We start from the raw sequence: 57,671 nt of genomic DNA on the forward strand, positions 1-57,671 counted from the left end.
CCCGCGTACGGTTTTCGCACCTGGAACAGATAGCATTGCGGTAGTTAAGGGGTAAGTTACCTGATCTTGTACCACCTGCGGGGCCTGCCCCGGGTAATTGGTTTTAATAATTACCTGCACATCCGATAAGTCAGGAATGGCATCCACCGGGGTATTTTTGATTGAATAGATACCGCCAAGCACAATAAACAGCGTAGCCAATAATACAAAAAAGCGGTTGGCTACCGACCAGCGAATGACAGCGCTGATCATAAGTTTTCTCCACCATCGGCTCGCATCTTATGCTGACTATGATCGCTCTGCTTAGCGTCGGCAGGCTGCATATCAATGATGATGAAGTTCTCGCCCACTTCAAAAGTAAAGGTGATGGTCTGGCCTTCCTCAAATGGGCTCAGGTCCACATGTTCCGCTACTTCAAAATCCATGGTGGCTGCCGGACGATTCCATTTTTCAATAGGCCCTCTGCTGATATTAAGCACACGTGCAGCACTATCCATCTGATTAATGGTGCCGATAACCGTGGCCTGATTAGCCTTGCTGTCTTTCTCAGACATCACATGAATACTGGTTATTTGATACTCGTTGCTATCCGTTTTGGTAATTTCAAAATGCAGCGAGTCAGCTTTTGCCAGGGCATCCATATCCACCGACTCGGCTACGGTAAAGTCCATAGTCATTTCAGGCCAGTCCCATTCTTTTACCGGTTGGTGGGTAATGTTCACCATGCGATGGCCTTGCATAACACTGTTCACCCGTCCTTCTGCCCATACTGAAGTAGCTTGAGCAGCCTGTGACATGCGCGCAAAATCGGAAGTTTTACTGGATTCTGAGTCAATCAGAAACTGCGCTGAGGTAACTACACGGTCGTTCGCTTTCAAACCGGACAGAATTTCCACGTGACGCTTGTTCGAACGACCTGTTTCGACCGCAACTGACTTAAACTGACCCTCACCCAGGGCCACCACGACTCTCGCTTGCTGGCCGGTGCGGATCACAGCCGATTTTGGTACATAGGTAACCGCTACTTCGTGTTCAACGTGAATAGTGACCTGCGCGAACATATTTGGCTTGAGGCGACGTTGTGGATTCTCAAACTTCAACCTCACCCGCAAGGTACGGTTTTTTGCATTTAATGAGGGATAAACATAATCCACCTGCCCCTTCCACAGCTGGCCAGGAAAATAGTCTACCGTCATCGTCACCGGCAGCCCTGGTTTTATGCTGGCGGTGTCACTTTCAAACACCTCGGCATCCACCCAGATTTTTTCCAGCTGACCGATACTCATTAAGGTGGTCCCAGGCTGAATGTAGAAACCTTCGCGTATATTGAGCTCATCCAGCACCCCGGATTGGGGTGCGTAAAACGTTACCGTTTGGCTGACTTTTCGCGATTGCTCCAGCGATTTAATGAACTGTTTTGGTAATTGCAAGGCATCTAAGCGTTCGCGGGCAGCGTTAAGCAAGGTTTTGTCTGCCCGTTTCAAGGCTATTAGAAATTCTTCCTGTGCATTAACCAGTTGGGGAGCATACAATGTGTACAAAGGTTCACCTGCCTTCACTTCTTCGCCCGCAGCTTTTATATGTAATTTTTCAACCCAGCCTTCAACGCGCGGATGGATGTGAAGCAATGAATCCTCGGCATAGCGAATATAGCCTACGGTATGAATGACATTGTCTAACGCACCTGTAGAGACAGGTGCAGTGCGTACCCCTAGGTTATTAACCACTGTGGGAGAAATACTGACGACGCCCGGCCCTTCGCTGGCACTCTTAGTTTCTTCCTCATACACAGGCACCAAATCCATTCCCATCGGGGATTTACCCGGCTTATCCCGTCGATAATTACTGTCCATAGGGGCGACCCAATAAAGGGGCTTTTTCTCGGTCGCAGAGGTTGTTTCCCCAGACGGCATAAGTGCTTGGTACAATAAAATACTGGCAAGCCCAATCAGTACACCAATGGCTGCTGTAATAAAGTGCACTGGATTCATTTTCATGGCTGTACTCCGTCTTTTTGTTCCCAGCCAAAGATGTTTGGTGCCAGGTAATAATTAAGTTGAACTATCGTTTTTAAGATTTCTACGTCGATTTCGAGCGCCGAAAGTTGGCTGTTAAGTAAGGCAATGCGAGAACGTACTACTTCGGTAAAACTTCCGTCATCATTGGTATAAGCCGTTAATGTGGCATCGGTTTGCTGTTGCATTTGGCTCAGCAGCTGATTGGAATAGAGGTCTTTTCGCTGCATTAGGCGATGCAGTAGTTGACGAAGTGTATTCACATCCGCCACCATTTTTCTCAGTTGCAGCTGCCGCTCCGTTTTCACCGCTTCTGCCTCTGCTATCGCGGCAGAGACACCTTTGTCCTGACGGTTTTCAGTGAACAGGGGTAAATCGAAAGTTACTCCCACTGAAAAAAAGTCCGCTCGATTCATCGCGTCAACGGAGTCATCTCGCCAGGCATAGCTGGCTTCCACCCCCCACTGAGGTTTGTACTGTTGCCTGGCGACGGCGACTTCCTTATTCGCTACCTGGTAGTCCACTTCAATAGCGCGCAAGGCGGGATGTTCGATTATTAGATCGGCAATTTCATTAAGTGAAAGCTCAAACAGGCTGCGACCAGCGTGAGCAAGAGTAATTGTCGGTGTGGATAAGGGCGCGCTTTGCATAGTACGCGATAGCTCAACCCACTCGCTCAATGCAGCAATCGCAATGTCTTTACGTTGTTGCTGTATGGTCAGGCGATCATGGAGCTGCACCAATTCAAGCTCGGCTCTGATCATGTCCTGCTGTCGGGTAGAACCGGTCACGGAAGAATAATTCGCCTTTGCCACATCCACCAGTTGTTCAAACAAAATGGTATCGTTGTTAATGAGCTTGATGGTGTTGGCCGCCTGATACCAGTCCAGCCAGCGAAGACTTACCGCGACCGCCAGCTGTGCTTTTCGTTGTGCTCGTAAAAGTGGAAAACGGCTGGCTTGCAAACTTAACTGTCCTTGCTTTAATGCAAGTACGTCACCGCGAGGAAACATCTGACTGATGCCAATTTTTAATTGCGTCATGGCTTCTTGTGAAAAATCAAATGAATCAACGGGTAAATTCATCATGCCTATTGAAATAGAGGGATCTGGTAAGGTGCCGGCAGCGATGCTTTTCTCTTCGACTGCCTGCTCGCGAAAGTGAGCTGTTTTTAGGCTAGGATCATGCGCTATCGCCTGTTCAATCAGTACCGGCAACGCAACCAGATGCTCAGATGGGCTTGCATAACTTGGCAACGCCAACACTGCGCACCCCCCTAAGCCGTACAGTGTCTGAAGGGATAAGAAAGTAGAACGCATTTGTTTGCCCAAGGCTAACGAATGCCTGATTAAGAATCTGTAAGGATCGCCTTTTAAGCCAATCTTAAGAGGATTTATCATGGGATTATCCACTATATAATAATTTACATCGGTAAAACGCCAGCCAACAAAGGCGCGAGTTACACTGTTTGAACTGCTAACCAGAAGAAATTAGCTAATCGGGGGACGAAAATGACCGGAGGGAATATTACGAGTCGCCTGGCCGGCGAAGAGGTAAAATTCAGGACTTTGAACATTGGGTAAGATTGGCGTACCGCTCACTAAAAATAGTGGGAGATTCACACACAATTGAGGCGGACAGTAACACTCTTCTTCACAGCATGTTTCGCTTTGTATGGCTTCATCGTTGAGATTTTTGCCACAATGATTACTGTGACTATTAGACTCTGTAACAAGCTGCATTTGATGCATTGAACCCGACAGCTCATTGGGGTGACTATGGCTATTACTATGCACAGCATATTGCTGCGCCAACGCCTGAACGCTGACAGCAAAGAGTAATAAAACAATGCCAATGCTACGGGTCACGGGTAATGCCTGAGTAATCAAAATGCTAACTGAGTATATCGTGCTTCGTGACAGAATTAAACAGCACTGTTTTCGTCATACAGAAAAGTGGTAGCTGATAAAGTCCGGTGTATTTTTTTAATTAAACTCTATACTAACTGGTAAGAGGAAAATCGGGTCCGTGGAGCCGATTTTCCACATCAATTTGATTAATGAGGTTTTGAAGTGGCCATCGGATTATTGGCTTCTTTCAAATAATTGAGCCACGTAGATTCGTCAGCATTTACCACATCTTTGGTCACTGTTGTACCAACAATTTTCTCAAGCTGATCATTCATTTTTTTTCTAATCTTGCCTAAAAATGCGGGTTCAGCGATAAAGTCTATGTGATAAACCTTTTCAGAGCAGCGCTTTTTATCCAGCCAGTCTACTACGGACGCAGAAAACTCATCCGCTTCATGCTCTGCTGCATCTTTGCGACTCATCGTATCGACACCGGGAACGCGCGCGCTGGGCGCAGAAAATGAGCCGGACCGATCCGTTACCAAATCACTATCCATTTTTCGACCGTCACGATTATTTAGTACGGTGACAGGCTCAAGTTCAGTCGCATTATTCCTAACCTGAAATATCTTAGCTTCACTTCGATTTGCAACCACAAGATACGATTTACCGATCATAATGACTCCTTATATTAAGCGTAATATTTAAGTGTAGTTAACGAATTGAAATCAGCCACTTCGCACAAGATAAGTTAACTTAACTTTATTAAATATGATGTGAGCTGTTAGCTCCCATACTAAACTTTGTACCGTTCAAAGTGGTGCGGCGATCAAAATTGTGGCTATCGCCCCGGGGCCTATTTTCAAGCGGCCGCCGGCACAACGTGTGCGAAAGATAACAAACGCTTTAAAAAGGCGAAGGTTCGTAGTGTAGATGGTAGCTCCACATGCATGAGTAGAGTCAGGCTATAAAGAGGTATTTCGGAACCAGACAACGAAGTGTTCCTCTAAACTAAAAAAGCCGCTTTAGAAGCGGCTTTCGAGTTAAATAGTATTACTTTTTTGACTTACTTTGCTTTTCTGCGAGTGAATCCAGAAAGGGCTAATAAGCTGGCCGCGAAGATAGCAAGCGTTGAAGGCTCTGGCGCATCGATGGCACGAATTGCGAATTGAGCGTTAAGTACGTTGACACCATTTTCTCGTGTCGCGAAACCTATACTTTCACCTACCACGCTTAAACCGCTTAAGCGTGTGATTAATTCATAATCTCTGTGATACAGTGCTGCATCCACGCCCTGAACCTTAAATTTTACCGAGAAATCGATAAAATCATCGCCTCTGTTAATAATGGCAATCGTTGTAGATGCATCGCTAGCAGGAAGCATTTGGAAAATATCGGAACAACCTTTTTCATTAATCGATTCAGGGGTACGAGCAGCCGGACCAAATGGGCAAGTACCATCAGCATCCAGGCCGCCATTTGGCGTTTCCCAAAAATCGACTAAGAACATTAACTCAGGTGCGTTAACTTCAATTCCAGTGGGCATTACTGCTTGAAGCTGAATGCCATCCACGATGGTAACACCATCTAAAAATTGACCTGTGATAGGAAAGTTATCGTGACGAAGTGCGGTACCCTGCTTGAAAAAGTGAGTGTAATCTTCGCCGATTGCTGCTGTAACTGCATTGCCCTGAGCGCTGCCATCAGTAATGTTGACCCATTCACCATTTTCGTTCCAAGTCTCTGTCGACTCGTTAGTCACTGGAGAATTGATTTTAAGACAGCTCTGCCCCTTCCGAGTGCTTACCGCGTCGCCCCAACACACGTTGTCTGGCAAAGCACCAGTGGAAAGAATTGAAGTTCCACCATCAGCGCTGTCCCCGTCTACTGTAGGATCGTTGACTGCGTTAGCAGGTTTCCTGGTGAATTCAGGATTGAAAAAGCCGGCTTCGTTAGTAAATGACCACTGCTGAATAAGCATAGGGTCTGCTAACGAAGAAAAACTTGTGGAAACAGCTATAGCGGCTGCAATAATTTTGATTGATTTCATACTACTTACTACCTACTAACCTGAAATATTAAGAAAATGTTACTTGACTGAAAATAATTCAGCAATCACCGTGCCATTATTTTAAGCGACTGATTCTTAATGGAATATATTTTTTCTAACAAAGCGCAAAGTTGTATGTGTAAAAAAAGCTGACGCTTTATGTAAGAAATTTTGCGGGTTATTACATGCCGCCGAGAAGAGGCTTAAGTCATCAGTTCGTAATACAAAGGTTGCGAGTAGTCTTATGAGCGTAAGTTTTAATTAGCGTATTTTTTGTTTCATTATATCGCTGTAACATATCCTAATTCGAAAAAGTTAAAAAGCCGCCAAAAAGGCGGCTTTTGTAAATCGATAATTAGCTTATTTTTTCATTTTTCTGCGAGAGAAGCCTGCAAGACCTAGCAAGCTAGCTGCAAAAACTGCTAACGTTGAAGGTTCAGGAGCATCCACTGCGCGAATTGCAAATTGCGCATTCAGAATATTTACGCCGTTTTCACGGGTTGCAAAACCACGTCCATCATCAAATGCTACGTCCAATCCGCTCAAGCGAGTGATTAGCTCGTAATCCCGATGATACATAGATGCATCCACACCAGCCACTTTGAACTTCACGGAGAAATCGATGTAGTCTGGTCCCTGAGCAATTATATTCAAGCTACCGCCCATATCATTGTTGAAACCGATGATTTCAAACAAATCAGAACAACCGCGCGCATTGACTGAATTAGCAGTGAATGCTGCAGGACCAAATGGACAGGTACCATCTGCATCAAGACCCGCGTTTGGCGTTTCCCAGAAGTCAACCATAAAGCTTAACTGAGGGGCATTAACTACCGTGCCGCTAGGCGTAACTGCGGTTAATTGCAAGCCGTCTGTGATGGTGACCGTATCAAGAAACTGTCCCGTAATTGGGAAGTTGTCATGACGTAATGCTGTCCCTTGCTTAAAGGCGCTTGTGTAGTCCAGACCTTTTCCAACAGTCATAGCATTGCCTTGGGGAGCGCCGCCATTTAAATCTTGCATCACACCATTTTCATCCCAGCTTTGCGTAGTGTTATTGCTCACAGGGGAGTTAATAGTAAGACAGCTTTGTTGACCACCGCTACCACCAGCTGGATCACCCCAACATAAATTGTCCGGAAGCGAGCCGCCAACTAGAATAGAGGTACCACCATTGGCACTGTCACCAGACAAAGTTGGATGGTTCACAGCATTACTTGGTCGCTTAGTAGCAGTGAAGCTTGAAAAACCCGCTTCGTTAATGAATGACCATTGTTCGATAACCATTGGATCAGCGAATGCTGACGTACTGGCTGTTAATGCTGTTGCGACAGCAATTATATTTAATTTTTTCATACTTTAAGAATCCCTTTTGTGTTCCGAAAACCCAAAGTGTTCTCGATCTGCGTAGCTATTAGCATTTGGTGTGCCAAAATCACAATGTGAAGAGGGACTATGCAAAAATTTAAAAACCACCCACTAAAATGTAGCCAAACCAGCGCACGCCGGCGTGCGGCCGCCACGTGCGGCTCAGGAGAAAGAAGAGATAGACGAGCCAGCTTGAATAAAATCACGCTATGAATAGCGTTTTACTATAGTAAATATGGCACGGCCTTACATAACTAAATATAAATTTTGCAAAGCGGTGAGTAAATTTCTCATACTCTTTCGTGTGGGATTTCAAAAGGGGATACAGGACGAAGGAATAAGTTACTTTTTCACGTCGGTGGAGTCTCGATCAATCTATCACATCGGTGCGAACAGTATATTTTTTTACTTTATTTCAATTAGTTAACGTGATCACAAATGGCTGTACGGTTTTGGCAACTTTATTCTTCATCTCCCTTCAATGAATTAGCCACAAAGCATCCATATCATATAGGCCATGTCATTAAACTTGTGTTCCTTGCTTTTTTCCGAAAACAAGTTGCCATTCAATGGTTCGTAGGTACATAGCTTAGGGTTTATGATATAAATACCAGGTAGTTTAGATAGAGTATTCGAGTGATAAGCGTGTTGCCGTTAGTCTTAAAGTGTTTTCTCACCCAAATGTTTGTAAAGTATTAAGGATGTTGCATGCAGGTAGTGCGAAGCACTGATTGGTATTTCTGTATAAAAAATCAGGAACTTATATATCTTGATGGCAATGTTGTGGTGTTGCAGACTCGTTTGGCGCGTTGTCTTGAAGCACTGATATTAAATGCAGGCGAAACGATTAGCTATGATGAACTGTTACTGAAGGTCTGGAAAACAGAGCATCGCGATTCCAGTACGATCTCTTCGGTTATCGCAGAATTAAGAAAGTTAATTAATTGTCGTAAAAAAGGCCCTACCTATATTAAAACAGTCCCTAAGAAGGGTTACTGTTTCGTTGGCAGTGTAGAAATTCTCGAACTTTCTCCACAAGAAATCTCCGCACTTAAGAACTTAAACAAACCTACAACAAGCCAGGAAACGTTTTCTTTACCCAACCCTGGAGAGACCCGAACCGTCTCTCCTACAATTATTAGTGAACCAGCAGCAGAAGGCTATATAGAATCGACTGGTAGTGAAGAAGATAGCTACCCCTCCTCCTCTAGTTGGAAACGGAATTGGTGGGCAGCTGGTCTAGTTTTGCTTACTTTTTCCATCATTGCGGTATATTGGATGAGCGAAACAAAACCGCCTAACTCCAGCAAAGAAAGTATGTACGACAGCCTTCATATATATACTTATGAGCCGGGATTGGAATTAGAATTTGATGTAAGTCAATCGGGGGATTGGCTGGTCTACGCCCATCAAACTTCTCTCTCTACACCTAAAACAATTATCTTAAAAAACTTAACTACTAATAAAGCGTATTATTATGACTCTATCGATAATGAGAGCGTCTATTCACCCAGCTTCTCCCCTGACGCAAAGAAAATTGTTTTTATAAAGAGTACCGCAGAAGCATGCCAGGTAAGAACTATTGAAATAAACGAAAATGGCTTTCTACCGGAAACCGATACATATATAAGTAGTTGTGGCCTTTCCCGCATCTGGACCACTACTGCGTTTACAGCAGACGGCAAAAATATCTTTTTTAGTCGGTCCACGTCATTGGCCGACCCGCTGAAAATAATAAAACTTAATTTAGAAACCGGATTCGAGCGTCAAATCACCTCGCCAGCTACCTCCGGACGTGGTGATTACTCCTTTTCACTCTCGCCAGATGGAGAAAAACTGGCCATTGTCCGAAACCATTTATGGAAGAGTTCTAATATAATGGTCTTGGAGTTGGATTCAGAGGAGATCAATCATGTCCAGTCGCTCCCTTATTTGATACTCGGCGTAGGGTGGATGGACGACAATACACTGCTTTATGTGAATTTCGATAAGCGAATGGTCGCGTACAATATCGAAGATTCGAAGGAGGCTTTTCCGATAACCAATGAGAGGCATCTCCACTTCCCCATTATGCGAGAAGGACGATTATATGCTACGCGGGGAGAGATCCTCGATTCCACTATCTGGCGTTTTCCACTTTCCAATGAATTAGGTATAAAACCAGAACCGTTTATCGATACCCCCTACAAAGACCAAGCTCCGGTCGCGACCGAGAATGGTGTTTATTTTATATCTAACCGGACGGGAAAGAATCAAATTTGGTTGCAAAGTAATCGAGGTCTAAGTCAAGTCTCAAAATTCGAAGAGTCAGGTCTGATAGAGGAAATTGTGTACGCATCAGAGCTTAATCAGCTTTTAGGCTTATTCAATCATCGACTATTTAGTATTAATTTAGAATCAAATAAATTCACGTTCCTTTCTAAAAATGTAGAAAGTATTAAGAACTTTTCTCTTTCTAGCGACGGTTATTCTGTCCTCTATGCTGTGGAACAAGATGAAATATGGTCAATCTATCGATTTGATATCCGAACTGGGAAGCACCAATATTTGTTTAGAGGCTTTTCAGTTAAGTCGGTTGGGAATGAATTGTATTTCAGCAAATTACGAGAAACTGGGTTATGGAAATACGACTTAACCAATAATACGGAAGAACTTGTCCTCGAGAATAAGAACTTTAAAGCTGCTCAATATTGGCACATTTCTCAAAATTTCCTCATTTATCTTGTCGATAGAACCATTCATTACTTGTCCATCTCAGATATGAACGAAGTTTGGCGAATAAATTTGGATAACCGATCTAAAAATTTGTCATGTTCCAACGAAAAAAATCAATGTTTTTTCGAACAATCAAGTTCTGGAAACACCGAAATCATTGAACTTAAAAAAACCAAGGAATTTTGAAGCTATTTCCACGTTACTTTAACTTTTATTTCATGCATTGTTTAGTCAGTGATTTAATACGACCCAAACAATGAATTAAAGGAAATGAGTTATGAAAAACGTATTTAACAAGTTAACGGTTGTTCTTTTTTGCTTAGTGACATCGTTGATGGCGTCTAGCGCTGTGGCAACTGAGTCTGGCACCACTGCGGATAAGCCTCCACACTCAGGTACAACAAATGGTTCGTCTGGTCCGTGCAGAGAGTTTCCTCTTTGCTCCAGCAAATATGAATAAATAAATATAAAATCAAGCACTTACTCACTTCAAATGGAGCATCTTTTGATGCTCCATTCATATTACGCATAGCTTGTTAAGCTATCGTTAAATCAAAACAGTATCCCCGTTCCTTGACCATTTTACTGATGTGCTCCCATTAGATGCCTAATTCCCTTTATTAAATTAGGCTTTTTTTTATCTGCACATGTTGCCATTCTTTGAGACACCTCCTTGGCCCGCAATCTATGGCTGACCCACTACGTATAGCGCGGTCAGCTCTACCTTGTAGGTTTACAAACACCTAATCATTTAAAGCAGAACAATTCTTATGGTTCTAATAATAGTTTCAAAACACTTTGACACTGTTACCCGATCGACTCATAAACCATATAGACTATTGAATACATTACATTTATTTAACCAAGGAATTAGCGAGGATTTATCAAAGAACTTCTTGCCTAAACTCTTCAATATTGTTGTTGAGGTTAAGCGATAACTTTGACCGAATAAATGTGTTTATGCGGAGTTCTCGCTGTGCACTAAGTTTTGTGGGAGATTTTAAAATGCATAATTCTGCTAGTTTCATGGGCATTCACGAATGGTTCGAACATTATGCCAGCACTACACCGGACAAAATTGCGTGTGTCTTCGGCAATAGCAACTTGACCTATTTTGAGCTGAACTGTCGGGCAAACTTTTTGGCCCATCTTATGATTGAAAGGGGGGTCAGCCCAGGGGACGTGGTGGCGGTTGCCATGACGCGTTCACTCGAACAAGTTGTTGCTATCCTCGCGGTGTTGAAAGCCGGTGCAGCATATCTACCCCTTGATGCAACATTGTCGGAATCGCGGACGCACGAATGGCTAGAACATGCCAACATCAAATACACCATTGTCGATCAACAATGGCCTGTCAATATTGTGGATAACTTCTTTAGGGAAAGAGAATATATTAACACCGCTGACAGCGAGCTATTCATGGGCCGCTGTGAACAAAATCCCGCGATTCCAACTTCTCCCGAACGACGGGCCTATGTCATGTATACCCGCAATAGTATGGGAAAGCCTAAAGCCGTGATGGTTCCCCATCGGGCAGTGACCCATTTAGTAAAAAACGCAAAATACATAGATTTCAGTTCGCAAGACACGCTTTTGCAGTTTTCGCCCCTCTCGCATGACGCCTCCACCTTCGAAATTTGGGGAGCATGGTTAAATGGTGGCAAACTTGTGCTTTATCCAGGTCGTGGAATAAACCGCAATCTACTCGCCAAAGTAATATCGGACAATGGAGTAAGTGTGTGCTTGCTTACCGCCACCTTATTTAATCTGGTGGCGAAATATCATAGCGACATGTTGAAAACCCTCCGTGTGCTAGTGGTCGAGGGTGAAATGCAGCCTGAGTTAGTGAAAAGCGTATTAGAGGAATATCCGTTGCTGACCTTCGTGACCGGATATGGCCCGACCGAGAATACCGCTTTCACCTGCTGTTATTCACTGTCAAGAGAAAATGATGTCAATGCTCCCTACCCTATAGGCAAACCAATAGGTGAAACTCAGCTGCACATACTGGACTCCGAGAAACGGCCTGTAATGCCAGGTTTCCCTGGTGAGCTTTACATATCGGGCCCTGGCGTCGCGTTGGGTTATCTTAATACCACCAGCGATGACTTCTTTGTTGATCCCAGTATCGCCGAAGGTCTAATTTACCGCACAGGCGATATGGTTACCCAAAATGCTGCTGGCGATGTAAGCCTTATAAAGTGTTGCGATGATCCAATTAAATTACGGGGTTACCATGTATCACTGAAAGAGATGACTCAAGCCGTGCATGCCTACCGGGGGTAATGGGTACTTTGCCCCCCATTCTACATTCTCATGCCTCCAGCGGGCCGAAAACACTGGTTGAGTTATACGCCAAGAGTCGATCGGCAGTCACTTATTTTGGAGGAAGGTTTCGTGTGCAACGCACAGCAATCCTTCTCTTTGGTGATATAAGCAATAAAGACCGCTCATTTACATCAAGGACAGCGGTCGCAGCGCGTTAATAAGGCTATGCAAAATTCTACCATCCCCCCTTATATCAACCAGACTGGTTAGACCAGATTAAATAAGTTGCAAAATTTTGTATTTTTTTCTGCCAATGATGGAAGTTTTGTCGTATGGTTGGGCCGTAGTATTAAAAAACTAGGATAAATGGCAATGATAAATAAAATGAAAAAAGCCATAGGTGCGTTAGTTTTACTTTCACTTCCTTATACAGCTTGGTCAGCCAACCCCGAATCCGTCACAGTTAATGTCACGTTTGTAGACGCCATTACAATGTCAACTGCCAATCATTTAAATTTCGGATTGGTTGACTCTGCGATGGCTGCTTCAGAAACAATTATGATTTCACCTGATGATACGGTAACCGATACCAATAACCGGCGTTTAGGTGGAATTGCTGAAGCCGCAGAGGTTACTGTTAGTGCCAGTGCAGGACAAGCGATTACCATTTCTGTGGATAATATTGTGGGGGGCGTACACTATAATTTAGGCAGTCCTACCTGCAAATATGATGTCAATACGTCGGTGGCATGTACTTCGTACAGCACAACCTCCGTAGCGTCGGGCGCACTATTAATAGGCATGACCTTAACTCGCAATAGTGTAGCCATGACACCTGGAGTAGATAACGGCTCTTTTGAGGTTAATGTAACCTATAATTAATATGGAACCAGTGCCTCAATGGAGATACGTTAGCTTTTTAGTTCTCGCGTTCTCCCTGTGTTATTTATTTACTTGTAAACCGGTAGAAGCGAAAGCTTCGCTGTTTCTTACCGAAGATGTTTTATATCTTTCATCAGAACGTCGGGTAGTAAGTGTGAATGTCTTAAATCGCGGAAGTAGAACGGGGGTTTTTTCTGTACGCTGGTTAGATCACACCATGCTATCAAATGGACATCTTAAAAGGTTACCAACTGGTGAGCCAGAACATAGCTTAGTGCCTTTTGTCCGCTTCTCTCCACGCCGAATGACCCTCAAACCTGGGCAATCGCAAAGAATTAAAATTGCCTTAAAACGTAGTGCAAATGCGGCACCATCGAAAGAGTATTATTCTCACTTAAATGTGACAACGATTAATGATGATCTTGAAGCTACCCTTTCTCAAAAAGCCGAAATAAGTGAAACCAACGGTATGCATATCAAAGCGAGGATGGGCATTAGTATTCCTGTTATCTGGCGACACAACGTTGAGCCCGCTCAAGTTTCATTAACGGTTATCTCAAACACTTCTCCTGATCCAGAAGTAGTGATCGAGAAAAGGGGTGAAGCTTCTCTTCGCGCCTATCTGCATGTTTTTAACCAACGTAATGACGATTTGACTCCCCACCCGGTGATCATGTATCCAAATATTACCTCGCGCAGCATTCCCTTAAAAATTGAGGAAATGGGCGAAGGCCCCCTGCGTGTTGTATTGAGTGAGAGTCCCCATCGTAACCGCGCATTAACCTCACCATTAATTGATATAGAACTGTAGCCATGAGAAGAACTCAGCTGTTAGGGTTGCATTTTTTATTGGTCCTCCCTTGTTTTTGCGAAGCAGCCATCACTATTACAAAAATGAATGATATTAATCTCGGGCTACTTAAAGCAGGCCCTGCAGGCCGACAATGGATAGTTGGTACAGATGGCAGCCTGACGGGGACCGGTCAGGCAGACTATGTTTCAGGGGCAGCCGCTGGGGAAATAGTAGTGACTGATACCTCGGCGCCCGCGATGGTGCAAATACAAGCATTAAATATCACTAGCTATAACGGGTTCCAGGTAAATCAGATTTTGTGTCGCTATGGAAACGGTTCCCAGACTCGTTGCGATTTGAGTGGTTACAGCATTACGACCAATAATATGTCGATTAGCCTTAAGGTGGGAATCGATGTTGAATCTACTCAATATCATTATGGTGGGGATAATGCCGGAGTAGACTTTGACATTTCAATTACATATCAATAGATAATTAGTTTTCTTGGTGCGCAGAAGGTCCCACTTCTAACTTTAGGTAGGCGTAGCCTTCTTCCGCATCCAGTCTCAGTTGTTTTCGCTGCAAGCCAAAATGGTGAGGGCGATAATGTAGCACATAATCCCCTGTGTTCACGGACCTAAAACTGAAGTAGCCATCAAACTCGGTATGGGTGGATGCCACTTCATTGCCTTGAAGATCGATTAATTGCACTTCGATTCCACTTACCTCTAAACCCTGCGGTAGCGTTAAGTGGCCTTCAATATCGCCCACAAACTGGACCGGGACAGGTATGTCTAAGGAGGCTCCTGCGTGGGTAAATATCTTTAGGTTTGGATAACTAGGCTGTAGATACGCGTCAGGCAAAGGCATGTTATCTAATGAAATGTCGGTAGCATAATTTCCGGGAATATTATCGATTACATAAGGATTTAAGCCACTGGGTCCTTGAGGATGCACTCTTTCTGAGGAGTCTAATAGTCCATTGCCATTGTGGTCAATGTAAGGGTGGAAGGTCGCTCTGGCATGGTAGGTTAAATTCCGCCTGCTGAGCCTGCCTTCACCAAAATAGCTTGAAAAGCCAATCCCTACAGATTTATTTCCGTGATTATCTATAGACGCAAAGGCATTAATATTCGCCCATTTAGTTTCCCAGCTTATTTGTTGTTGTAAAAGGGAAATAGGCTGTTCAAGGAAAGTCCGGCTTAAATGCGTAGTGGCGAAGACCTTCACTCCGGGACGCCATCTAGCGGTGAAATTAAGTTGTTCAGCCTGGGCGCCATCTTCTACTTTATAACCTAAGCCGCCAGTGAAGCTCATACCTGCAAGACGCGTGGTCGCCTCGATGCGGCCCTTAAAGCGCGATTCGCTTAAACTTACCTTTTCGTACTCAATAAAATTGTTAAAGAACCAGCGGTTCCACACTTTCGTCACGCGTAGTCTGGCATCGACCTTATCAAGATCTTGAAATAGACGATCGTAATTGAAATTAAATTGATAGCTATCAAAGAAATTGTCTAACGGCCCGTTTACAAACATCTGATTACGCCGTTTTATATTACCCACCTGCTCGGTCAACGGGCTTACAAACCCATTTTCAAAACTAACCAATAAAAAATTATATTGATGGTGACCGAATGCGCCATGATAGCCAAATGAAGACGCCTTCTCGCCGGACGATTGCCGTAACAGCTCTATAGATCCGACACCTGAGAATATATCAGCTTTAGTTGACAACCCTACATAAGCATTACTGGTTGGCAACTGGTCGAGCGTGCCAAATACTGAAGTAGTTTCCTCAGAGTTGGATGGCTGCGTCCATCTTCCTCTAACGTTGTAAGCTGAAATGCCAACCTCGAGACTATTAGACACACCATATTTCACTTCTACTAAGTTGGCAGAGTCGGTAAGCGCTCTACCCGTGAAAGGCTCACTGTCACCTAATAACGCATTCTGGTAATCTAGGTAACTTAAACGATAGCTATATTTTCCTTCTGATAAGGTTAACCCGCCTCCCCAAATCTCGTGCAATTGAGTTTCTCGTTGCCCTTGCGGTCCATACAACAACACCTCAAAACGGTTTAAACCCATGGATAATGGTAATTGGTCAAATTGATAGCGACCATCACTATCGACTTTCACCAATCCCAGCAGCTGATTATCTTTGTACAGTTCCGCGTCCCAGTCAGGCGGCGCATTACCCACTATCTCTTGCATTTCCCTATTACCATGGCTCAACGGACTATTCCGCTGTATATCCACTCCTACACCGGCCCCGTTGAGTCCTATCAGACTGCGCTCGTTTAGATAAATGTCGCCAAATTGATATTCTGTCGCCCCAAAGACTAAAGAACTGTCGCGCGTGTTTGCTCTTTTGGAAAACGTCAGGCGTCCTGAGTGCTGTGAATCGTGTAAAGATGTGGTCGAATAATTCCCCGTAAAAAAAGTCTGATGGTGAAACAAATCAAAAGTAGAAGTAAGCGAGGCACTCGTCGCGTGAGTACCAGTGAGCGTATTATCATTCCATTGATGTTGCGTTTGTATAAAACTTCTCGGCTCAGTCCATAGCTTATATTGGTCGGGGATGTGAACCGATGATTCGGCAGTATCACTCTTTAAATATTGTTCCCTAGCCTCACGCAACCGTTTCTGTTGATACGGGAATGGTACTTCTGCATGAATATATAGTAATTGGTCGGGTAGTTGCGCAGTGGTCATTAAGTTAAACCACTTCTCTAACTGGCTCATTTCCACATAGAGCTGATCATTCAAGGTTAAGTAAGCACTGGGAGCGATTGAATAAACTGACTCGTTACTTGTTACACGCTGATTATTTTCGTCCCAGAAAAATAAATGAGATTGGTTAAATGACCACCCTTCCCAGCCTCGCCGGGTTCGGTAAATAGAAAAGTCAGCGATGGCGATAAATTCGCGAAAATCTACGTATAGATGATCACCTTTACGGTAAGCCGGCAGTAACGTTGACTGCGGCTCGTTCGCTAAAAACAGAGTTAACAAATAATCTTGTTCTGCATCTGATAAATACTGATAGGAAGCCGCACTACTTGCACAGAAAAGAGACCAACCATGTACTACCATCAAAACAAAAAAGGCTATTTTTATTTTTTTTCTTCTCAACCGTCTGGCGCCGTGTGGAGACCCTTTTGTTATTTCTAGATAGTAAGATTTTGTAGACCGAATGTAAATTTTTTATAACCGAAGGATGAAATAAAAATACGTAGGTTGGCATAGTGTAAAATGCCGCTTTACCCAGTTCGGTCTGACGTTTGCCTTTGCCTACTAACACTTTCACTTGAGGTCGGATTATAACGGCTGAACGTAATTAGCAAAATTAGATAGGCCTCGGTCCCAGAATTAACAAATGTATAATCAAATTGAAATTGTGGAACATATTGCGTAAAGAGGATTTTAATAAGAAAAACAGGCTTTCAGCCCTTAAAAATGGCGCACCCGATAGGATTCGAACCTATGACCTTTGCCTCCGGAGGGCAACGCTCTATCCAGCTGAGCTACGGGTGCGTATTGTATTAAACCTTTTTCTGACTTATCTGGAATAACATCATAGGTCAGAGCGGGCGTAATGATACTGATGGTTACCATTGGGTTCAACTAATTTTGTTCGCCACTGTTATATGGGGATGAAATAGACTAATTCCTTCCTTTTTATAAGTATTTGCTTTTAAACAGTTGTAGGTGAAGGATTAACCGTTATAAACTTGGCAGTTGATAAGAATTAAATTCAATTGCCTGGAGACAGATGTGAAATTGAAAACGTGGTTAGGTATTTTAACAGCAGTCGTTGCTGTGTTCACCGTTCAGGCTCAGGATATGAGCGACGAAGCAATTAAAGAACGTATCAAACCTTTAGGCACTGTGCATATTGCGGGTGCTGAAGCCCAGGCTGCTGCCGGCGCAGGTGCAGGTGGAGCAAAATCTGGCGAAGACGTATATAACCAAGCATGTATGGCGTGTCACGGTGCCGGCGTGTTGGGCGCACCTAAGTTACAAGTGGCTGCCGATTGGCAACCGCGGATCGACGCCCGCGGTCTGGATGGTATTTGGCAGAACGCATTAAACGGTATTAATGCCATGCCTCCTCGTGGAGCGTGCGGCAATTGTAGCGATGATGAAATAAAAGCTGCGATTGAGTACATGGTTGAAGGAATTTAATTGATTTTCTTACTATTTACGCCACTGACAAGAGTGGCGTTTTTAACTGAAATCGGTTACTTTACGTTCAGAATCTCTCTCTCTTCATTTTAATTGGCTAGCAGGATGTCATCTGAGTCAAAGTACGAGTTGTCTGAAGAGGAATTGAGGGAACTTATTCCTCAGCTCCAGCAACTTACCGACAAATATAAACGCGCAGAGCGAGTTCAAAAAGCGCTGTTTGACATATCAGAACTTGCTAGTTCAGTTAGCAATTTAAGCCGCTTATACCCTGCAATTCACGAAATCATCGGCGACTTCATGAACGCCGACAATTTTTTCGTTGCTTTTTACGAGCGTGATGCCAACGTCATCAACTTTGCCTATTTTGTTGACGAGTATGACGAGCAAACTATTCAGCAAGTACCTGCTGACCAGCTGATGGACGGAATCACCGGGTATATCCTTCGAAGCGGTAAACACGTTTTTCTGGACGATAAGAATACCCAGACATTTGAAGATGCGACTGGCGTTAAATTAGTGGGCGCACTACCCCACCAATTCTTAGGTGTTCCGTTAAAGCGCGGTACGCAAGTTATTGGGGCCATGGTAGTTCAGACTTACGATAAGTCGGTGACCTACAACGATGAAGATCTTGAAGTTTTATTGTTTGTTTCGCAGCATATTGTGACCACCGTGGATCGGGTTAAAAGTCGTGAACTCACTGAACGCACCATTCGCGAACGCACTAGGCAATTACGTAAAATTAACGATGATTTGCAAGAAGAAATTCTGGAGCGTCAGAAGGTCGAATCGCTTCAACAAGCTCTTTTTGAAATATCCGAACTGGCGGCAACCCTTGAAGGTGACATGGATATCTTTTACGCCAGCTTGCATGAAATTCTGGCCCGCCTGATCAGCGCACCCAACTGTTTTATCGCCATTTTGGACGAAACCAAGACGTTTCTCGACTTCCCTTATTTTAGCGACATTCTTAGTGAAGCCGCCGATCGCCGCCCATTAGGGATGGGCTTAACTGAATTTGTTCTGCGTACAGGACAGGCCGAACTCATTAACCCGCCTCGTGTCCTGGAACTAGCGGAATCTGGTGAAATTGATGTATCAGTGGCCCAGTCGATGCTTCAAAGCGCCAATTCCTGGCTGGGCTCGCCGCTGGTGGTTGAAGGCGAGATATCCGGTGTTATTGCCGTACAAACTTATGGTAAACACGCAAAATATACGAGCAAAGATTTAGAGCTGTTGCGGTTCGTTTCCCATCATATTGCCGTTGCCATGGAGCGTAAACGCAGTACCGAAGCGATCCAGCGGTACAATCAGTTGCTTGAAGACAGAGTACAAGCACGCACGGTTGAGTTAGACAGGGCTAACCAAATTCTTAAGCAGCAAATTGAAGAGCGAAAGGAAATTGAGTTAAAGCTTATCCATGATGCTCACCATGATTCTCTTACCGATTTGCCCAACCGTGCCATGTTCACCAGTCGCCTGGAACTGGCGATTGCGAATAAACAGCGATATTCAGAAAATTTATTCGCCGTGCTATTTATCGACCTGGATCGTTTTAAGGTAATTAATGACACGCTGGGTCATCATGCCGGCGATGAATTTTTAATGGAAGTGGCTCGCCGTATTTCACTGTGCATTCGGGGGCACGATTTGCTGGCCCGCTTGGGTGGTGATGAATTCGTTATCCTATTGGATAACTTTGATGATGTATCTGACGTAGAGGAAGTGGCTTCCAGAATCATTGAGGCAGTATCTGAACCCTTTACACTGGAAGGAAAGGAAATGTATTCCGGTGCCAGCATCGGTATTGCTCATCTGGAGCGTTACTATCGCACCGCGGATGAGGTGCTGCGCGATGCAGACGCGGCTATGTATCAGGCCAAGTCACTTGGGCGCGGCCGTTTTGTCATGTTTGACAAAAGCATGCGTGAGAGACTGCTTGAAGAATTAGAGCTGGAGAACGAGTTTCGTAAAGCCCTGCGTGATGGCGCGTTAGAATGTTTTATGCAGCCGGTAATCGACACCCGTGATGATCAGCCTATTTACCATGAGATGTATGTACGCTGGAAGCATCCGGTGCAAGGTTCGGTTAGCCGCGATCAGTTTCGTCAGGTGGCTGAACAAAGCGGACTAACCATGGATTTGGATATGTTCCAGTTAAACAAGGCGTGTGAATTGCTAAATGCTTGGCGCGGCGACTCCGACAGCCCGAAACGCATTGCGGTAAACATCTCTATTAATCACTTATTGCAATCATCGCTGGTGAATAAGATCATTCATATGATTGAAAGTACAGGGGTTTCGCCAAGTGAGTTAGTGTTTGAGTTTAACGAAAACGATTTAAACCGTCGCTCACAGTTTATCCTACCATCAATTAAGAAGCTAAAACGCGCGGGGATCACGCTGGTACTGGATAATTTCGGTAGCGGACTGGCCTCATTGAGCTACTTATTTGCCTACCCTTTCGATTACATTAAGATCGATCATCGCTTTGTGAAGTCTCTGCCCCGTTCTCAGCGTAATCTTAAACTGATCCAATCCGTGATGCTCATCTCTGAGCACCTTAAATTTAAAGTTATCGCAGAGGGCGTTGACTCCTCCTCGCAACTTGATGCGCTGGCCGACATCGAATGTCATTACGGGCAAGGCAAAGTGCTCAGCGAAGCCAAACCTCTGCCTATAAAGAAGCTGGCTGGCTAAATGTTATTTTTTGGACAGCATATCGCGTAGGTTCGCGATACTGGTTGCTCCTTTTTGCTGACGTTCCTCGGCACTCACTGTTTTCTTTTGATTTTCCCACTCCAAATCATCCGACGGTAACTCATATAAGAAGCGGCTCGGTTCGGGGAAAATTACTTCCCCATATTGACGTCGCTCTTTGGCCAGCGAAAAGATCAGTTCGCGTTGTGCGCGCGTGATCCCCACATAGGCCAACCGGCGCTCCTCTTCTACATTGTCTTCATCTATACTGCTTTGATGCGGTAGCAAACCCTCTTCCATGCCGACCAAGAATACGATCGGGAACTCAAGTCCTTTAGATGCATGTAAGGTCATTAGCTGCACTTGGTCGGCGTCCCCTTCTTCTTCCCCGCGCTCCATCATGTCACGCAATATTAACCGATTTACCACTTCCTGAAGCGTCATGGGAGGTTCAAGTTCGTTCCCCTCCAACATGCCGGTTATCCAGCCAAATAGGGTACTGATATTGGCCATGGCCATTTCTGCCGCTTTAGGGCTTGCGCTGTGTTCGTAGAGCCATTCTTCGTAACCCATGGATTTGATCATGGACCGCAAGGCTTCTTTGGTATCTCCACGCGCAGCATTATCAGATAGTTCGACCAGCCAGCGCGCAAACCCGGAGACGGATTGATAGGCTTTACCAGTCAACACCCCACTTAAACCACTATGGGTGGCTGCGGCAAAAATAGACACTCCTAAGCTGTTAGCGAAATTCCCCAGCTTTTCCAACGTTGCACGGCCAATGCCCCGATGGGGCGTATTAATTATTCGCAGTAACGCATTGTCATCATCCTGGTTCACCAATAGACGTAGGTAAGCCATGATATCTTTGACTTCTGCTCGCCCAAAGAAAGACATGCCGCCACTGATTTTATAGGGGATACGGTTACTCATTAACAGCTTTTCGAACAATCGACTTTGATGGTTCCCCCGATACAAGATTGCATAGTCTTTAAACCGCGTACGTTGCATAAACTTGTGGGCCAGCAGTTCGGCGACCACTCGCTCTGCTTCGTGCTCCTCATTCTTGGCGGTAATTACACGCAATGGAGCGCCATAATCTAATTCAGAAAATAAAGTTTTATCGAACAGGTGAGGATTATTTTGAATAAGAATGTTGGCAGAATGCAGGATACGCCCTGAAGAACGATAATTTTGCTGCAGTTTAATCACGTTTAGTCGCGGAAAATCCTGCTGCAACAGATTCAAATTTTGTGGCTTTGCTCCACGCCAGGAATAAATAGATTGGTCATCATCCCCCACCACGGTAAACCGGGCGCGCTCCCCCACCAGCAATTTGACTAATTCATACTGGCTGGTATTGGTGTCCTGATATTCATCCACCAGCAAATACCGTATTTTTTGTTGCCACTTTTCGCGTACTTGCGCATTTTGCCGTAATAACAACGTGGGCAACAGAATGAGATCATCGAAATCCAGCGCATTATACGCTTTTAAATGATTTTGATATTGCTGATAGGCATGGGCAAACAGTTTTTCCCCACTACTGCTGGCGGAAGCATTAAGGGCGTCTGGCAACAATAGGTCGTTTTTCCAATTAGATATACAGCTTTGCAGCAAACTGAGCTGGTCTTTGTCTCCATCAATAGTGTCAATGGTCAAATCGTTCAGCAGCGCAAGGGAGTCTTTGTCATCGAATAAAGAAAAGCCGGGTTTCAGCCCCAATTCTTTAACATGGGCTTTGATAATATTCAGGCCCATGGTGTGGAACGTAGAGACTTTTAACCCCCGAGCTTCAGGCTTGCCTAACGTTCCCGCTACACGCTCTTTCATTTCACGCGCGGCTTTATTGGTAAAGGTAACGGCTGCGATGTAGCGCGCGGGCATATCACATTCTCTTACGAGATAAGCGATTTTATTGGTAATGACTCGGGTTTTACCACTGCCTGCGCCAGCAAGAACCAGACAGGGTCCTGACACATAAGTTACAGCAGATTGCTGGGCGTCATTTAATCTCATGAAGTTGTCTTATACACCAGGTTCTTTTCACTTTTCACTTGTTATCTTTTACTTTTCAGCCGGTTGGTACTGAGTTTTTAGTTTTCGTTAAGGCTATCAATGTAATTCTACGTTGCTTTCACACTGGTTTGTCATTGGCGAAAATATAGGTTCTCACTGATAACATAGATACTTGTTGCAATTGGTATTAGAATAGGTGCAACGATAAAGAAGCGCATTATAAGGGAAAACTATGCTGGATCCGAAAAAACTAGAAGAACTTGCAAAACAAATTGCCGGCGCTGTCCCTCCGGGTGTGCGCAATATGGCTGAAGAAGCCGAAGGCCGAATCAAACAGGTTCTGCAATCACAACTATCTAAACTAGATTTGGTTACCCGTGAAGAATTTGATGTACAAAGTCAGGTACTGATCAGAACCCGCGAAAAACTGGAACTTATGGAAGCCCGTTTAGCGGCATTAGAACAAAATAAAAAGTAATCACGACCAGTAAGCTTTCGCTTACACCATCAGTAGATAGTGCATAAGTAATCCCACGGTGAAAACCATACCCACTTGATGGTTATCTAAGAAGGCCTGGAAACAGGCCATTCTTTCTCGCTTTGCAATTTGCCTTTGCTGTATTATGAACAAACCAATACAGCATAAAATACTCAAATAAACAGGCCAGGTTAATTTCAGCATTTCTGCAATAACCGTTAATAGTATGACTGTGCCTAACTGCAGCCCACCAATAATATGTCGGTCATATTGGCCAAACAAAATAGCGCTGGATTTTACCCCCACTTTTACGTCGTCATTGCGATCCACCATTGCGTATATGGTGTCGTAGGCAATCGTCCAACATACATTAGCAATAAAAAGGATGATCCCCCAAAGCGGCACTTCCCCTAACACGGCAGCACATGCCATTGGAATAGCCCAGCCAAACGCCATACCCAGCACCGCTTGTGGCATATGCGTATAGCGCTTCATGAATGGGTAGCTGGCTGCAAGCAGCACCGCTGGAACAGATAATAAGATGGTTTGCCAGTTTAAAAACAGTACCAGCACAAATGCCAATACAATCAATACCCCAAACAATTGCAGCGCCTCTGTCGCGGTCACGCGACCACTTACAATAGGACGCTGAGCGGTGCGTGCGACTCTGCCATCTATTTTTCTATCTGCAAAATCATTAATAACACAACCAGCCGAACGCATTACCACTACGCCAACCATAAATATTAACGTGATGGTTAACGGGGGTAGGCCCTGAGCGGCAATGATAAGTGCCCATAAGGTAGGCCAAAGCAGCAAATAAATACCCACCGGCTTGTCCATGCGCATCAGTTGCCAGTAGGCATCCAGATTTTTTGCGGTTAACTCAACATGCATCGCTGTTACCTTTTAGATACGCGGGCGCTTGGGGAAGAAACACTTCAGCAACCAGCATGTCTACTTCATTAAATGTAAATTTGGAGCGTCGGCCCCATAGCGTTACGTCATCCTTTGTTAAACCAAGTTGTCCTAAGTGGTCACTGCTTATGTTGCACAGTTGAAACTCACTCCGGCTAAATCGCTGATCATTAAATATAATTTTCCCGAGGGGTTGTGAGCCTACGCTTGCTAGCTCGCCTTCTACCAATTCATGCGGAAGTACCGAGCGGGCAAAAACCCAGGGTTGATGATCGCCGAATAAGACTACTTCACGGACATACCAACGGGTTGAACTATGTGATGCTAACCATTCGTGCTCACCGCTATGCAGCATCTGTTCCGCTTGTCCTAGTTTTTGCAAAGAGAACTGCCGACACATGGATTGTAATCGTTCAGTAAGCGAGCCGGTATCAAGTAACCAATTTTTTAAATAAGAATTGGGAATACTTACTCTATCTGCACGTTCCCACGTGACATCCAAGCCAATCGGAAAAGAAAGATTATCTATCAAAACCATTTACATCCTGATGAAGTGCGCCCTATCTTACCATTGGGGTCTGTTTTAAAACCATACCTAGGTATTTCAAAGTGAACGGGAAAAGAAAAATTGATACTAGTGATCGCTATGTGGAGTTTGGTACACTATAAGTTAGCGCTTAGTTTAGATCTTTTTTATTGGTAAATGCATTCCATGTCTTTTTTTCGTTGCTTAGTTTTTTCTTGTATTACGCTGCTATCGTTTACTGCAGGTGGGGCCCAGGGTCAACAGAAGGTAAATTATGCTTATTTAGGTTTAGAGCCAGATATTGTGACCAATTATGTCGGTCAGAACGCCGTTCGTTTGGGTTACGTGCGGGTCACAGTGGAACTTATGATCCACGATGTCGAGCAATTGGAAACCGCTGAGCACCATATGCCTCTATTGCGGGCTACAGCAATTGAAATATTCGGCAATCAGCCAGAAGAAAAAGTCAAATCGTTAACCGGCCGTGAAGATATTCGTCGCACATTGCTAAAAGCCATGCAGAATCATATGAAGAAGGAGACGGGGACCGAAGTAGTTAGAGATGTGATTTTCACTAAGTATCTGTATCAGAGCTAATTTTCGGTTGCCAGAACATACTAAGCAGCCACGCCAATACGCAACCTGTGATAAGTCCCACAGTGTGCGCTGTATTGGCCATTTCTACCCATAATACATCAGCATAGCCGACCACTAACCATACCAGCATAAAACCCACGATAGATTTAGGTAGCATGATTCCCCAGCTTGGGCGAAGCCAGCCCGCCCACCAGACAAATCCAAGAACCGCATACACCACCCCTGAAAGACCGCCAAAGTTTGGTCCGCTCATTAATAGTTGCGCGCCATTGGAAATAGCGGCTGAGATTAAAAAGATAATAACCAGCATGGACGTGCCTAACTGACGCTCAATTTGGGCGCCTAACATGCTCCACCATAGCAAATTAAAGATGATATGCAGCACACTAAAATGGATAAGTGCAGGCGTAATCAACCGCCACCATTCCTGAGTATAAGTAAGTACATTCACTGACTGAGAAAGAAGGACGTCCGCTACCGTGCCAAATAAGCCGAATACAGACAGCAGGTAGACAAGCAAACAAGTGGCTAGAATCATCGCCGTGAAAGGCACGTCTTGAATATAGCGCTTAACATGCCTGAAGCTGAAGCCACTTTTTGTGTCCAGTTCCACACCCGCTCCCTGCTGCCAGGCGATGTCTTGATACGAGGGATGTTCGGGATCCCGCACGAAATCCAGGCAGTGCTGGCGAAAAGTTTTGAGATCCGTCCCCTCAGGAACGGATAACATAAATTCACCATTTGGCTCCAGATGCACACTGACCTCAAACCCTTCAGAGGTCAGATAATTTGCCAGTAAACGCGCGTATGGCTCATGTTTAAACGCTATAACAGGAATGGACACAAACTACTCTGAGATCACCGGCTGTTGTTGACGCCACGCCTCAAATCCACCGTCCATACTATATACTTCAGTAAACCCCTGGGCGGCGACTACGCGCGCGGCCTGTTGGCTGCTGATACCGTGATAACATACTACCACTACCGGGGTGTCTTTCGCGGTAGACGAGAGAAATGCAGCAAAATTGTCGTTCGACAAATGGGTTGCACCTGGCATATGACTGAGGGCGAACGACTGCGGATCGCGTATATCGACGACCGTTACATCCGCCGCTCTTGCCGCCACGTCCGCGACAGATATGTGATGAAAAGTTTCCACATTAATCCCAGTTGAGGATGACTTTACCTGACTCACCCGAGCCCATGGTGTCGAATCCTTTTTGAAAATCATCAATTCCAAATTGATGAGTGATAATGGGCTGCAGGTCCAAGCCACTTTGTATCAAACTGGCCATTTTATACCAGGTCTCGAACATCTCTCTGCCATAAATGCCCTTTATGACGAGTCCTTTAAAGATGACTTTATTCCAGTCTACTGCCATATCTGAAGGAGGAATACCCAGCATAGCAATCTTGCCGCCGTGATTTATTTTATCTAGCATGTCACGAAATGCTGAAGGCACGCCGGACATTTCAAGTCCTACATCGAACCCTTCGGTCATCCCCAGCTCTTGAATTACGTCTTCGAGTTTGGTTTGGCTGACATTGACCGCACGAGTTGCGCCCATTTTTTCCGCTAAGGCAAGCCGATACGGGTTAATGTCGGTAATCACTACATGTCGCGCACCAACGTGTCTGGCCACTGCAGCTGCCATAATACCAATGGGTCCAGCGCCCGTAATTAATACATCTTCGCCTACTAAATCAAACGATAATGCAGTGTGAACCGCATTACCAAACGGGTCAAAAATAGACGCTAAATCATCACTGATATTGTCAGGAATTTTAAACGCATTAAACGCAGGGATGCTCAGGTATTCAGCAAAAGCGCCTGGCCGATTTACCCCCACCCCTTCAGTATTGCGGCACAAGTGACGCCGACCAGCGCGGCAGTTTCGGCAATGCCCACAGGTGATGTGGCCTTCCCCGGAAACGCGGTCTCCTACTTTAAAACCCGTGACTTCCTGCCCCATAGCCACGACCTCACCCACATATTCGTGGCCCACGACCATAGGCACGGGGATCGTTTTTTGCGACCACTCATCCCAGTTATAGATGTGCATGTCGGTACCGCATATCGCAGTTTTACGAATTTTTATCAGCAGGTCATTATGTCCCACTTCCGGTTTTGGCGAGTCTTTTAACCAAATACCAGGCTCTTTATGTAATTTCACCAACGACTTCATTGGATTACTCCCAGCTCTTTACCCACTTCGATAAAGGCATCTACGGCTTTGTCAACATGTGCAAGGGTGTGGCCTGCCGACATTTGAGTGCGAATACGGGCCTGCCCCTTCGGTACTACAGGATAGGAGAACCCCACCACATATATCCCTTTGGCGAGCATTTTGTCTGCCATCTCGCTGGCGAGCTTAGCGTCACCCAGCATAACCGGGATAATAGCATGATCTTTTCCTGCCAATGTGAAGCCTGCTTCCTCCATACGCTTACGGAAATGTGCGGCATTTTTCCACAGTTGGCTGCGCAGTTCGTTGCCCTGTGCCATCATATCAAACACTTTTAGTGATGCTGCCACAATAGGTGGTGCCACAGAGTTTGAAAACAAATAAGGACGGGAACGCTGACGCAACCATTCAACAATTTCTTTCTTGCCGGAGGTGTATCCACCCGATGCCCCACCCAGAGCTTTCCCTAATGTCCCTGTAATGATATCTACTCTACCCAATACCTCACAATACTCGTGGCTTCCACGCCCGTTGTCACCTAAAAAGCCGGTCGCATGGCAATCATCCACCATTACCAGCGCATCGTACTTATCGGCTAAATCACAGATGCTCTTCAGGTCGGCTATAACGCCATCCATAGAAAAAACGCCATCGGTGGCGATTACTTTAAAGCGCGCACCATCGGCGTCGGCTTGTTTAAGCTGGTCTTCTAATGCGGCCATATCATTATTGGCATAGCGATAACGTTTTGCTTTGCATAAACGTACGCCGTCTATAATACTGGCGTGATTCAGCGCATCCGAAATGATGGCATCTTCTGGCCCCAACAAGGTTTCGAACAGTCCACCGTTAGCATCAAAACACGATGGGTACAAAATGGTATCTTCTGTGTCCAAAAATTGACTGATTTTATGTTCTAATTCTTTATGTATATCTTGGGTACCACAGATAAAACGTACCGAGGCCATGCCAAAACCATGGCTTTCTAAACCTGCTTTGGCTGCGGAGATCAAGTCGGGATGATTCGCCAAACCAAGGTAGTTGTTTGCGCAAAAATTAATAACGTGATCACCCTCGGCGACTTCAATATCGGCCTGTTGCTGGCTTGTGATAACGCGTTCTTTTTTATAAAGCCCTTCTTCTTTGACGGTATCAATTTGCGTCTGTAGATGAGCAATAAATGCCTCGGACATGGGAGTCTCCGTTTCGCTAAAAGTGCATAGTGTAAAGAAACCCAGCGTAGGCGTACACTGTTTGACGTGCACAACCACGCGATTAAGATTGATTTAATGTAAATTTTTTCGCACAACCCGGGCTTTAAGAATTGTCGTTCAATACGGAGAAGGGACGGGTCCAGATTTTATTATCGACATATTCCTTCAAGTGATTCCATAAATTTGCCTCTGGAATAGGTCTGCCAATTAAGTAACCCTGCCCCTGATGGCAGTTAAGTTGACTTAACATGTCATATTGAGCAGCTTCTTCGATGCCCTCTGCAATCACCTCCATCCCCATATTGCTGACCATGGAAATGATTGACGCGATAATGTTTTGATCATCTTTATGCTCGAGCATACCCGCAACAAATGAGCGGTCAATTTTCACATAATCTGTCGGCAAAGCCTTAAGGTAACTGAGAGACGAGTAGCCAGTACCGAAATCATCAATGGCAATTTTACAGCCCAGGTCGCGAATAGATTTCATGATTTTGGTGGCCCTCGCCAGATCACTGACCAACGCGGTCTCAGTCAATTCAAGACATATACACGCCGGGTCGACCTTGTTTAACTGAATCTGTTGCTGAAGAAAATGGGGCAAGGAAGGATCAGTAAATTGCGCGGATGAAACATTAATAGCGAATTTGATGTCCTGATAACCATTTCCATTCAAATCACTTAACAAACGCGTGCCATGCGCAATCACCCAATAATCCAGTTCCAACATAAAGGTCGTATTTTCCAGCATGGGAATAAACTGACCGGGCATGATCAGGCCTTTTGTAGGGTGATGCCATCTAATTAACGCTTCAAATCCCACCAGCTTACGGGTTTTTAAATCTATCAGCGGCTGCAACGCCAGATTGAACTGATCCTCGCGCAACGCTATGCGGGCTTCAGACTCCATTTGCACTTTTTGCATCGCACGTAAATTCATACTGCTGTCATAAAGTTTAAACGAAGCCCCTTGTGTGTTTTTAGCTTCATACATCGCAATATCAGCATGCCGCAACAGCTCAACTGAAGAGGTCTGCGCATCGTTAGTAATGGCAATACCAATACTGACGGTAATGTAAAATTGCAAGTCATCCACCAGTATTGGCGCAATGAAGACGTCCAGAAGCTTTTCAGCCACTATGTTTACTTGTTCACGATCAGTGACATTTTCCAGTAAGATGACAAATTCATCGCCGCCAAACCGCGAGGCGATATCAATTTTTCTGATGGGTTTTACGATACGTTGCGCGGCTGCTTTCAAAAGGCGGTCGCCGACATCATGCCCGTAACTGTCATTAACCTTTTTAAAGTCATCAAGATCTAAAAACATTATTGCCACCCAGGTGCCATTGCGTGCTGAGGCGGCTAGCTGCTGCTCTATTTGAAAGGTCAGCATGTTTCGATTAGGCAGGCCCGTCAAGCTATCAAACATTGCCATCCGTTCCAGCTGCGCATTGTTCAACGCCATCTTGCTGTCAATTTCTTCAAGTTGCTCTGCTAAATCACGGGTAACACTTTCTAATACATCCAGTTCGTCTGGAAAGCGGCTATGTTTCCACGTATGTGCTTTCTCACTTCGCAAATAGAAATCTTGATAGCGATGCTGTGCCAAGAGTGGCAAGCGGCGGCTTAAATCCATTAGCTTGCGCCGATAATTATTGAAGAACACATACATTAAAGCGAAGAAAATAATAAAAATTGCGACTGCACTACCCACCACCCGACGCTGATAAGCGCGATTGGATTGCATGGTCGTGGATACATCTTTTACGAACAGTACATAGTGGCCGTTTTCTGCAAATTCACTAAGTGGCAGCACATTCACCATATAGTCCCTGTCGTTCAGGGTTACCCTTTCCCCCTTGGAGATAAGTGTATACATATTTATCTGAGGGGGTAATAATTCGAGCACCCGTGTTAGCAACTGCCTGTTTTTGGACGATGTAGGTCCCACCAGCTGCAAGGGTGACGAGTCAGCCGGGGAATTAGTTTGTTTGATAATGCCGTGGCCGTCCAAAGTACCCGAATCATTTAACAGTGCCAGTAACCAGGTCATCTTGCTCGATAAAACAAACACCGCAACCTCTTGCTTCACGGTCATAATGGGAACCAGGATGAAGTACTGACATGCGTCAGCGCAATTGGTTATCAGGGCGGGTTCCAATTGTTGTTGGACACGAGAGACCTCTGCCAAGACGGCCGAAGGCAATTTTTCTTGCGCTCCGTACAACAACGATTTTGGAGAACTAAACAGCCACACCTCATTAACATGTAAAGTCATATTGAGCGGGTCGCGGGCGATATGGATCATCTCTATCAGCTCGTCGATATCTGCTGCTTCGTGGTTAGCTAACGCAGACACACTCTCCACCCACAACAACACGTTTTGTACAAACAGGCGTTTATACAAGGAAAATTGTTGGGTGTTCACTATCTGTTGCTCAGACTGCCTTTGCGCAAGCGTGGATTTTGACTGCACAATCAATAGGGAACTAATAGCCAGGGTTACGGTAAAAATCATAACCAACATGATGACCATCATTTTGGTGGTTAAAGATAAAGAGAAACGCATTTAAAACCAGTGCATGAGTTGAATTGACCACATCCGCCAATACTTTTCGGTGGAGTTGATAGTAGAAGGGTCAACGACGCCTTGTATCCTGCCACCGCCTTCCACCCAGTGATGTTCTCCTTGCAATCGCCAGTTGCTCGTGATATCCCACCTTAAACCTACAGCAGTGGTGTCCATATAGCCAAAATAGGCCGGTACCCGTCCACCAGTGGCGTGATTTAGTTTATGACCATCGGGATCGTTCTTGTCTACATCGTAAAAATCCAATCGTAGCAATGAGCTTAGCGAAGATGACAATAAGTATCGTCCCTGAACATACCCCCCTTCACCAGCGCGCTCCTGTCTGAAGGTAGGAGAGATGCCACCGCGGTTCTCGCGCCTCTCCTGCAGTAATTCTGCACTCAACTCCCACTTTTCACTAAAGTACTGCAATGATAAAACCAGGCGTTCTATCTGGGTACTGCCGTCAATAAAACTGTCAACAGGTGCAGCTTCATAGTAAAAATCTGATGCCAGGTAGCTTACACCCAACCGCCAGTTCAGTGAGTCTGGCTGCCAGTATAAGCTTACCTGATGCACATAATCCTGCTTGGAGCTCCCGTTTGCTAATGGGCCCAGAAATGCCTTAGTTTGCTCCTCACTTACATCTGAGCGTCCCAAACTCCAGTTAAACTGCCATTGACCCACGCCTGATCGGTATTCTGACTGCAAAAACACCCCGTCACTGCCCAGCGCGATATCACGAAAACTGTCAAAATACACCGACTGCGGCAATATTGCAGTTTCCCGCGTATGCGGCACATCCCGGGTAGCCGAATATAGCCAATGGTGATTCTTATATCTGCCCACATGTAAATGGGAAGACATCACATCGTTTTCTAATACCGCCCAATCCAGGAACAGGTAGTCCAGACGACTGCCTTGCTCGTAACGGTTGCCACCATCTAGATAGACAAACTGCCCCACCAGCGCCAGAGAAGAATTAAACTGGTAGCGACCATTGATGCCCAGTTCGGTTAGCTCTGTGGTGATAGCCTCGTTATCGGTAACAAAATGACTGCCAGAGGATTGGGTAACGCCCTGTGACACGTACCCATGCCAACTTGTTTGCTGGGCGGCCGCAACTGATGCAAACAGCACCATCAAGGCAAAAATTATCAACTTCTTCATTCAGCATTATTCCGTTGTGTGCCCCGTAGCTTTTCGAGAACGCTTTCTTCGGCATAGCCAATAGCGCCAGGGGTAGATAGCACCGCTTCAATTATTTCGTCTTGGGAGTGTTTTATTAACGGTGGATCGCCCTGTCCTGAAAAGGTAATTTGATTCCACAATCTTTCTAACTGGTAGGGAAACATGTTCAGATTCTGCTGGCAGAACTGCTTATGTACCGCGGTATTAGGGTCAAGAACGAAAACCGTAATTTTACTGCCGTCATCCCAGAACTGCTTCCGAGCACTAAAAATCTGCCTGATTTCTGACTGCGAGAATGCAGTCTGACTCACATTTGCATGGGTAACGATGGTAAGGGTCTGAGCAAATGAGTCAGACATACCTAGCGTACACCAAACTATCACTAGTTTTAGTAGAAAAGGCTTAATTTTATTGTCAGCTATTTGGAGGCGATCCATTTGAGCCACTAAGTGCGCTCCCTATCAATGTAACTCGCACTTCAGGCGATGCTTTTATAATTGTAGATGGGAAGCGTTAAAGTGCCGCTAAAGTTAGGCAATTTAATGAAAGTACAGCTTATTCTAAAGCTACAATAGTCGTTCGACCTGTTCAATCACAGCCTGCAAACTTATCTTTTCCATTAAATGCTCTCCTTTCGCCCGCGTGCCCCACGGCAGCGCTTCCCATTTTTTTCCATACTGGTCAAGCACGCATTCATCATACACTGACACCACCTTGTCCAAATCATTATAGGGACCAGTGCGACGCGGATTAGAGTGCGCATACAAGCCAATTACTGGTGTACCAACTGTAGTTGCCATATGGGCAGGACCGGTATCAGGGGCAATGACAAATTTTGCATGCTTGATCAGCGCCTGAAGTTGATGCAGGGTTGTTTTTCCCACATAATTTTTCACTACCGAATCGGTGTGCGCAAGAATAGCATCAGCCGTACGTTTGTCCAGCTCTCCAGGGCCGCCGCATAATACAACCGGCAAGGACTTTGAATGCATATGATTAATAATACCTGCGTATCGTTCGGGCAACCAATTACGCTCTTCTTTACTGGCTGCTGGGCTGATAATAGCAAACTCACCAAGTTCATTAGCCTGCTGCGCTGCCCAGGCAGTCGCCTTATCCTCCAATGGAATGTCCCATTGCGGCGAGGGATCTTTTGGCACACCGAGCGCGTCGGCAAAATCCATGAAACCATCAAGCACGTGAGCATGAATGTTTGGCTGTATCCGGGTATTAGTAAACAGCCAGTGCAATTCTTTGCTCCGCTGCCAGTCGAAGCCAAGGCGTCTTCGTGCTTTTATTGCGGTCGACACGAGATTGGCACGCAGCGCTACTTGCATCACTAACAGGGCATCAAATGTCGTGTCGGCGAGGGTCTTTCGTAGCCGTTTGATACCCTCTTTGCCTTCTTTTTTGTCATACACCACAAAGCGAATATTTGGCATTAAGCGCATCAGCTGATATTCAAGTTTGCCAATCACCCAGGTAATTTCAATGTCCGGCCAATGACGCTGAATACGATTTACCAGCGCCGCCGCATGACAAACGTCACCAATTGCAGAAAGGCGCATTAAACAAATTTTTTTCACTTACTACTACCTTATAAGGCTGAAATGTATGAACAATTGAGTACAATAAGTAATTTACCATATCAGTTAAGCGAAATGACGATTAAACACCAACAAATCGGTCACCGACAATATGTGTTATTTGATCATCAAATAATGCCACGTCCCGAAAAAGCGTTTTTTAGCGTTCGTCACTGGCAACAACAAAATAAAGTGATCGGTAGTGCACAAGGACGGGGCACGACTGTGTTTATTAAACCGCTAAATGATATTTGGGTTTTACGTCATTTCCGACGGGGCGGAATGATTGGTAAATTGCTTGCGGATCAGTATTTCTTTACCGGTCTATCGCGCACCCGAGCATTTGCCGAGTTGCGCCTATTAAAATCAATGAGAGCAATGGGTCTTCCAGTTCCCACTCCCATTGCCGCATACATTTCGAAATGCGGAATTTTCTATCGCGCCGACCTAGTGACAAGGCTTATTCCCAATAGCGAGGACTTACACAGTGTTTTATGCCAACGACCGCTGTCGGCGCAGGAGTGGGAACATATAGGGGCAACGATTGCTCGCTTTCACGTAGCACAAATTTATCATCATGATTTAAATGTTCGTAATATTATGCTGGATGATAAACACCAGGCGTGGCTGATCGACTTTGATCGCTGTGGAAAACGTTCGGGCTCGCAGTGGAAACAGGATAATTTAGCCCGTTTACAGCGCTCTTTAGTGAAAGAGCGCGGCAAACATACACACTTTTATTGGAACGAGGATAACTGGCAGAGCTTGCTTCGCGGCTATAACCAAACGTAGCGAAGATCTACAAATACAGCGACATCACTTTCCTGTCTGTCACCAAGCTCTCTGTCCTGGTATTCAGCGCCCACTTTTATCAGAAAGTTGCCTAGCGGTTGTTGATAATAACCGCTTACCAGTTTGATGTCTTCGCTTACCCCATCGGTTAGCACAGGAGATGGTTTTAACCCATCAGGGTTTAACTCTATTTGCGCTAGTTTCAACATCGCTGATTGTCCAGATTCCCCGCGCCATTGCACCCCTACCGTGGTTTGGTCCGCATCTGAGTCATAGCTGCTGCCCACCGCTCGACGATAATGTCGATAACCACTGGTATAAGTACTGTGCTCATAAAAACAATTAGTAGCCGGATTACCATCGCCATTACAAGCGATATTGGTGTCACTGCTTTCCATATAAAATTTAAGCGGGCCCAGGTAGGTACTGATGCCGAATAAGTTTGCATTGTCGGTCACTTTATAATCTTTAGCATCTTCACCTATGCGCTGTGCATAAAGCGTTACCGGCCGTTGCAACAGCATGAAGGAATACGATAGATCAAAGCCTGCCAGGTGATTTCCTGTAGTGGTATTCAACTCCTCATCACAGGTGGGTAAGTCATCAATACACTGCGTTTGAAAGGTGAGTACATCGAGTAAGTCTCCTAACGAGTCGGGTTGACCTGCTCCCCCCCACATAGCCGCCCAGGACATCCCTAAGGTCAAACCTTTTAAAGGTTTTGCGGTAAAACGAGCGCGCCATAATTTAGCCCCGTCGACATCACGAGGATCACGAAACTGGCCGATCTCGGCACTTGCATACCAGGGGCCTAACCAGCTTAACCAAGGCGATTCAGATTCAACCGCACTGCCTCTAAAGAGGCCGACAGTAGGAATAGGTCGTGCATTGGTGGACAACATTAAACTCGAATCATTCGCCGGCCCCCAGAATTGGTCGGTGGCGCCCGCTTTTAGTACCCAGCCGCCTACATGCATGGCGACATAGGAATTATCCAGATTCAGTTCCCCCTCATCAATCATGTTGGCACTGAGTTTGGCTGACCATCGTCCCGAGACGACTTCAACCTGATGGGATAACTGCTCTTTTTGACCATACGAGCCGGCAACAGACTCGAATCTTACTGGGTCCGACGCTATATTCAGGGAGGTCATCTGATATAAGCCATCTGCTTGGCGGTGCTTTAAATAATGCAACAGCCGTCTGGCGGCGCGCTTGGCTGGTTCAGGTAAAGAATGCACTTCGATTGCAGTCAGCTGACGGTCGATGCCTCGCCAGGGTACCGGGTAACTAATCGCCACCGCGTCGATAACCTGAAACTCTACCAGCGTTGTTAAATCTTGATGGAGTGATTCGTCATTTGTCCCAATCCATGGTGATGCCATACTTGCTGGCGCAGCCAATAACAACAGGCCCAAAATACGATGTAAGCGCACGACTATTCCTTTAACTAAACGGTAGTAGGGTATGGTAGCGTAAGACAGGTAGCAGGCAAAGTATAAACAAGATTGCATCCAGTCAGGATTCTGGTTAAGGTGCTCAAAATTTTTAAACGGAACCTGATTATGCATACCCGTGCGATATATCCTGGGACATTTGACCCCATCACCAATGGCCACGCAGATTTAATTGAGCGGGCATCGCAAATGTTTTCCCATGTTATCGTAGGCATTGCTTCTAATCCCAATAAAAAACCATTGTTCTCGCTTAAAGAGCGTGTGGCACTTATCCAGGCCGTCACCACTTCGTTGCCTAATGTTGAAGTGCAGGGTTTCACGGGGTTGCTAGCGGACTTCGCCGAACAGCAAAACGCCACCATTCTGATCCGTGGACTACGTGCCGTGTCAGACTTTGAATACGAGTTTCAGCTTGCCAATATGAACCGGCGCTTAAACCCGAAACTGGAAAGCGTGTTTTTAACCCCCGCTGAAGAAAATTCTTTTATTTCTTCTACCCTGGTTAAAGAAGTGGCTCAACACCATGGTAAAGTCTCAGAGTTTTGTCACCCCGAAGTAGAAAAGGCCCTCCAGGAGCGATTTAAGAAATAACGCTTAACGCTGGCAGCGCGGACAGAAAAAGGTATTGCGTTGGCCGATCACAACGCTGGAAATAGTCCCCTCACACTGTTCGCAAGCTTTTCCAGCCCGCCCATATACACGCAGATGTTGTCTGAAGTAGCCTGGACTGCCATCGCTTTGGGTAAAGTCTTTTAAGGTTGTCCCCCCTTGCTGTATTGCACTGGCCAACACCTCTTTTATATCTTTGGTAAGCTTCTGATAGCGTTGCAGTGAAATTCTGCCTGCGGCGCGACGTGGATCGATATTGGCCATGAAAAGTGCTTCATTGGCATAGATATTCCCCACACCCACAACAACCTCATTGTCCATGATGAAACTCTTAACCGGCGTTTTGCGTCCTCTGGAAAGGGTAAACAAGTGTTGGGAAGTGAAGGCTTCAGTGAGCGGTTCTGGGCCAAGGTTTCGTAGCTGGGGTAGCAGCTCTCCCGCTGGCTGCCATAAACAGGCACCAAACCGGCGGGCATCATTGAATCGTAAACATTTTCCGCTTGCTAAAACGAGGTCTAGATGGTCGTGTTTTATGGGCTGTACGGAGGCGGGCACTACCCTCAGCTTTCCGGACATGCCCAGATGTAAAACAATGTGGGCGATGCCTATGTCGATGAGCAAATATTTAGCCCGTCGTTTTACCGCTTTGATTTGTTGTCCTTGCGCCAGCTTGAGCTCATCAGAAATTGGCCAACGCAATTTCGGCTGTCTGACAATGACAGCAGTAATAGTTTGTCCGACTAAATGCGAAGAGATCCCTAAACGACTAACTTCGACTTCAGGTAATTCGGGCATTAGCTTTCCTGATAAGTAAGATCAGCCAACCAGGGAATGAGTGTCTCGAGCGCTGATTGTGTTAATTGATACCATTCATTCTCATAGCGAACAAACGTAGCCTGTTCTAGTTGATAAAATGCAAACACAAGGCCATCGGGCTTTCCCGCCAGCCACACCACAGCAATGATCGGGGCGCGGTTTGAAAGATCAACGGTGGTAGTGTCAACGGGCTCAATAACAGCAGATTGCCAGGCTTCTATTTGCTTTTCGGGGCTAACGAGAGGGTGCTCATTAGGGGTTATCTGACGCCATCGCTGACCGTTTCTTTCGATGCGTCCCGCGTCCGTTTCAATTTTTAAAATATAGGCATCAACCGGCAACAGGTTTCTGTTTTTAGCTGGCGTAGATTTTGGTAGCAGCGTATCCAGATTAAATAAAGCAATCATAATTAACATCGAAAAGATCACGATGTTATTCATAGCTTTCGAAGATAGTCTGGCCAAAAATATTCCTTACTGAAACCCGTAACAGGACGCTTAGAAGAGTTAGGTCAGCCAGTATAGCAAGAGGAAAGAAAAAAATAACACAAAAAACCCGGCGTTAACCGGGTTTTCGTGGAGACAAAAGCAAGTGTAATTACTTGATTTTTGCCTCTTTAAACATAACGTGCTTACGTACAACAGGATCGAATTTTTTAATTTCCATCTTACCTGGCATGTTACGCTTGTTTTTGTCAGTGGTATAGAAAAAACCCGTACCAGCAGAAGACACTAATTTAATTTTATCACGCATGGTTACGCTTCCTTAGATTTTCTCACCACGGGCACGGATGTCAGTTAATACTGCATCGATACCTTTCTTATCAATAATACGCATACCTTTAGCAGACAAACGTAATTTTACGAAACGGTTTTCACTCTCAACCCAAAAACGGTGAGATTGAAGGTTAGGCAAAAAGCGACGACGGGTCGCGTTTCTTGCGTGCGAGCGGTTATTACCTACCGCCGGACGCTTACCTGTTACTTGACATACTCTTGACATTGTATTTGTCTCCAGAACAACGATAACTGTCGCGCCAATCGAGCCCTTCAATCTTGGTGTCCGGGTCAGTTGACGTTTTAACTATAATTAAGAGGGCGCATTTTATACAGCAAATAGCACCTTAATTCAAATAAAATTCGCAAAAAAAGCGATCCGGGATCGGAATCAGGATCCGCTAGCCTGCGCAATTTCTGTTTTTTCAATGCCGTAGGGTGTCCATATCTTTTTTTCACTTTTGGTACTATTTCTGATTGCCTGGTTTTTATCGCGCATTTCCTGCGTGGCATAACCGCGGGCATGGTCTAAGTGAACGCAAATTGCTGAATACCTGATTTGCTTCGACTTTAACCCGCGATTTAGGAGTCGCTCGCCCAACTCGCGATCTTCGCCACCATACTGCATTCTTTCGTCGAAACCGTTGACCGCAAAAATATCTTTTATCCAGCCCGAAGCATTATGCCCATTCCAGCTAGCGTTAGTCGGTGTAAGAGTGTTGAGTAATTTGGCTTTCCACCCATTGGCCGTTAACTTCATGGTTTTATGTGTTTTCTTTAGGCCATTAGCCACCAACCAGTTCACATCAAACGGTCTACCGTTTGCTATATCGTCGCGCGTAATGGCTTTGCTTGTCGACATCGGCAATTTAAAGTATCCCCCGGACAGAAAATAACCCGGTTCCCGATAATGATCGTGTACAGCTAAGAAATCATTACGCATTATGCAATCACCATCCGTAAACACAACGTAATCTCCCTCCGCTTCCATCAGCGCCTTATTTAGGATGCGAGTTTTTTGGAAGCCATCATCAGGTTGCCAGACATGTTTGATGTTGCGTTGACTTGCCTGCTCAAATTCTGCAATGCGTTGCTGTGTTTCGTGCGTGGAACCATCGTCAGCAATAATGATCTCAAAGTCCTGAAAGGTTTGGTAGTGCAACCCCCACAGGGTTTTCTCCATCCAATCTGGTGAATTGTAAGTTGAAAAAATTACTGAAATCATAGGTCTTTTTTATTCTTATGTGATTAATGGTTTGTAAGCGAAGCCAGTCTGGCTCTTACGTATTTAGTATTTTTTATTAAAAACGCCACTTGTTGCCTCACTTTAAGCCAGTTGTATTTGCGTGTAGTTCGCCGTTGTTTCAACTTGTCAATTTCACTTGTTGCATCCGCCTTCGGTCTCACCGGATAAGGTTGTAAACCAAATATTCTCAACTCTTTTTCCCACCAATATTGTAGGTCTATATCGATGGGTCGACTAATTGTGTTGCTGCCGGCAAGTAGTTTTTGTGCTCCTGCTAAACTCACCGCTTGTGCACAGGTTCGCGCTGGAATTTTATCGTAAATGACCCGTGTAAAAGGGCCTCTGTCGTCTTCATATATCACTTTACGTCGACGAGTGTGCTCAGTCAGTTTTATGTAATCCCAGTCCTTCGGCATGGCCACCAAGGTATTACCTACGGCATTCAAGTCGCCGACGATCTCAACATCATCCTCTAAAATAATGGCCACAGGAATGTTTTCATCCACCATTTTTTGCCATACTTTGCGGTGACTCAAATAACAACAGATTTCTCCGTTGTTAAGTTGTTTATGATATTTCAGCGGGCTGCTTTTCGAATAAAACTGATCAATCAGTGTGTGAGAGATTGTTCCTCCATCCACCGCACTAATGCGTTGAAATTGAATAGCCTGTTTCGAAAATTGTTGCGTCATTTCAGTTAGCCGCTCTGGCGAGCGATCTAAATTGATCACGAAACAGGGTGGAGTAAATGACACTGGTTTATTTTCCATGTTAACTAAGATTCACGTACTGCTGAGCGATATTAAGATGACCAAGATGGTTTAACAGGTCTTTCTTAATAGTAATGGGGTGATTAAGGGCTTTTTCTAACGCGATTGCAAGTGCTTCAGGATCGCCGACGGGTACAAGATATTCACTAAGCGGCCCGGTAAGCAGTTCATTTGGCCCGAAAGGACAATTCGTTGATACCACCGGCGTCTGACAGATAAGTGCTTCCGCCAGCACCATCGACAACCCTTCAAAATCTGAACTTAACGCTAGACATTTAGCATGCACGATCCACGGATAGGGGTTTTGCTGAAAACCTGTAACAATCACTTGATTGCCGACCTCCATTTTGTCTGCAAGTTGCTGAATACCGTTCTGGTTAGCTCCCAGGCAAACCAGTTTAATTTCCTTGGGTAGTTGTTTTAACGCTGTAAATAACACATCGTGGCGCTTTTGCTTGGCGAATCGTCCAATGTGAATAATATAAGGTTCAGGGGGTATTTCAGCGTTCTCCATCCTAGCAAGTTGGCGTATTTTATCAATATTGAAGGGGTTATATATTCGCGTCACGTGCGCAGGCTTGAATAAGTTAAGTGATTCCATTTCTTTTTTAAGGCCATCAGAGACGGTAATGAGCTTCTTCCCCTCTAAAACGGAAAAGAGTCGTTTCTGTCTTAGCCATTTTAATGGGCCCATTTTTCGCGCCCGTTGCAAGGTTTGCTGAACCGCATTATGAATCACGTAATAAACATTGGGTAAATTGCAGGCAGTGAGGATATAGTGGCTGTAATCCAGATTGGAAAAAATGGTTTGGAGTTTACCAAAACGATTTTCAATTTCTTTTAAGGTAGCTAATACCTCGGTCGCATGTCGCTGGCGCAGCCACGGGCTGTGTAAAGCCTTTTTGGGCTGTTCAAACACAAAATAGACAGGAATATCCTGGGGTATATCGTAAGTGGTACTCTTAGTGAGGCTAACCAGAATAGCGTTGTGACCAATTTCATGAATGGCGCGTGCCAGTTCAATCACCACTTTTTCTGCGCCACCGCCAGCCAGCGAATCTACTACCAGTACGAAATTCAATTTATCTGTCGCCGTCAACATATTTTCCAATAATGTGTTTCGGCGCGATTATATCATTCTGCTTTGTCTTAGCGGAAAAATTTGGTCAAATCAATCCTCGTTGGGCAAATGAGGTAGTGTGTATATCTGCCACGATGATGTGATCAAGCACCGGCACATCAATCAATTCAAGCGCTGACTTAATTTGATGGGTAATTCGAACATCGGCCTCACTCGGTTCAGCCACACCCGAAGGGTGATTGTGAACCAATATGACCGCTGCCGCATTATCCTCAATTACCTGCTTAACAATTTCTCTGGGATATACTGCCGCACTGTTGATGGTGCCTTTGAACATCGTTTTGTAGGCCAGTAATTGATGCTGACTATCCAATAACAATAAGCCAAACTGCTCCGATTTCTGATCTTTTAACTTGGCTTGTAAATAATCTTTGACATGCTCAGCATGACTGAAGGATTCGCGTACTTTTAACGGTTCACCTAGGTGGCGAGTGGCGAGCTCCACCGACGCTTTTAACAAACAGAATTTGACATGACCGATACCTGAAATGGAACACAATTGATTTTTCGATGCAGTGACCACCCCTCGCAAACTGCCAAAATGGGTTAATAAGTCTCTTGCCAGGGTAACCGCGCATTTCCCATGCATACCATTACCCAAAATGATGGCAAGTAACTCCGCATCAGACAACGCTTCGACGCCTAAACTTATTAGCTTTTCTCTGGGCCGTTCCATCAGCGGCCAACTTTGTATGCTCATATATTCTCCCTGTGGCAATACAGTCTAGTTTATCTCAAACGAGCGCCAATATAGCCTGCTCGTGCATACAGTTGCGTGTCTGACTACCCAGCTTAGATAAGTCGTGGTAGGCTTATGCCCATTTCTTATTGAGCGCACGTAAACCATGTTGCTGGCAAATAAACATATTCTTCTCGGTGTCACGGGTGGTATTGCTGCCTATAAAGCGCCCGATTTGGTCCGCAAACTTACTGCACAAGGCGCACACGTCAGAGTGGTTCTCACCAATGCTGCTGCAGAATTTGTCAGTGCGATGTCTTTGCAGGCGGTGTCCGGCAATCCGGTCCACCACACCCTGTTAGATCCAGCGGCTGAAGCTGCCATGGGCCATATTGAATTGGCGAAATGGGCGGATATTCTGTTGATAGCACCGGCCACGGCTAATTGTATGGCAAAACTGGCCCATGGTATTGCAGATGATTTGCTGACCACGTTATACCTCGCCACCACGGCAAAAGTGGTGTTAGCACCCGCGATGAATCAACAGATGTGGAAAGCCTCTGCTACGCAAGCTAATCGTGAAATTTTAGCAGAGCGTGGCGTAATAACCCTTGGCCCTGCTGATGGTGAACAGGCATGTGGGGATGTGGGCGTAGGCAGAATGCTAGAACCTATCGACATTGTGAGCCAACTCGGCCGTGCATCCACTCCCGTTTTAGCAGGAAAAAAAGTGGTCATCACTGCTGGCCCCACCCGTGAAGACCTGGATCCAGTCAGATATATTACCAATCATAGTTCAGGGAAGATGGGCTATGCTATCGCCGAAGCGGCTGTGGCCGCAGGGGCTAACGTAGAATTGATATCGGGTCCAGTAGCATTGACCCCGCCCGCCGGCTGCGCTATCCATCGGGCGGTAAGTGCCGCGCAAATGCATCAACAGGTTATGCAGAATATCGCCGATGCCGATATTTTTATCGCCACCGCGGCTGTTGCCGACTATCGGCCCAAGCATCTGGCAGCGCAGAAAATCAAGAAAAATAATGATGAGTTAACACTTACTTTTGTTAAAAACCCTGATATCCTTAAAGATGTAGCTAATTTGACCAACGCGCCTTTTACTGTGGGGTTTGCTGCTGAAAGCGAAAATGTGGAAACTTATGCGCGAAACAAGCTGGCCTCAAAGAAGCTAGCAATGATTGCGGCCAACGATATATCAGCGCAAGGCTTAGGTTTTAACAGTGATCGTAACGCATTACACGTCATCTGGAATGGTGGCGATAAAAAGTTACCCGCCGCCAGTAAAACAGTGTTAGCTGAAGCTCTGATAAAATTAATAGCCGAACAATATAATAAGAATAATTCGCCGTCATGATTGTCTCATGTAGGTCGATAAAATAATAAGTAAAACTTAATAATAACGGGCGTATGCCCCTTTTAACATGGAAGCGGGTATGTACACCCGATAGCGGAGGAATGACTCACGTTATGCCAGCTGTGAAAAAAACAAATCGTCGTGCGCAAATTCTGCAGTCACTTGCAGGAATGTTGGAAACCAACCCAGGACAACGCATCACCACTGCAAAGCTTGCAGAAAAAGTAGGGGTTTCTGAAGCTGCGCTATATCGTCATTTCCCGAGCAAAGCGAGAATGTTCGAAGGGCTTATAGAGTTTATTGAAGAAACCCTGTTTTCTCGCATCACTAAAATTATCAATGAAGAAAAAGATTCCGCAGCACGCTGCCAGCTTATTTTGCATCTGATTTTGGGTTTTGCCGAAAAAAATCCTGGTATAACCCGTATTCTGAATGGTGATGCATTAATGGGCGAGCAAGAGAGACTCCGCGCTCGCATTGCTAAATTGTACGAACGCTTGGAACTGCAGCTCAAGCAAGTGTTGCGTGAACGCAAACTACGTGAAGGCAAGTCTTTAGCTGCCGATGAGGGCGTAATTGCTAATATGCTGATTTGTTTCACTGATGGGCGGATAAACTTATACATCCGAAGTGGTTTTACCCGTAAACCCACCGAACAATTTTCTGAACATTGGCAACTCTTAAAACAAAATTTTTTGTAGGCGTTGGATACGTGCTCAGCAACGCACGCGCTGGGCAATGTAATTTAACCAACGACATTTTACTGTGATGGCATATTCCGGCACAACACTTCCTATCAGCGTCTTTTGCGTAATGCAGGACGAAGAGGACAATATTGCACGCCTGTTAAGCAGTTTACGAAACATTGATGAAGTGATACTGGTCGATTCTGGCAGCACTGATCGTACGGTTCACATTGCTAGCCAATATGAAAATGTCAATATTGTGTACCACCCATGGGAAGGCTATGCGAAACAAAAACAATATGCCATGGCCCTTTGTAAAAATGAGTGGGTACTCAATTTAGATGCTGACGAGGTACTTTGTCCCGCGTTGTATAAAAAGATCGAGCACATTATTACCTTAGACCATATCTGTGGGGTGAGGTGTGCCAGAAACGATATTTTTATTTATAAAAAGCTCTCTTCACTCACGAAACAACCAAACAACCTCAGGCTGTACAGAAAATCTCAGGCAGAGTTTGATGAGTCCGCACTCGTTCATGAAAGTGCTACGGTGACCGGTAAGATAATGGTTATCAATGAGGCATTTGATCATTATGGTTACAACGATATTGCGTCACTTTCAAGCAAGAATAATCAATATTCCACGTTAAAAAGCCAACAAAAATTTAATCGGGGTAAAAAAGGCTCATTGCTAAAACTTGGCCTGATTTTCCCTCTCACGTTTATCAAAAAGTTCGTGCTACAGCGGTATATTTTTTCAGGTCGCAGAGGTTTCATATTATCGGTTATGGATGCCTATTATGCGTTTATGAAAGAAGCCAAATTGTTTGAACTTGAGCAGAAATCGGAAAAACAGAAAGAATAAAGAGCGTAATGGTAGGCCGTGCACCTAGCCTTTTAATACGTCATCTATTATCTGCGCGCAAAATAAAGCAGTACAAGAGAACTGTACTGCTTAATGTGAGTGCATATTACTTAGCATTACCAAACGTGGTACCAAAAAAGTCCCCGTCATTCCATTGTGTACGTTGCGCTTGATTCGCCAGCGTGTGACCGATTTCCGCGTTAACACGGGTAAAAGTTTTTGCCGCTTCCCAATTGAATGGCTGATTTATATCATCGCTAGGCTTGTGATAGTGCGAGGATAAGAATTCACCAAACACTTTGCTACCATCCACGTCCGGATCTTTAGACTTTAAACCTGGTACCAAAAACACTGCGGGTATACCTTGTTTAACAAAAGCATAGTGGTCAGAACGGGTAAACAGCGCTTGTTCTGGCCAGGGATCTGCACTTAAACTCAAACCAGCATTTTGCGCGGCCTCTGAGACCGACTTTTTCATATCACTATGCTCAGCGCCAAAGGCAATCACGTCAGCAAACTCATAGGTCAGGATAGGCATATCCAGATTCACATTCGCTACCATTGATTCAACTGGAACAGTAGGGTTGTGAGCAAAATAATCTGCACCTAACAGTCCTTTTTCTTCACCGGTAACCGCAACAAACAGCAGCGACCGTTTTGGCTTGGTGGGCATTTCACTAAATAGCCGCGCAGTTTCAAGCATAATGGCGGTACCCGACGCATTGTCCATCGCGCCATTGTTTATGTTGTCTTTTTTAACTGTTTTTGCAATACCGATGTGATCAGAATGGGCAGAAAAAACCACATATTCATTTTTTAGTTGGGGATCAGATCCCTCGATAATGCCGGCTACATTATAGCTATTGATAGTGGTGTGGGTACTTGCCCGTTTCAGCGAAAACTCCCCAGGTAGTGTAAAGCCTGCGGGCGACTTATCTTCTTCCAGATCCGCATAAATTTTATCTAGAGAAACAGGCGCATTTGCAAACAGCTTTTTCGCCGCACTTTGACTTAAATACGCACTGCCCTGTAACTGAGGAAAACGGTTAGCAGGTTCACCATTTTCATCTAACCAGGCCATACTTGGCGTATGCAGATAACTTAACATTGACTGATAAGGACGCACTTTTTCAGCTAGCGGCGTGGATAGTGTAATTATTCCTATAGCGCCGTGCTCTGCTGCGTACTTTTGCTTTTGATGACCCGAAGCGAAATGGGCACCTTCCTCGGAGGGAAACGATTTGGGTTTGCCGGATAACATGACGACGATTTTGCCTTCCACATCCAGGTCTTGATAATCATCGTGCTGAAGCTCATTCGCTACAATACCATAACCGACAAACACCATTTCCCCCTGCATAGACGTGGCTGTGCGCAATAAATCAGGTCCGGTAAGGTATTCTTTTGGGTACTCCAGAGTGGTTTTTTCGTCATTTACGACGAAGGAAACTTCTGGCGATTTCTGTTCAAGTAATGCCTTTCTGAATTGAACATTTTGCATATAACCGTCGGTGCCAGCAGGCTTCATCCCAAATTTGGCAAATTCGGTGGCGATATACAGCGATGCGATATCATGCCCTTTAGAGCCGGTATCGCGTCCTTCAAGAAGATCGTTAGCAAGAAAGAACAAATGGGATTGGATGTGGCTTACATTGGGGTTGAATGGATAATCATTTTGGCTCTCTGCATTTAGCGCTAGACTCGTTGAGCTAACCAGTGCTGCCAGTATAAGTTTTTTTAACATAACTACTTCTATTCGGATGATTAATACGTTAGCAGCATAAAAGGATTTGGAGTGAAGTACAATTGGTTGGCTAACTATCCTTTTTAAGAAGTGTAAAGACTCCCGAATTATCCGAAAGCAGTTGATTATTCTTTATTTTTGACTAATCTCAAACGAAGTTTAAACAAGAATACCTAGTTTCATGCCGCGTACTGCTCTCTACAATGTCGAAAATATACTCAATCAAGCGATAGAAATTTTTTTAGAACATAGTTTCCATGGCGCCATCATGGATGAAATTATCGCGCGGACTGAATTTAATCGTCGGGGTTTCTACCTGGAATTTGGTAGTAAGCAGGCGTTTCTATATCGTGTACTGGAGCATTATATGGAAACGCAATTGATGCCTGTGGTGAAAGAACTCGAAGGGCATCACGGACTCAGTGCCGTCCATACCTTTTTTGCTTTGTACATTTCTCTCATTCATAAGCGCGGCTGTTTGTTGGTAAATTGTGTATGTGAGCTCGGTCGCCAGGATCCTAAGATTCGTGAAATGGGCAGACATTATTTGGACCGGCTTCAATTTGATTTTATCGGCTGTTTGGAAAAAGCCCAACGGCTGGGAGAGCTCCCCGCACACGTCAATGTCGAATCTGCCGCCTTACAACTCACCAGCTGCGTGCAGGGATTTGCCGCCAATGCGGTGGTAGCAGAAAGTGAAGAAGAGATGCGAATTGCAACCGCCGCATTACTTGCCCCTTTGCAGGGTTTGCAATCATGATAAAATAGCCTACGTCTTCACTATCACGTTTACACATGCAGGAAGTTAATTCATGAGTGGTCACTCCCCTCTTTATAGAATTCAGTTTATTAGTTCAGGCGAAAAGTATGATCTTTTTGTAAAAGAAGTTAGCCAGGGCGCCATGTTTGGGTTTGTTGAGATCGGTGGTTTTGTTTGGGACAGCCATACCAGCCTGGTGGTGGACCCCAGCCATGAAAAACTAAAAACAGAGTTTAAAGAGGTTAATCGTACTTATATTCCTATGCATAATGTGCTGCGAATTGATGAAGTTAAGAGACAAGGAACCGCCAAAATTTCGCAACTATCTGATAAGGTAACCGCTTTTCCGAGTCCGATCTATACGCCAAAAAAAGATTAAGATGGGCCTGCCCCTCTTTCACGTCTGGAGAGAATATGAAAAATAAGTATAGCTTCCGTTATATAGGCTTCTCTGTCCTGTTACTTGTTGTCGGTTTACAAGTCAATGCAGCCCAAAACGAGAGCGAAAAACTGTCGTCACTACTGGATGAAATCTGGCAATATGAGTTACAGGTTTCCCCGTTAATGGCCAGTCGTGAAGGGGAAGCGATTAATCAAGATAAACTTGCCGATATCTCTCCAGCAGCATTAAAGAGGCAACATCAACAGTGGCAGGAGTTTTCTTCCAGGTTAAACAAGATAAACGCCGATGCACTGAATAACTCAGAGCAAATATCCTTATTGATGCAGCAGTATCGTCTGGATAACTATATAGATGAATTTCGCTTTAAAGCTCACTTAGTCCCTATTACGTCTGAATACGGTTTTCATAGCGCTATGGCGTCATTGCCACGTTCAATGCATTTCAAGGAGGTTGTTGATTTTGACAATTACCTGGCCAGACTGGCTGCGATAGAAACTAATTTCGCTCAACATATCGCTTATATGCGTGAGGGAATGCGCATAGGATTGATGCAGCCCAAAGCTGTATTGGCGGGATTTGAAGAAAGCGTAACGCCTTATTTAGTAGATGATCCCAGCGACAGCGATTTTTACGCGCCGTTTAAATCCATGCCGCAACATATCAGTGCTACCACACAAAAACAGTTACAAGACCGCGCCAAAAACGTGCTTGCGCAATCGGTTATTCCAGCCTACCAAGCTGTTTATGATTTTCTGGTTAACGAATATATTCCCCATGCCCGTGATGACATCGCGGCTAAAAACTGGCCTGATGGCGAAGCTTTTTACCAAAATCGGATTAAGCACTACACCACCACTGATATGTCAGCAAAGGACATCCATGAGCTTGGTTTAAGTGAAGTTAGGCGTATTCGTGGCGAAATGCAGGCAATTGTTGATAAGTTGGAGTTTAATGGTTCCATTGATGAGTTTATTCATTTCTTGCGCACCGACCCGCAATTCTATGCTACCTCAGCAGAAGAGTTACTTAAAGAAGCCTCATTTATAGCAAAGAAAATGGATGCCAAGCTCCCTCAGTTATTTGAGTACTTGCCCCGCACTCCCTATGGCGTGGAAGCAGTACCAGAGAGTATTGCGCCTAAATACACTACCGGTCGGTATATATCGCCTTCCCGTGACGACCAGCCCGGTTATTACTGGGTGAATACCTACGCTTTGGATAAGCGTCCTCTGTATGCGTTAACGGCGTTAACGCTGCATGAGGCAGTGCCTGGTCATCATTTACAAATTTCGTTAGCAGCTGAAATGAAGGATTTACCCAAGGTAAGGCAAAATACTTATATTTCAGCTTTTGGAGAAGGTTGGGGCTTATATTCTGAATACTTAGGTATAGAAACAGATATGTATAAAGATCCCTATAATGACTTCGGTAGGTTAAGCTACGAGATGTGGCGAGCATGCCGTTTGGTGGTCGATACGGGTATGCATATGTTTGGCTGGTCGCGCCAGCAGGCCTTAGACTTTATGCTGACCAACACAGCGCTTTCTGAGCATAATGTTAAAACAGAGGTCGATCGCTATATTTCCTGGCCTGCACAAGCACTGTCGTACAAAATAGGCGAAATAAAAATTAAAATGTTACGTCAGCAAGCTGAAGACAAGCTAGGCAGTCATTTTGATGTGCGAAAATTTCATCGGGCGGTGCTGGAGCATGGATCAGTTCCATTATTCATTCTTGAAAAGAATATTAATAATTTTATTCAGTCAGAGTTATCAAAGGTAAAGTAAAAGCATGTTTCTTGTGGTATTCAGTGTTATTGGCATACTGGTCATTGCACTCATATATTTTGTGTTAAAAGCACAAACTCACCAACGCGAATTGATGCTTGTTCGCAGCACAGCTAAATCCAATGCAAAAAAGGCACATATCGCGTTTACCAATTTGGTAACGCTAAGCAGCGAACTGCAAAATGTGTTTTCACAGCGTTTAGAGGTAGCAAACAGCAAGGGATTAATCGTAGGTGATGACTTCAATGCGGCAAAAACAGTGATCAAGTTGCTATCTGATGTGGTAATGGATTGCTGTGAGAAAGGCCGTACAGTTGAAGAAGTATTAACTCACAGGTTGAAGAACAACAATGTTTCTTTAAAGGATGTCAAAAACTATATCAAAGGAAGGCCGAATGATGTGCGCGTGTCATGGTCTAAAAATACCCCTGAGGGGTTTATCACTGCGTGTAACCTATTTAGCCAATCTTCATTAAATGTGAATAAAACCGATCAAAAATTAGAAGCTAGTTAATCAAAATATAATCCTTTCTAAATCAAAGCACGCTAAATATATGCGTGCTTTTTTGTGTCCCTTAACTTGAAGGGGGACATATTTTGCTTATAATACTGTATATATGAACAGTATTATTTTATTATGTCTGACCGCTTAACTCATTTAACTGTGCATCCCCACCTTTGGCGGGCCAGTTATAAAACATCCTCGGAAAATAAAGCGCGCATCCCCTCTGGCTTTACATTATTAGACAGTGCGTTAGGGGGTGGGTGGCCACAAGCAGGTTTAATTCGTCTTAGAACCCTGCAGGGAATCGGCGAAGTTGAGCTGTTCCTGACGTTATTACAACACATGTGTCACCCACACTTGCTAGTGTTCATAAACCCACCTGGACGTATTCAAGCATCCTGGCTGATAAAATATAAAATTGAGCCAGACGATGTCGTTTTCCTGACAGGCACTCATGAACAGAATCTATGGGCGGCAGAACAATGTTTAAAAAATGACGCTTGCCAAATTGTATTGGTCTGGTCTGGTCAACCTCTTAGTCTAACTCAAGCCCGTCGATTACAGGTGAACGCTAAACAGCACCAGTCCGTTTGTATTCTTTTCGAATATCAGCATGTGCTCCGGCAATCATTACCTCTTGAACTGGACTTATCTCTTATCCGGGAACAAGCAGCAGTCACACTTAACATTGAAAAACAATTAGGTGGATGGCCGCGTGTTGGTTTACAGCTAACCTATTCTCCCATTCCCAGTAATAACTCAATTCTATCGGCCTTTACCCGCTATGCGCAAACGTACTCAAAACACGAACAGGTTAGTTGAGAGAGTTGATAAATTATGTTGTGGCTATTCCTGGATTTTCATCAATTAAGTCTCGACGCTTTAGCACCCATTTTAGATAAAGAAGAGCCACGCCCTTGTGTGATATACGAAGCTGAAGTTAATCAGATTGTGCAATGTAATTCATATGCAACCGAAGCGGGAATTGAGGTGGGAATGGGGATGGCTCAGGCCGCCTCTTTATGTAGTGACTTAAGCATTATTGACTACAAGGTTGATAGAGAAACCAGCCACTTAAAAATATTGGCAAATTCCTTATATCAGCTTATAGGCGATATCGTATTAATTCCCCCTGCTAGCTTAGCCTTAAGACTTGATCCTTCTATAAGGTTTTACGATGGATTACGCCCACTTTGCCAGACCATTATGAATGAATTAAACCAACAAAAGGTCAACTTTCATTTTGCCACTGGTTGGAGTATTGAATCTGCTAAAGTGTTGGCGAAGGCGAAAATGGATAGGATACTTTCTGATCAAGCCGCTATTCATAATGCGTTATTACAATGTCATTTAAACCAGACTGACCTGACCACACAACAGGTCGACTCATTGGCTCGTGTGGGCATTCACACCCTACAAAGCCTGCTGTCGCTTCCCACTACTGAGATAGGAAAACGGTTTGACAATAAGCTAATATCCTATTTAACCGCCTTAAGGGGCGAAGTATTTCCTACCTGTGTATATTTCCACCCAGAAGAAAAGTTCGCAGAAACGATTGAACCAGCCTATGAGATTTCGCAAACCCAGCATCTACTTCCCTGGGTCAACCGATTACTGAATCAGCTTGCTGTATTTCTTCGCCTACGAAATCAAGTAACCGCATCCCTCACATTGACCTTGTTTTTTCGAGAAAAAGAAAAAGAAAGCCTCCAAATCGGCTCTGCTTATCCCCTGTCTTTGGCAGCAAACTGGTTACCTTTATTTGAACTGCATATAGAAAAATTAACTTTAACCGAACCCGTTACAGCTCTTGGCTTAACCGCCAACCAGACCGAGCAAATGAATGGTCACAACAGTGATTTTTTTTACCACCGTTTTCACTATTTTGCCAAGATGCAGTTGCTCGGCAAACTCCAAGCTAAATTAGGTTCTGATAACGTCTGTACACCAACTTTTAATAATGATCACCGCTTGGAGGAGGCTAGCCCTGCAGCAAACTTTCCTGCGTTTATCCCGCACTGGCACCCGCTCTTTATTGCTACAACACCACTTCCCCTTTCTGAATCAAGTCAGATTCAGTTTGGACCTGTGCGTATACAAACAGGCTGGTGGGATGACCAGGACGTTAAGCGTGATTATTTTATCGCCCAAACTTCCAAAGGGGAATTATTACTAGTGTATAAAAGCTCTCCAGAGCAGCAATGGTTTATTCAGGGCTGGTATGGTTAACATGCTTTATAGTGAGCTTTTCTGTCAGAGCAATTTCAGTTTTTTATGTGGGGCGTCCGATCCAGAGGAGCTGGTAAATACTGCTGCTTTTCTGAATTATCAGGCACTTGCTATCACTGACGAATGTTCCGTAGCAGGAGTAGTTCGCGCTCATGCTGAGATTAAGCGAAATCGGCTTCCCTTAAAATTAATTATAGGTGCCTCGTTTACACTTGCAGAGGAATTTTCTTTCCTTCTATTGTGTCCCTACAAACAAGCCTATTCAGAGCTTTGCAGGATCATTACCAATGCCCGCAGTCGTTCGCCGAAAGGTGAGTACCACTTGGCCGAGTGGGATATCAAATCAGTAAAACACTGCTTGATAATTTGGCTTCCTTCTCTGAATAGAGACGTCAATTTACATTGGGGTAAGTGGTTACAAAGGTATCATTCCCAGCGCTGTTGGATAGGGGTTCAACGACTCTTGGATGGCCAAGATCATCACCGCTTTACTATTTGCAGCGACTTAACCGAATCTTTTTCAATTCCTCTTTGCGCTTGCACAGGTGTACTAATGCATCATCCTAAACAGTTACCCTTGCAGCACATTCTGCATGCGATGAGAACGGGTTCCACTGTAGATAAAATAGGAATAGCTGCGCTGAGTAATGCGGAACGTGCTCTGCGCCCACTAAACAAGCTTAGAAAACTTTACCCTGCCCAATGGTTATATGAGACGCAAAAGATTTCCGAGCTCTGCCAGTTCTCCCTTGAAGAACTAAAATATCAATACCCCAAAGAGCTGGTTCCAACCGGTTACACCGCTACCTCTTACTTAAGAGAATGTGTAGAAAAAGGTATTAAGAAACGTTTTCCTGAGGGTATAACCCATGAAGTGCGGCAGGTTATTGAAAAAGAGCTGCTGCTGATTAAAGAACAAGCCTATGAATACTTTTTTTTAACTATCTATGACATTGTTCAATTTGCCCAGCAACAAGGAATTTTATATCAAGGGAGAGGCTCAGCAGCTAATTCAGTGGTGTGTTATTGCTTGGAGATTACTGCCGTCGACCCAAGACAAATCAATGTCTTATTTGAACGTTTTATTTCAAAAGAGCGGGATGAGCCCCCCGACATTGATGTAGATTTTGAGCACGAAAAACGCGAACAAATTATCCAATACATTTATCGTAAATATGGTCGCCAACGCACTGCGTTGGCCGCCACTGTGATCACCTTTCGTTTTCGTAGTGCCTTTCGTGAAGTAGGTAAAGCCTTAGGTTTTGCAGAAAGCCAATTAGGCTATGTACTAAAAAACATTAATCGTCGCGATAAAGCATTACCCTGGCAAAGCCAGCTCTCCGCTTGTGGTATGGATCCAGCCCAGGTAAAAGTGAAACAATTGATTGCCTTAGTGGAGCAAATTATAGGTCTTCCGCGCCATCTGTCTCAACATGTCGGCGGTTTCGTTATATCAGATGGGCCTCTGCACGAGTTGGTCCCAACAGAAAATACTGCTATGCCTGACCGCACGGTCATTCAGTGGGATAAGGATGATTTAGAAAGTCTGGCGTTATTGAAAGTTGATATTCTAGCGCTGGGCATGTTAACGGCAATTCAAAAAAGTTTTCATTTGCTCAATAAGCAATTTCCACAGCCTGTTTCAATCCCTTTTATTACGCGTTTAGGGGATGACAGGCAAGTGTATGACATGGTGTGTAAAGCTGACACAGTGGGAGTTTTTCAAATTGAATCGCGGGCACAGATGACAATGCTGCCTCGATTGAAGCCCCGTTGTTACTACGACCTAGTCGTTCAAATAGCCATAGTGAGGCCTGGCCCTATTCAGGGTGAAATGGTGCACCCATACCTGCGCCGCCGCCATCAACTGGACCCAGTCGTATACCCTTCCAAAGAGGTGGAAAGTGTTTTAGGTCGAACGATGGGAGTGCCCATTTTCCAAGAACAGGTAATTCAATTAGCCATGGTAGCTGCAGGATTTTCTGGAGGCGAAGCCGATCAGCTCAGGCGCGCCATGGCAAGCTGGAAGAAGAACGGCAGACTGTATGAATTTCAGGAAAAAGTAGTATCAGGCATGACCCAACGTGGTTACGATAAACACTATGCCAATCAGATCTTTGAACAGATTAAAGGATTTGGCGGCTACGGCTTTCCTGAAGCTCATTCCGCTTCGTTTGCTGTGTTGGCTTATGTTTCTTGCTGGTTAAAGCATTATTTTCCAGTTGAATTTTACGTTGGATTGTTAAACAGCTGGCCAATGGGGTTTTATACACCTAGTCAGCTGGTGCGTGATGCCCAGCAGCACAATATCAAAGTGCTACCGGTTTGCATTAATGCCTCCTCAATTGAACATGAGGTCGTTTTTGTGCAGTCCGAAAAAGCGATAAGGTTGGGTTTTACCCTGATAAAGGGCTTATCGGATAAAGCGAAAGATAGCATCGTCAGCCATCGTCCCTGTGAGGGCTATCAATCCTTAAGACAAATTCAACAATTATCTCTCTCCCGTGCTGATCTCACAGCGCTGGCTAGCGCTAATGCATTTCACCAATTAGCTGATAATCGGTATCAAACTCGCTGGGAGATGATGAATCAAGAAAAAAATTTGCCCCTGTTTGCCAATCAAGATTCGCAACAGAGTTTTGCGTTTACCCCTTCATCATTGGATAACCTGATAGAAGACTATGCTGCAACCGGTTTATCTATTGAACACCATCCTATAGCGCTTCTGGCAAATCAAAGGTCGCTGAATAAATATTGCTGGTCAAAAGATTTAAGCAATAAAAAAAATAAATCACTGGTGCGTATTATAGGCTGCGTTACGGGCCGCCAGGCGCCCGGCACAGCTTCAGGAGTGACGTTTTTAACTTTGGAAGATCATTTCGGCAATATTAATGTAGTAGTTTGGCAAGCAACTGCGCGTCACCAGCAGCAGCCGTATCTGAAGGCAAGCCTTTTACAGGTAGATGGAATTTTAGAACGCTCTCCAGAAGGCGTAATTCACGTTATTGCTGGTAAATTAACAGATCGCTCTGACTGGCTGTCTGCAATCAATGTACCCTCACGAGATTTCCATTAATTACAACTAATCGAATATAAACACGTATTTTTTTCACTCTGTCTATATAAGTGACACACTTTTTACACGTCAATTCCTTTTCAATTTTCTATCCTACTGTTTTTAAGATATTTTTTTAAGTGGCATGGATGATGTATCTCTTATCAGTGACAACTTGCCCCGCCAGCAGTAAATCGGGGGTTAATCCAAGAAGGAGTTTGTAATGAAAAAGCTTACATTAGCAGTTTTAATTAGTAGTGCATTATCAGCTGGCGCAGTTGCTGGTGATTGGAAGAAAGATAAGATGGAAAGTGCCGATAAAGATCAGATCGAAAGCACTTTCGCGGAATTAGATAATGATGAAAATGGTTTCATCAGCAAAGAAGAAGCTGATGATGACGACATCTGGGAACATTTCGCAAAAATTGATACCGACTCGGACGATCAGCTTAGCCAAGCGGAGTTTGATACTCACTTGCAAAGTATGCCTCAGCATTATGAAGACGATATCACTGCCACCGCACAATCGGGTGCAATAGGTGATATTGATCAAGAAGATACCGTTTCCACGGAAACCTATGTTGATGCGGATCTTGAAAGTGACGACATCGAACGTGATTACGATGGTGACTCAACCACCACTGTGCAAACAGATGCTGAAGCTGACTTAGAAAGCGACGATATTGAAAGAGAGTATGACACAGATACTACCGTCGTAGCCCAGACTGAACGTGATGATGCTGAAGTAGTAATTACTGAACAAGGGCAGGACAGTGACCTTACTGCGAAAAGTGAAGTTGAAGTAGATGCTGAAGCACAAAATAATGAAGAGTTAGAGACTAACTCAGAAATGACTGCCCGCACCGAAAGTGACGTAGATCTACAGGAACAAGATCCTATGGTTCAGCAGGATTCTGAAGTTAAGACTGAGTCTGAAATGAATTCTGAAGACATGGTCGCTAACAACGAGTTCGACATGATGGATACAGACCACGATGGCCAGTTATCCAAAGCGGAAGCAGCTCAAAGTGGCGTAAATGAGTCTTTTGAAGATATTGATGAAGACAACGACCAACTTATTACTCGCATGGAATATGCAGAATATCGTCAAAATCGCTTAAACGATTATGATGAAGATGAAGAGTAATATAGCCTTTGAATAGACAAAAAAGCCTCCATTAGGAGGCTTTTTCATTGGCGCTATAATTTAAAATGAAGAGCCTATTTCTAAGCCCATTACTGTTCCAAGATCACCACTGATAAATTGTTGTATGCTAAGCCCAAATCGTACAGATCTCCCGTTATGACCTAGCCGACCCATTACGAAAGCACCACCGTCCAAGTCAATATCCTCTGAATAGCAACGGGTACAACTGCCAATAGAGCGTTCTGAAATTACAGGAAGACTGAACCCGGCTTGAGCGATAAAATCTATATTATAAGATTTATTGAGCATCCATCGATAACCTGTCGCCCCCTGCAGTAAGATAGCATTCGCATCGGAAGATTCTACGATAATGTATCTTCTATTAAGTGGGCCCTCGCCAATGACTGTCTGCAGGAAGGCGTTATTATCGTCGTACGTAATAAAAGTGAAACCTGCGGTCGAAACCCAATTCGATACTATATAATCTAGATGAAATCCCGTTTGTAGTGCCCTACTCTCAACACCCGCCTGGGAGGCAGCATCACTATCAAGTAAGACCTTCGAAACGTTTGCCCCAAATGACCAGGCAGGATTCGAGCTGTTGGCAAGAATTGGGGCCGAAGTAATCACTGAGACAGCAAGCAAGAATGAACTGACTTTCATCACACGTCTTCATGTTATACATGTAAAGTAACAGTATAATTAAAAAGTCG

Annotated in this window: 53 protein-coding genes and 1 tRNA gene (1 of these 54 running past the window's edge); 22 read left to right on the forward strand and 32 right to left on the reverse strand. The window is 44.7% G+C overall.

Annotation, left to right across the window (positions count from 1 at the left end):
* The 7 genes from OPS25_RS15535 to OPS25_RS15565 form a co-directional block, all read right to left on the reverse strand.
* On the reverse strand, positions 1-252 hold the beginning of the coding sequence (locus OPS25_RS15535) for an efflux RND transporter permease subunit (RefSeq protein WP_407080250.1). Its footprint begins 3,585 nt before the window's first position; 252 of the gene's 3,837 nt are visible here — the first part of the coding sequence; it begins with the start codon at positions 250-252; the stop codon falls past the left edge of the window.
* Positions 249-1,997, reverse strand: a complete 1,749-nt coding sequence (locus tag OPS25_RS15540) for an efflux RND transporter periplasmic adaptor subunit (RefSeq protein WP_265618801.1) — start codon at positions 1,995-1,997, stop codon at positions 249-251. The genes OPS25_RS15535 and OPS25_RS15540 overlap by 4 nt, the downstream gene beginning before the upstream one ends.
* Positions 1,994-3,415 carry a TolC family protein gene (locus OPS25_RS15545; RefSeq protein WP_265618802.1) on the reverse strand — a complete coding sequence of 474 codons (1,422 nt, stop codon included), beginning with the start codon at positions 3,413-3,415 and terminating at the stop codon, positions 1,994-1,996. The genes OPS25_RS15540 and OPS25_RS15545 overlap by 4 nt, the downstream gene beginning before the upstream one ends.
* Positions 3,416-3,505: 90 nt before the next feature.
* Positions 3,506-3,883, reverse strand: a complete 378-nt coding sequence (locus tag OPS25_RS15550; protein ID WP_265618803.1) for a hypothetical protein — start codon at positions 3,881-3,883, stop codon at positions 3,506-3,508.
* Between the two features lie 188 nt (positions 3,884-4,071).
* A complete protein-coding gene (locus OPS25_RS15555; protein WP_265618804.1) occupies positions 4,072-4,542 on the reverse strand; it encodes a host attachment protein in 471 nt (156 codons plus the stop codon).
* Between the two features lie 389 nt (positions 4,543-4,931).
* The gene (locus OPS25_RS15560) at positions 4,932-5,915 is read right to left on the reverse strand and encodes a THxN family PEP-CTERM protein (protein WP_265618806.1); all 984 of its coding nucleotides are present in this window, start codon (positions 5,913-5,915) and stop codon (positions 4,932-4,934) included.
* Between the two features lie 360 nt (positions 5,916-6,275).
* Complete coding sequence (locus OPS25_RS15565; protein ID WP_265618807.1) at positions 6,276-7,271, reverse strand: THxN family PEP-CTERM protein; 996 nt, start codon at positions 7,269-7,271, stop codon at positions 6,276-6,278.
* 720 nt (positions 7,272-7,991) lie between these two features.
* Between OPS25_RS15565 and OPS25_RS15570 the strand changes: the two genes are divergently transcribed.
* Complete coding sequence (locus tag OPS25_RS15570; RefSeq protein WP_265618809.1) at positions 7,992-10,184, forward strand: winged helix-turn-helix domain-containing protein; 2,193 nt, start codon at positions 7,992-7,994, stop codon at positions 10,182-10,184.
* Between the two features lie 75 nt (positions 10,185-10,259).
* On the opposite strand, the gene OPS25_RS15575 is transcribed toward OPS25_RS15570, so the two are convergent.
* Positions 10,260-10,478: a hypothetical protein gene (locus OPS25_RS15575; RefSeq protein WP_265618810.1), complete on the reverse strand. Its 219-nt coding sequence runs from the start codon at positions 10,476-10,478 to the stop codon at positions 10,260-10,262.
* Positions 10,479-11,003: 525 nt separating this feature from the next.
* Here OPS25_RS15575 and OPS25_RS15580 point away from each other — a divergent pair.
* From OPS25_RS15580 to OPS25_RS15595, 4 genes are all read left to right on the forward strand, one after another.
* A complete protein-coding gene (locus OPS25_RS15580; protein ID WP_265618812.1) occupies positions 11,004-12,284 on the forward strand; it encodes an AMP-binding protein in 1,281 nt (426 codons plus the stop codon).
* A 354-nt stretch (positions 12,285-12,638) separates the two neighbouring features.
* Positions 12,639-13,148: a DUF4402 domain-containing protein gene (locus tag OPS25_RS15585; RefSeq protein WP_265618813.1), complete on the forward strand. Its 510-nt coding sequence runs from the start codon at positions 12,639-12,641 to the stop codon at positions 13,146-13,148.
* Between the two features lie 10 nt (positions 13,149-13,158).
* A complete protein-coding gene (locus OPS25_RS15590; protein WP_265618814.1) occupies positions 13,159-13,959 on the forward strand; it encodes a fimbrial biogenesis chaperone in 801 nt (266 codons plus the stop codon).
* Positions 13,960-13,961: 2 nt separating this feature from the next.
* Positions 13,962-14,432 carry a hypothetical protein gene (locus OPS25_RS15595; RefSeq protein WP_265618816.1) on the forward strand — a complete coding sequence of 157 codons (471 nt, stop codon included), beginning with the start codon at positions 13,962-13,964 and terminating at the stop codon, positions 14,430-14,432.
* A 4-nt stretch (positions 14,433-14,436) separates the two neighbouring features.
* Here the strand turns inward: OPS25_RS15595 and OPS25_RS15600 are convergent, their stop codons facing one another.
* Both OPS25_RS15600 and OPS25_RS15605 read right to left on the reverse strand, forming a co-directional pair.
* Positions 14,437-17,076, reverse strand: coding sequence for a carboxypeptidase-like regulatory domain-containing protein (locus tag OPS25_RS15600; RefSeq protein ID WP_265618817.1), 2,640 nt, complete (start codon positions 17,074-17,076; stop codon positions 14,437-14,439).
* A 325-nt stretch (positions 17,077-17,401) separates the two neighbouring features.
* Positions 17,402-17,478, reverse strand: a tRNA-Arg gene (locus OPS25_RS15605).
* 240 nt (positions 17,479-17,718) lie between these two features.
* Between OPS25_RS15605 and OPS25_RS15610 the strand changes: the two genes are divergently transcribed.
* Positions 17,719-18,129 (forward strand): c-type cytochrome, encoded by a 411-nt coding sequence (locus tag OPS25_RS15610; protein ID WP_265618818.1) that lies wholly within the window; start codon positions 17,719-17,721, stop codon positions 18,127-18,129.
* A 105-nt stretch (positions 18,130-18,234) separates the two neighbouring features.
* The gene (locus OPS25_RS15615) at positions 18,235-20,832 is read left to right on the forward strand and encodes an EAL domain-containing protein (RefSeq protein ID WP_265618819.1); all 2,598 of its coding nucleotides are present in this window, start codon (positions 18,235-18,237) and stop codon (positions 20,830-20,832) included.
* Positions 20,833-20,835: 3 nt separating this feature from the next.
* On the opposite strand, the gene rep is transcribed toward OPS25_RS15615, so the two are convergent.
* On the reverse strand, positions 20,836-22,851 hold the full coding sequence (gene rep, locus OPS25_RS15620) for a DNA helicase Rep (RefSeq protein ID WP_265618820.1): 2,016 nt from the start codon (positions 22,849-22,851) through the stop codon (positions 20,836-20,838).
* A 232-nt stretch (positions 22,852-23,083) separates the two neighbouring features.
* On the opposite strand from rep, the gene ubiK reads away from it, so the two are divergent.
* On the forward strand, positions 23,084-23,329 hold the full coding sequence (ubiK, locus tag OPS25_RS15625; RefSeq protein WP_265618822.1) for a ubiquinone biosynthesis accessory factor UbiK: 246 nt from the start codon (positions 23,084-23,086) through the stop codon (positions 23,327-23,329).
* 21 nt (positions 23,330-23,350) lie between these two features.
* Here the strand turns inward: ubiK and ubiA are convergent, their stop codons facing one another.
* Both ubiA and OPS25_RS15635 read right to left on the reverse strand, forming a co-directional pair.
* Positions 23,351-24,226, reverse strand: coding sequence for a 4-hydroxybenzoate octaprenyltransferase (gene ubiA / locus OPS25_RS15630; RefSeq protein ID WP_265618823.1), 876 nt, complete (start codon positions 24,224-24,226; stop codon positions 23,351-23,353).
* Entirely contained in the window at positions 24,216-24,785 is a 570-nt protein-coding gene (locus tag OPS25_RS15635) for a chorismate--pyruvate lyase family protein (RefSeq protein ID WP_265618824.1), read from the reverse strand. Before OPS25_RS15635 ends, ubiA begins: the two co-directional genes overlap by 11 nt.
* A gap of 174 nt (positions 24,786-24,959) precedes the next feature.
* Here OPS25_RS15635 and OPS25_RS15640 point away from each other — a divergent pair, with 174 nt between their 5' ends.
* Positions 24,960-25,370 carry a flagellar basal body-associated protein FliL gene (locus OPS25_RS15640; RefSeq protein WP_265618825.1) on the forward strand — a complete coding sequence of 137 codons (411 nt, stop codon included), beginning with the start codon at positions 24,960-24,962 and terminating at the stop codon, positions 25,368-25,370.
* Here OPS25_RS15640 and glpG read toward each other — a convergent pair.
* The 8 genes from glpG to OPS25_RS15680 all read right to left on the reverse strand — a co-directional run bounded on the left by glpG (position 25,348) and on the right by OPS25_RS15680 (position 34,101).
* Positions 25,348-26,214, reverse strand: a complete 867-nt coding sequence (gene glpG, locus OPS25_RS15645) for a rhomboid family intramembrane serine protease GlpG (RefSeq protein ID WP_265618826.1) — start codon at positions 26,212-26,214, stop codon at positions 25,348-25,350. The two genes, OPS25_RS15640 and glpG, sit on opposite strands and share 23 nt — an antisense overlap.
* A 3-nt stretch (positions 26,215-26,217) precedes the next feature.
* Entirely contained in the window at positions 26,218-26,529 is a 312-nt protein-coding gene (gene glpE, locus OPS25_RS15650) for a thiosulfate sulfurtransferase GlpE (protein WP_265618827.1), read from the reverse strand.
* Between the two features lies 1 nt (position 26,530).
* Positions 26,531-27,556, reverse strand: a complete 1,026-nt coding sequence (tdh, locus tag OPS25_RS15655) for an L-threonine 3-dehydrogenase (protein WP_265618828.1) — start codon at positions 27,554-27,556, stop codon at positions 26,531-26,533.
* Positions 27,553-28,749: a glycine C-acetyltransferase gene (kbl, locus tag OPS25_RS15660; protein WP_265618829.1), complete on the reverse strand. Its 1,197-nt coding sequence runs from the start codon at positions 28,747-28,749 to the stop codon at positions 27,553-27,555. The genes tdh and kbl overlap by 4 nt, the downstream gene beginning before the upstream one ends.
* A 124-nt stretch (positions 28,750-28,873) precedes the next feature.
* The gene (locus OPS25_RS15665; protein ID WP_265618830.1) at positions 28,874-31,342 is read right to left on the reverse strand and encodes a putative bifunctional diguanylate cyclase/phosphodiesterase; all 2,469 of its coding nucleotides are present in this window, start codon (positions 31,340-31,342) and stop codon (positions 28,874-28,876) included.
* Positions 31,343-32,512, reverse strand: a complete 1,170-nt coding sequence (locus OPS25_RS15670) for a hypothetical protein (protein WP_265618831.1) — start codon at positions 32,510-32,512, stop codon at positions 31,343-31,345. It abuts the gene before it with no gap.
* Positions 32,509-32,892 carry a type 2 periplasmic-binding domain-containing protein gene (locus tag OPS25_RS15675; protein WP_265618832.1) on the reverse strand — a complete coding sequence of 128 codons (384 nt, stop codon included), beginning with the start codon at positions 32,890-32,892 and terminating at the stop codon, positions 32,509-32,511. Before OPS25_RS15675 ends, OPS25_RS15670 begins: the two co-directional genes overlap by 4 nt.
* Positions 32,893-33,099: 207 nt before the next feature.
* Positions 33,100-34,101, reverse strand: coding sequence for a glycosyltransferase family 9 protein (locus OPS25_RS15680; protein WP_265618866.1), 1,002 nt, complete (start codon positions 34,099-34,101; stop codon positions 33,100-33,102).
* A 93-nt stretch (positions 34,102-34,194) separates the two neighbouring features.
* Here OPS25_RS15680 and OPS25_RS15685 point away from each other — a divergent pair, with 93 nt between their 5' ends.
* Positions 34,195-34,911, forward strand: coding sequence for a 3-deoxy-D-manno-octulosonic acid kinase (locus OPS25_RS15685; RefSeq protein ID WP_265618833.1), 717 nt, complete (start codon positions 34,195-34,197; stop codon positions 34,909-34,911).
* On the opposite strand, the gene OPS25_RS15690 is transcribed toward OPS25_RS15685, so the two are convergent.
* Positions 34,896-36,482 carry a capsule assembly Wzi family protein gene (locus OPS25_RS15690; RefSeq protein WP_265618834.1) on the reverse strand — a complete coding sequence of 529 codons (1,587 nt, stop codon included), beginning with the start codon at positions 36,480-36,482 and terminating at the stop codon, positions 34,896-34,898. The two genes, OPS25_RS15685 and OPS25_RS15690, sit on opposite strands and share 16 nt — an antisense overlap.
* Here OPS25_RS15690 and coaD point away from each other — a divergent pair.
* Entirely contained in the window at positions 36,477-36,959 is a 483-nt protein-coding gene (gene coaD / locus OPS25_RS15695) for a pantetheine-phosphate adenylyltransferase (protein ID WP_265618835.1), read from the forward strand. The two genes, OPS25_RS15690 and coaD, sit on opposite strands and share 6 nt — an antisense overlap.
* Before the next feature lie 3 nt (positions 36,960-36,962).
* Here the strand turns inward: coaD and mutM are convergent, their stop codons facing one another.
* The 8 genes from mutM to radC all read right to left on the reverse strand — a co-directional run bounded on the left by mutM (position 36,963) and on the right by radC (position 42,426).
* Positions 36,963-37,772, reverse strand: coding sequence for a bifunctional DNA-formamidopyrimidine glycosylase/DNA-(apurinic or apyrimidinic site) lyase (gene mutM / locus OPS25_RS15700; protein WP_265618836.1), 810 nt, complete (start codon positions 37,770-37,772; stop codon positions 36,963-36,965).
* Complete coding sequence (locus OPS25_RS15705) at positions 37,772-38,257, reverse strand: hypothetical protein (RefSeq protein ID WP_265618837.1); 486 nt, start codon at positions 38,255-38,257, stop codon at positions 37,772-37,774. Before OPS25_RS15705 ends, mutM begins: the two co-directional genes overlap by 1 nt.
* A 133-nt stretch (positions 38,258-38,390) precedes the next feature.
* The gene (gene rpmG / locus OPS25_RS15710; protein ID WP_013786148.1) at positions 38,391-38,546 is read right to left on the reverse strand and encodes a 50S ribosomal protein L33; all 156 of its coding nucleotides are present in this window, start codon (positions 38,544-38,546) and stop codon (positions 38,391-38,393) included.
* Positions 38,547-38,558: 12 nt separating this feature from the next.
* Entirely contained in the window at positions 38,559-38,795 is a 237-nt protein-coding gene (gene rpmB / locus OPS25_RS15715; protein ID WP_105933571.1) for a 50S ribosomal protein L28, read from the reverse strand.
* A 165-nt stretch (positions 38,796-38,960) separates the two neighbouring features.
* Entirely contained in the window at positions 38,961-39,794 is an 834-nt protein-coding gene (locus tag OPS25_RS15720) for a glycosyltransferase family 2 protein (RefSeq protein ID WP_265618841.1), read from the reverse strand.
* Positions 39,795-39,817: 23 nt separating this feature from the next.
* Positions 39,818-40,585: a glycosyltransferase family 25 protein gene (locus OPS25_RS15725; RefSeq protein ID WP_265618843.1), complete on the reverse strand. Its 768-nt coding sequence runs from the start codon at positions 40,583-40,585 to the stop codon at positions 39,818-39,820.
* A gap of 1 nt (position 40,586) precedes the next feature.
* Positions 40,587-41,687, reverse strand: coding sequence for a glycosyltransferase (locus OPS25_RS15730; RefSeq protein WP_265618845.1), 1,101 nt, complete (start codon positions 41,685-41,687; stop codon positions 40,587-40,589).
* Positions 41,688-41,751: 64 nt separating this feature from the next.
* Positions 41,752-42,426: a RadC family protein gene (gene radC, locus OPS25_RS15735; RefSeq protein ID WP_265618847.1), complete on the reverse strand. Its 675-nt coding sequence runs from the start codon at positions 42,424-42,426 to the stop codon at positions 41,752-41,754.
* Positions 42,427-42,571: 145 nt separating this feature from the next.
* Here radC and coaBC point away from each other — a divergent pair, with 145 nt between their 5' ends.
* The 3 genes from coaBC (at position 42,572) to OPS25_RS15750 (ending at position 45,328) form a co-directional block, all read left to right on the forward strand.
* On the forward strand, positions 42,572-43,777 hold the full coding sequence (gene coaBC / locus OPS25_RS15740; RefSeq protein ID WP_265618848.1) for a bifunctional phosphopantothenoylcysteine decarboxylase/phosphopantothenate--cysteine ligase CoaBC: 1,206 nt from the start codon (positions 42,572-42,574) through the stop codon (positions 43,775-43,777).
* Positions 43,778-43,890: 113 nt separating this feature from the next.
* Entirely contained in the window at positions 43,891-44,478 is a 588-nt protein-coding gene (gene slmA, locus OPS25_RS15745) for a nucleoid occlusion factor SlmA (RefSeq protein WP_265618849.1), read from the forward strand.
* A gap of 67 nt (positions 44,479-44,545) precedes the next feature.
* Positions 44,546-45,328 carry a glycosyltransferase family 2 protein gene (locus OPS25_RS15750; protein ID WP_265618850.1) on the forward strand — a complete coding sequence of 261 codons (783 nt, stop codon included), beginning with the start codon at positions 44,546-44,548 and terminating at the stop codon, positions 45,326-45,328.
* Positions 45,329-45,434: 106 nt separating this feature from the next.
* On the opposite strand, the gene OPS25_RS15755 is transcribed toward OPS25_RS15750, so the two are convergent.
* The gene (locus OPS25_RS15755) at positions 45,435-47,072 is read right to left on the reverse strand and encodes a M28 family metallopeptidase (protein ID WP_265618851.1); all 1,638 of its coding nucleotides are present in this window, start codon (positions 47,070-47,072) and stop codon (positions 45,435-45,437) included.
* Between the two features lie 181 nt (positions 47,073-47,253).
* On the opposite strand from OPS25_RS15755, the gene OPS25_RS15760 reads away from it, so the two are divergent.
* From OPS25_RS15760 to OPS25_RS15795, 8 genes are all read left to right on the forward strand, one after another.
* Positions 47,254-47,832: a TetR/AcrR family transcriptional regulator gene (locus OPS25_RS15760; protein ID WP_265618852.1), complete on the forward strand. Its 579-nt coding sequence runs from the start codon at positions 47,254-47,256 to the stop codon at positions 47,830-47,832.
* 52 nt (positions 47,833-47,884) lie between these two features.
* Positions 47,885-48,211: a DUF1820 family protein gene (locus OPS25_RS15765; RefSeq protein WP_265618853.1), complete on the forward strand. Its 327-nt coding sequence runs from the start codon at positions 47,885-47,887 to the stop codon at positions 48,209-48,211.
* 35 nt (positions 48,212-48,246) lie between these two features.
* Positions 48,247-50,022 carry a DUF885 domain-containing protein gene (locus tag OPS25_RS15770; protein WP_265618854.1) on the forward strand — a complete coding sequence of 592 codons (1,776 nt, stop codon included), beginning with the start codon at positions 48,247-48,249 and terminating at the stop codon, positions 50,020-50,022.
* 4 nt (positions 50,023-50,026) lie between these two features.
* Positions 50,027-50,536: a hypothetical protein gene (locus tag OPS25_RS15775; protein ID WP_265618855.1), complete on the forward strand. Its 510-nt coding sequence runs from the start codon at positions 50,027-50,029 to the stop codon at positions 50,534-50,536.
* Positions 50,537-50,659: 123 nt separating this feature from the next.
* Positions 50,660-51,349 (forward strand): recombinase RecA, encoded by a 690-nt coding sequence (locus tag OPS25_RS15780; protein ID WP_265618856.1) that lies wholly within the window; start codon positions 50,660-50,662, stop codon positions 51,347-51,349.
* A gap of 15 nt (positions 51,350-51,364) precedes the next feature.
* Entirely contained in the window at positions 51,365-52,756 is a 1,392-nt protein-coding gene (locus OPS25_RS15785; protein WP_265618857.1) for a Y-family DNA polymerase, read from the forward strand.
* Between the two features lies 1 nt (position 52,757).
* On the forward strand, positions 52,758-55,832 hold the full coding sequence (locus OPS25_RS15790) for an error-prone DNA polymerase (protein ID WP_265618867.1): 3,075 nt from the start codon (positions 52,758-52,760) through the stop codon (positions 55,830-55,832).
* A gap of 202 nt (positions 55,833-56,034) precedes the next feature.
* Complete coding sequence (locus tag OPS25_RS15795; RefSeq protein ID WP_265618858.1) at positions 56,035-56,958, forward strand: midas domain-containing protein; 924 nt, start codon at positions 56,035-56,037, stop codon at positions 56,956-56,958.
* 60 nt (positions 56,959-57,018) lie between these two features.
* Here the strand turns inward: OPS25_RS15795 and OPS25_RS15800 are convergent, their stop codons facing one another.
* Positions 57,019-57,588, reverse strand: a complete 570-nt coding sequence (locus tag OPS25_RS15800) for a hypothetical protein (protein WP_265618859.1) — start codon at positions 57,586-57,588, stop codon at positions 57,019-57,021.
* Between the last annotated feature and the right edge of the window lie 83 nt (positions 57,589-57,671).

Origin of the sequence: Alteromonas aquimaris (assembly GCF_026183695.1) — a bacterium.
Classification (GTDB): domain Bacteria; phylum Pseudomonadota; class Gammaproteobacteria; order Enterobacterales; family Alteromonadaceae; genus Alteromonas; species Alteromonas aquimaris.

Excerpts from the sequence above, each read along its gene's own strand:
- OPS25_RS15540 (WP_265618801.1), bottom strand. The coding sequence starts at position 1,997 with ATGAAAATGAATCCAGTGCACTTTATTACAGCAGCCATTGGTGTACTG.
- OPS25_RS15545 (WP_265618802.1), bottom strand. The coding sequence starts at position 3,415 with ATGATAAATCCTCTTAAGATTGGCTTAAAAGGCGATCCTTACAGATTC.
- OPS25_RS15555 (WP_265618804.1), bottom strand. The coding sequence starts at position 4,542 with ATGATCGGTAAATCGTATCTTGTGGTTGCAAATCGAAGTGAAGCTAAG.
- OPS25_RS15560 (WP_265618806.1), bottom strand. The coding sequence starts at position 5,915 with ATGAAATCAATCAAAATTATTGCAGCCGCTATAGCTGTTTCCACAAGT.
- OPS25_RS15565 (WP_265618807.1), bottom strand. The coding sequence starts at position 7,271 with ATGAAAAAATTAAATATAATTGCTGTCGCAACAGCATTAACAGCCAGT.
- OPS25_RS15570 (WP_265618809.1), top strand. The coding sequence starts at position 7,992 with ATGCAGGTAGTGCGAAGCACTGATTGGTATTTCTGTATAAAAAATCAG.
- OPS25_RS15580 (WP_265618812.1), top strand. The coding sequence starts at position 11,004 with ATGCATAATTCTGCTAGTTTCATGGGCATTCACGAATGGTTCGAACAT.
- OPS25_RS15585 (WP_265618813.1), top strand. The coding sequence starts at position 12,639 with ATGATAAATAAAATGAAAAAAGCCATAGGTGCGTTAGTTTTACTTTCA.
- OPS25_RS15595 (WP_265618816.1), top strand. The coding sequence starts at position 13,962 with ATGAGAAGAACTCAGCTGTTAGGGTTGCATTTTTTATTGGTCCTCCCT.
- OPS25_RS15615 (WP_265618819.1), top strand. The coding sequence starts at position 18,235 with ATGTCATCTGAGTCAAAGTACGAGTTGTCTGAAGAGGAATTGAGGGAA.
- rep (WP_265618820.1), bottom strand. The coding sequence starts at position 22,851 with ATGAGATTAAATGACGCCCAGCAATCTGCTGTAACTTATGTGTCAGGA.
- ubiK (WP_265618822.1), top strand. The coding sequence starts at position 23,084 with ATGCTGGATCCGAAAAAACTAGAAGAACTTGCAAAACAAATTGCCGGC.
- ubiA (WP_265618823.1), bottom strand. The coding sequence starts at position 24,226 with ATGCATGTTGAGTTAACCGCAAAAAATCTGGATGCCTACTGGCAACTG.
- OPS25_RS15635 (WP_265618824.1), bottom strand. The coding sequence starts at position 24,785 with ATGGTTTTGATAGATAATCTTTCTTTTCCGATTGGCTTGGATGTCACG.
- OPS25_RS15640 (WP_265618825.1), top strand. The coding sequence starts at position 24,960 with ATGTCTTTTTTTCGTTGCTTAGTTTTTTCTTGTATTACGCTGCTATCG.
- tdh (WP_265618828.1), bottom strand. The coding sequence starts at position 27,556 with ATGAAGTCGTTGGTGAAATTACATAAAGAGCCTGGTATTTGGTTAAAA.
- kbl (WP_265618829.1), bottom strand. The coding sequence starts at position 28,749 with ATGTCCGAGGCATTTATTGCTCATCTACAGACGCAAATTGATACCGTC.
- OPS25_RS15665 (WP_265618830.1), bottom strand. The coding sequence starts at position 31,342 with ATGCGTTTCTCTTTATCTTTAACCACCAAAATGATGGTCATCATGTTG.
- OPS25_RS15670 (WP_265618831.1), bottom strand. The coding sequence starts at position 32,512 with ATGAAGAAGTTGATAATTTTTGCCTTGATGGTGCTGTTTGCATCAGTT.
- OPS25_RS15675 (WP_265618832.1), bottom strand. The coding sequence starts at position 32,892 with ATGTCTGACTCATTTGCTCAGACCCTTACCATCGTTACCCATGCAAAT.
- OPS25_RS15680 (WP_265618866.1), bottom strand. The coding sequence starts at position 34,101 with ATGCGCCTTTCTGCAATTGGTGACGTTTGTCATGCGGCGGCGCTGGTA.
- OPS25_RS15685 (WP_265618833.1), top strand. The coding sequence starts at position 34,195 with ATGACGATTAAACACCAACAAATCGGTCACCGACAATATGTGTTATTT.
- coaD (WP_265618835.1), top strand. The coding sequence starts at position 36,477 with ATGCATACCCGTGCGATATATCCTGGGACATTTGACCCCATCACCAAT.
- OPS25_RS15690 (WP_265618834.1), bottom strand. The coding sequence starts at position 36,482 with ATGCATAATCAGGTTCCGTTTAAAAATTTTGAGCACCTTAACCAGAAT.
- mutM (WP_265618836.1), bottom strand. The coding sequence starts at position 37,772 with ATGCCCGAATTACCTGAAGTCGAAGTTAGTCGTTTAGGGATCTCTTCG.
- rpmG (WP_013786148.1), bottom strand. The coding sequence starts at position 38,546 with ATGCGTGATAAAATTAAATTAGTGTCTTCTGCTGGTACGGGTTTTTTC.
- rpmB (WP_105933571.1), bottom strand. The coding sequence starts at position 38,795 with ATGTCAAGAGTATGTCAAGTAACAGGTAAGCGTCCGGCGGTAGGTAAT.
- OPS25_RS15720 (WP_265618841.1), bottom strand. The coding sequence starts at position 39,794 with ATGATTTCAGTAATTTTTTCAACTTACAATTCACCAGATTGGATGGAG.
- OPS25_RS15725 (WP_265618843.1), bottom strand. The coding sequence starts at position 40,585 with ATGGAAAATAAACCAGTGTCATTTACTCCACCCTGTTTCGTGATCAAT.
- OPS25_RS15730 (WP_265618845.1), bottom strand. The coding sequence starts at position 41,687 with ATGTTGACGGCGACAGATAAATTGAATTTCGTACTGGTAGTAGATTCG.
- radC (WP_265618847.1), bottom strand. The coding sequence starts at position 42,426 with ATGAGCATACAAAGTTGGCCGCTGATGGAACGGCCCAGAGAAAAGCTA.
- coaBC (WP_265618848.1), top strand. The coding sequence starts at position 42,572 with ATGTTGCTGGCAAATAAACATATTCTTCTCGGTGTCACGGGTGGTATT.
- slmA (WP_265618849.1), top strand. The coding sequence starts at position 43,891 with ATGCCAGCTGTGAAAAAAACAAATCGTCGTGCGCAAATTCTGCAGTCA.
- OPS25_RS15750 (WP_265618850.1), top strand. The coding sequence starts at position 44,546 with ATGGCATATTCCGGCACAACACTTCCTATCAGCGTCTTTTGCGTAATG.
- OPS25_RS15755 (WP_265618851.1), bottom strand. The coding sequence starts at position 47,072 with ATGTTAAAAAAACTTATACTGGCAGCACTGGTTAGCTCAACGAGTCTA.
- OPS25_RS15760 (WP_265618852.1), top strand. The coding sequence starts at position 47,254 with ATGCCGCGTACTGCTCTCTACAATGTCGAAAATATACTCAATCAAGCG.
- OPS25_RS15765 (WP_265618853.1), top strand. The coding sequence starts at position 47,885 with ATGAGTGGTCACTCCCCTCTTTATAGAATTCAGTTTATTAGTTCAGGC.
- OPS25_RS15770 (WP_265618854.1), top strand. The coding sequence starts at position 48,247 with ATGAAAAATAAGTATAGCTTCCGTTATATAGGCTTCTCTGTCCTGTTA.
- OPS25_RS15775 (WP_265618855.1), top strand. The coding sequence starts at position 50,027 with ATGTTTCTTGTGGTATTCAGTGTTATTGGCATACTGGTCATTGCACTC.
- OPS25_RS15780 (WP_265618856.1), top strand. The coding sequence starts at position 50,660 with ATGTCTGACCGCTTAACTCATTTAACTGTGCATCCCCACCTTTGGCGG.
- OPS25_RS15785 (WP_265618857.1), top strand. The coding sequence starts at position 51,365 with ATGTTGTGGCTATTCCTGGATTTTCATCAATTAAGTCTCGACGCTTTA.
- OPS25_RS15790 (WP_265618867.1), top strand. The coding sequence starts at position 52,758 with ATGCTTTATAGTGAGCTTTTCTGTCAGAGCAATTTCAGTTTTTTATGT.
- OPS25_RS15795 (WP_265618858.1), top strand. The coding sequence starts at position 56,035 with ATGAAAAAGCTTACATTAGCAGTTTTAATTAGTAGTGCATTATCAGCT.